Genomic DNA, 57,671 nt, shown 5'->3' with positions numbered 1-57,671 from the left:
CGCTGGCCGTGCGGCCCCGCTGCCCCGAGCTGAGCGCGGTGCTGCACAGCTGGGACGGGCGCCCCACCGCGCTGTGGCGCAAGCGCCTGGCCCGCCACACCCGCGAGTGCAACCGCTGCGACCGCGCCTGGTCCGACATGATCGCCGCCGAGCGGCTGCTGGCCGGCATCGCGCTCGTGCCGGTACCGGCGGCGCTCATGGCTTTTGCGGCCAGCGGCACGGGCACCATTACCGGCACAGCCGTGACGGTGAAGGCCGGTGGGCTCAAGGCCATGATCGCGGGGTGGGTCGCCGCCGCCAAGCCGGCCCTGGTCGGCATCGCCGCCACCGTCGCAATCGCCGGGACCGCCGGCGTCGTCTACATCGCCACTCAGGGCGAGGAGCAGCCGGCGGTCACCACCGCCGCCCCCTCGCAGCTCGTTACCTCCGACGCCGCCCCGCCGCCGGCGCCGAGCTCGGTCCCGAGCAGCAACCCGGCGAGCCCGACCCCGAGCAAGACCACCGTGCCGGCGCCGCCACCCCCGGCCACGAAGAGCGCCAAGAAGGGCGTGAGCACCAACGACAAGTTCGGCGCCAGCAACGCCCCGGCGATCAAGGATGTGAAGGCCGACTGGTACTACGACTGGTCCCCCAGCCCCGTGGCCAGCGTCTCCGGCGTCGAGTTCGTGCCGATGGTCTGGGGCGGCGGCAACCTGTCGTCCGACCTGGCCAAGGCGAAGGCCAACGGCAAGACCCTGCTGGCCTTCAACGAGCCGGACCTCAAGGAGCAGTCGAACATGTCCCCGGCGCAGGTCCTCGACCTGTGGCCGCAGCTGCAGGCGACCGGCATGCGCCTGGGCAGCCCCGCCCCCGCCTACGGCGCGGACACCCCGGGCGGCTGGTTCGACCAGTTCATGACCGGCATCAAGCAGCGCGGCTACCGGGTCGACTTCATCACCCTGCACTGGTACGGCGGCGACTTCTCCGCCAACGCCACCAACCAGCTCAAGACGTACATCCAGAACGTCTACAACCGCTATCACCTGCCCATCTGGCTGACCGAGTACGCGCTGATGCGCTTCGACAACGGCACGGTCTACCCGTCGACGGACCAGCAGGTCGCGTTCGTGAACAGCTCCACGGCGATGCTGCAGGGCCTGTCCTACGTCGAGCGCTACAGCTGGTTCCTGCTCTACACCAGCAAGTCCGGCGACACCGGCCTCTACAGCAACGGCACCACCCCAACCCAGGTGGGCGCCGCCTATCGAGCCGCAGGAGGATGACCATGGACGCGAGATCGAGTGGAGCCGCCACACTGCTCGGCGCACTCAGCGAGGCGTGTGAGGATTTCCAGCGGTACGGCCAACAGGTCGCCGCCACCCACGGCCCGCTGCACTGGGAGCTCATCGGGCGGATCGGCCCGGGCGAGGCACCCTTCGCGCTGGTCGGCGTCGTGCTGCGCTACGGGCGGACGACGGTCGACCTGGGGGTGGACCTCTGGGTGCGCGACAGCGGGTTCGAGGTCAGCGGCTACGCCACCGTGGACGGGCGGCGGCTGCTGATCGACCTGCCGGACGTGCTGACCGAGGACGTCGACGAGGCCATCGACGCGCTCCGGGAGTACACGCGGCGGCTCTGCTCGCACCGCAACGTGCTCGACGAGGTCGCCTAAAACCGGCCGGTTCCCGACATGTCGGGCGCTGGCGCGCCACGACATGTCGGATTTATACCCTGACAGGCGACTTTTGCGGTTACAGCGGCCCTAAGGCCTTCAACTGCGCCGGATGGTGACATCCCGGGCAGCCCGGGCGGCGCACGCCCGCCGCCGGACCATGCGCCAGGGCCTCGACGAGGTGCTCCAACACGACCCGATGGCGCCGGATGGTGACATCCCGGGGCCGGACCATGCGCCAGGGCCTCGACGAGGTGCTCCAACACGACCCGATCCGGAATCCGGCGGCGACGGCGGCGCACACGCCGAACGGACAGCAACGTGGCGAACTCCGCCCACAAGGGCTCCAGCAGCGATGGCGGAAGGACGGGCACGGGTCATCCCGTCGGTCGCTGAGCGTCGAGAACCCTGATGATCGCCCGACTCTTCGAATGGCGCAGTTCGGACTTAAGCCCTGCCGGGGTATAAGTCGGATAAGTCGTGGCGCGCCAGCGCCCGACTTATCCGGGCTGATCTTCATGCAGGAGACGGTCTTTACGCAGGAGACGGGCGCGTCGTCAGTTGCACGAGGCACGGAGCATCGGCGCCCGCACCCGCACGACCAGCGCAACGGCCCCCAGCACCGCGGTCGCGATCCCGCACGCCACCAGCGTCGTCGCCGCCCCGGCCGCCTGCACCAGCGGCGCGCCCATCAGGGTGCCCAGCGGCGTCGAGACGACCAGCACCGCGCCCCGGGCGGCCAGCACCGGCGGCAGCCGCTCGGCCGGCACCGCGCGCTGGAACAGGGCCACGCTCGTGGACGGGTACGGCGCCCAGGCCAGCCCCGCGAGCGCCAGCGCCAGGAGGTCGGCCCAGCGGGGCAGGCCCAGCCCGAGCGGCGTCAGCAGCAGCCCGAACGCGATCACCGAGCCGATGGTGACCGGCCACAGCGGCAGCCGGGGCAGGTGCCCGGTGGCGATCGCACCGATGACCGCGCCCACGCCGAACGAGGTGTACAGCAGCCCGACATCCTGCGCCGAGGAGGCGAACACCGGCACGGCCACCGGGATCGGGCCGAAGAGCAGGAAGAACCAGCACGACAGGACGGTCAGGCCGAGGAGCTCCCGGTTGCGCCGGATCGTGGCCAGGCCGGCCGAGCGCTGGTCCCGGCGCACCAGCGGCGCCCTCGCCCGTACCGCGGCGAAGCACACGGCCAGCACGGCGAACGTGGCCGCGTCGACGGCGAGCACGGCCGGCGCGCCGAGCCAGGCGATGAGCAGCCCGGCCAGCACCGGGCCGGCCACGGTAGCGGCCTCGGTGATCAGCGTCAGCAGCGCGTTGGCCGGCAGGTGCAGGTCGGCCGGAAGGACCTGGGCGATCAGCGTGTACCGCCCGGCCGAGCCCCACGCCGAGAGCAGGGCGGAGCCGGCCAGCAGCGCGGCATAGCGTCCGATGGTCAGCGCGTCCAGACAGGCCAGCAGCGGTACCGCGCCCAGGAACACCGCCCGCAGCGCCGCGTCGAGGCCGACCAGGTGGGCACCGCCCCGGCCGCGCAGCAGCGGCCCGAGGACGATCGCGCCGACCGCCCCCGGCAGCGTGTACGCGGCCACGGCGAGCCCGACCCACAGCCCGCGCTGGTGGTGCGGGGCGTACTGCACCGCGAGCCACCCGATCGCCACCGCGCTCATCCCGTCGCCCAGCGCGGAGAGGGCGAGGCCGGGCAGGACCCGCGCGAACACCCGGTCCCGAAGCACCGGCCAATAGGGAGGCATCGATGCATTCTGACCCATGGGCTGGGCCCGGGTCGACCACCGCGTAACTCAGGCCACAGTCGGCGCCGCCTTGGCTACACCCCTCCGGGGCGCAGCCGCGGCAGCCGGGTGTCGACGTCCGGCACCGAGTAGCCCAGCGCCCGCAGCCGGGTGCTGACCTCCTCGATCGGCTTGCGGATCTTCTGCGCGGCGGCCAGCAGGTGGTTGAGCGGCACCGGCTGCGAGGCGTCCAGCCACGGCCGCGAGCCGTCCAGGTCGGTGCTGGCCAGCAGGAGGTCGTTGGGCTTCACGGCGTCCACGGCGATGCTGCTGAGATCCACATCCACGGTGTACCCCAGGGTCTCCAGCCGCGCCGCGATCTCGTGCACCGGGCGGCGCACCCGCCGGGCCGCCTGCAGCAGGTGCGGCAGCGGCACCTGCTCGTCCAGGTCCAGCCACGGCTGCGAGCCGTCCAGGTCGCGGCTGGTGATCAGCAGGTCGTCCGGCTCCACCTGGTCCAGCGACGGGCCGGCCCCGTGCAGGCTCACCGCGTAGCCGAGGAACGTCAGCCGGGCGGCGATGTCGTGCACGCTGCGCCGGGTCCGCTGGGCGGCGCGCAGGATGCGGATCGTCGGCACCGGCTTCATCGGGTCCAGCCAGGGGTCCGAGCCGTCGAGGTCCTCGCTGGTGATGGTCAGGTCGTCGGGCTCCAGGTGGTCGATGAGGATCGCGTCGGGGTCGACGTCCACCCGGTAGCCGCAGGCGGCCAGCCGGGTCGCCACCTCGCGCAGCTCGCGGCCGGTGGACTCGGCCGCGCGCAGCAGGTGGATCAGCGGCACCGGCCGGGAGGAGTCCAGCCACGGCTGCGAGCCGTCCAGGTCACGGCTGGCCAGCTGCAGATCCTCGGGCTCCAGCTTGACCACCTCGATCGCGTCGAGGTTGCCGCCCAGCTTGAAGCCGAAGGAGCGCAGCCGGGCGGCCACCTCGGCGACCGGCCGGGAGGTGCGCTCGGCCGCCCGCAGCAGGTGGATCGGCGCCACCTCCTCGCTGAGGTCCAGCCACGGCGAGGTGCTGTCCAGGTCGCGGGCGATGAGCACCAGGTCGTCGGGCTCGGTGACCAGCGTGTCCCAGCCGCTGTCGAGCTGGTAGCCCAGCAGGGCCAGGCGGGCCGCGGTCTCGTCGGCCGGCAGCACCACCTTGTGCGCGGCCCGCAGCAGGTGCAGCAGGGTCACCGGCTCACGCGGGTCCAGCCACGGGTGGGAGCCGTCGAGGTCGCGGCTGGCGATGGTGAGGTCCTTCGGGCCGAACTGCTCCAGCGGCAGCACGTCGACGTCGACGTCCACCTCGAAGCCGAGCTGGCGCAGCCGGGCCACCACCTGGTGCACGCTGCGGCCGCTGCGGTGCGCCGCCCGCAGCAGGTGCACCAGGTGCACCGGCTGGTCGGGCTGCAGCCACGGCCGGGTGCCGTCCACGTCCCGGCTGGTGAAGATCAGGTCGTCGGGGTCGACGCCCACCGTCTCGGCGCCCACCGACGGCTCGTAGCCCAGCGCGTCGAGCCGGGCCGCGACCTCCGGGGCCGACCGGCCGGTCTTGCGGGCCGCCCGCACCAGGTGCACCAGCGGCACGATGTCGACCGGGTCCAGCCACGGGCCGGTGCCGTCCACGTCGACGCTGAGCAGCAGCGCGTCGGACGGGCGGGAGCGCATCGCGCGCTTCCAGTCCGGGCCGGGCTTGAGCACCTTGCGGTAGCGCCCGCCGGCGGCCAGCGCCGTCAGCCGCCACTCGACCAGCTCGTCCGGGCCGCCGACCGGCCCGTCGTTGGCCACGAAGCAGCCGGTGACGGCGGCGTCGACGGTCTCGCCGTCCATCTCCCACTTGCCGTGGCCGCGCTCGATCGCCTGCTCGAAGACCAGGTCGGCGACCAGCGGGCGCACCGGGGCGAGCCGGCACAGCCAGTCGTAGCCCAGCAGGGTCGTCCCCGGCGCCGTCAGGGCCGGGACGGCCTCCCAGAGCAGGCGGTCGACGTCGTCCTCGCGGTACGCCAGGATCTTCGTCCGGTCGACGGACAGGCGCGGAGCGAGGTCGCGGTTGAGGTTGACCACCGCGCCGAAGATCTCCTTGCCGGCGTAGAGGCCGTCGGCCAGCAGCGCGCCGTTGCCCTTGCACCACCACACCCGCGAGCCCTCGGCGGCCACGAAGCCGGCGCCGAGGCTCTCCTCGTCCTCGTCCTCCTCGTCGTCGACCACCCCGGCGGCCGCGGACAGCTCGCCCGGCGCCCAGAGCTGGCTCTGCACGCCGTCGCTGGCCTCGGTGGCGAACTCGGCCACCCACAGCAGCTTGCGCAGCTCCTCGACGGAGGCGACGGTCAGCCCCTCGCGCAGGTGCAGCCGGACCGTCGTGCCGGTCTCGGTGCCCCGCCCGAGGTCCTGGATGCGGAACAGGCTGCCGGGGCCGGCGATCGACACCCGCAGCCGCTCGCCGGGCTGGCCGTCGCGGCCCATCCGGCACGTCTCCACGGTGAGCTCGTCGGCGAGCATGAAGTAGCTCAGCACGCCGATGCCGAAGCGGCTGTTGGGGAACAGCTGCACCGGCGGGTCGAGGCGGGCCCACTCGGCCTGCTCCTCGAGGAACTCGGGCAGGTCGGCCAGGCGCACGCCGGCCTGCGAGAACACCTCGCTGAGCTCGCGCACGCCCATGCCGATGCCGTTGTCGCTGCAGTCCAGGTAGCCGCGGCCCTGCTCGTCGACTCCCTGGACGAACTTGATCTTCCCGTCCCAGGCCAGCTCGCGGTCGTGGGCCCGGGTCAGGTACTCCGTGCGGGCCTCCCGGTAGCGGCAGGCGTCCAGCGCGTTCTGGTACAGCTCGCGGATGGCCAGGGCCGGGTCGCCGTACAGCTGCTCGCCCATGAGCAGCTCGCGCACCCGGTCCTCGGCGAGCCGGAAGCGCACGCCGGCCGACTGGTAGGCCGGCAACCCGTCGCGCACCAGCGGCCCGACCTCGTCGGTGGCCGCCCGGTTGGGCAGCCCGCGCAGCGGCTGCAGCTCGTCGTCCCGGGCCGCGGCCCGCTGCGCCTCGGCCAGCAGCTGGTTGAGCGTGTCGATGTGCGCCCGCAGCGCCACCTCGATCGACGGGTGGGCGCAGGCCGCGCCCAGCACCAGCGTGGCGCCGCGCGCCTCCCAGCGCCCGTCGCGGACCGTGTCGAGCACCTGTCCGGCGGTGACCGGGTCGCCGATGCCGAGGTGCTCGCCGATGACCTCCGGCAGCACCGTCACCTCGATCGCCAGCCCGCGGGCAATGGTCAGCAGGAAGCCGACCAGCCGCTCGCGCACCTCGCCGCGGCGCGACTCCAGCGCCTCCGGCCGGTCGTGGCGGTTGAGGAAGGCCGGGTCGGCCCGGATCGCGCGCAGCAGCTCGGCCGTGCGCCCGCCGGCGGCGTAGCCGGTGAGCGCGGCGATCGTCTCCGGCTGGTAGGCCTGCGGGCGCCGGCCGATCCACCGGTGCAGCAGCCACCAGCCCAGCTCGGCCGCGATCTCCCGGCGCCCGGCGCGGATCGCGGCGAGGGCCCGGCGGTGCGGCTGCGCGTAGGTCTGGGTGAAGCGCTCGAACGCGGCCCGGTCGCTGGTGGCGTCCTGCGAGGGCTCCAGGTCGCCGGGCTCCACGCCGCGCTCGTGCGCGGCCAGGCCCGCCCAGAGGGCGTCATGCAGCAGCGGTACGGCGACCAGCAGCAGCGCCTCCTCGCCCGACAGCACCTCGCCGTCGGGCAGCAGGTCGACCAGGCGGGCCACCTGCCGGGACATGCGGGCGGCGAAGTCCCCGTCCTGCCAGGGATCGTCGCCGAGTTCCCTGGCCGCGCGCGCCCTCGCCGCCGCCAGCTCCCCGGCCAAGGCGACGGCCTTGTCGCGGTGCGTTTGCCCGTCCCGGACGCGACCCCACACCGTATGCTGCGCCGCGATCGTTTCCCAGTCCTCTGGCACCATGCGGAAAACTTACCGGGCGATCGCCACTGGAATGACAGGCATCGGACTTACGGCCGGTCGCGCGTTGTTGCTGACGCAAGCTACGGTGCTCCGGGCAGTACCGGCCACCGGAGGGGGTTTTTCGGCATGTCCGTCGCTGGAGACGGGGAAGACGCGGACGAATCGGGCGGTCAGCCGGTCTCGTCCAGCTCCCGCCACCGCGTGGCGCCGACGGCCTCGACGGCGGCCCCGGTCCTGCCACAGCCGTTCACCCCGGACAAGCCCACCTTCCCGGCCATTCCCCATCCGCGCCGCCCGGACGGGCCCACCGCGGTGGCCTGGGCGGCCGTTCCGGAGGCCCCGGCCCCGACCCCGGTCTTCACGCCGAAGCCCTCGGACGCGGCCCTTCCCGAGCCCTTCACCCCGGCCCGGCCGACCATCCCGGACGTGCCGCACCAGCGGCGCCCGGACGGCCCGACGGCGGTGGCGACGGCCGCGATCCCCGCCGTGCCCGTGCCCGACCCGGACGAGCCGGACCCGGACACCGTCGGCACGCTGGGCGGCGCGGCCCGGGCCGACGCCGCCGAGCTGCTCGACCCGGCGGAGCCGCACAATCTCGAGTTCATCGTGACCCTGCCGGGCGTCACCAACGATCCGGAGCTCGCCGAGCCTGCGCCCGACCCCGAGCCTGCGCCCGTCCCCGAGGCTGCGCCTGCCCCCGAGGCTGCGCCTGCCCCCGAGGTTGTCGTCGAGCCTGTCGCCGAGCCCGAACCCGAGCCGGTCGAGACCGTCGAGGGCGAGCTCCTCCCTGTCGGGATGCTGCCGGCCGACGACTCGCCGACGGTCGCCGACTACGAGGCGCCCGCGCTGGCGATCGTGGCCGAGGTGGACCCCGACGACGAAGCCGACTACCGCGGCACCCGCCGGCGCGCCGCCCGGTGGCGCCGCCTCCCGGTCGGCGCCGTGGCCGTGGCCGTGCTGATCCTGCTCATCACCGCCGGCGTGGTGTTTCAGGCGCTGCGCCGCGACAGCTCGGGTGGCGGCCGCGACAACGGCCTGACGCCTCGCGTGCCCGGCGTCTCGCTGCCGGCCGCCCCCACCCCGCAGGCCGGCAACGCGGGCGCGTCGCCCGACGACTCCCAGTCGGCGCAGAACAGCCCGGTCGCCTCCGCCTCGCGCAGCCGGCCCGCCTCGGCCTCCGCGTCGCACGCCCCCTCCGCCTCGGCCGCCCCCGGCTCGGCCAGCCCCTCCCCGCCGCCCCCGGTCACCGCACCCACCTCGGGGCGGCTGATCGGCAAGCAGTCGGGCAAGTGCGTGGAGTACCGCGCGCAGCGCAACTCCACCTCGGTGATGCTCGACGCCTGCGACCCGCGGGGCACCAACCAGCACTGGCGGGCCCAGGGCGACCTCAACACGGGCGCGACGCTGCTCACCGACACCGGCAAGTGCCTCGACGTGCAGAACGCGCGCACCGACAACGGCACCACGGTGTGGGTGTACGACTGCAACGGCAGCGCGGCGCAGAAATGGGTCCGGCGCGCGAACAACACGTGGGAGAACCCGAACTCCCACCGCTGCCTGGACGCGGCCAACGGCGGCACCGGCAACGGCACCCCGCTGATCATCTGGGACTGCAAGGCCACCGACAACCAGATCTGGAGCATGGGCTGACGCCCTTGAATTTGCACGTGCCAATGCCGCCGGACAATTTTCCGGGGCCCACGGTGCTCATTCACGATTCATTCAATAAAGAGTCACGGAATACGTTCGGCCGCGGTCGGCCCGCGCGCTCATGATGGATGCCTGGTCGCCCTCCTCGGGAGGTGGGTGTGCGATGAGCAGCAATCCTGCCGGTCGCGCCGCACCGGCGCGCGCGCTGATCGTCGCCGGGCTGATCCTGATCGTGCTCGCCGTGGCCGCCGTCCTGGGCCTGGCCAGCATCGGCGCCGCCGGCCTGGTCACCGGCACACAGGCGCCGCGCGGCTGGGACCAGCTCAGCGACGCGTTCTCCGTGGTCAACGGCATCTTCTCGGTCTTCGCCCTGATGGTCGTCGGCCTGACCCTGTGGGTGCAGTTCAAGGAGCTGCGCATGCAGCGCGCGGAATTGCGCATGCAACGCGAAGCCACCGAAAAGTCCCAGCGCGAACTACACCGCTCCTCCGAGGCCGTCTACCGAGAATTGCACATGCATCTCACGGAACTGGCCATCAACGACGAGGACCTTGCCGAGGTGTGGTCGCGGTACGACTCGGATCTCTCACCGAAGCTGCGCAAGCAGTACTTCTACGCGAACCTGGTGCTCAACTACCACGGCCTGTTCTACCGCACCGGCGATCGGGATGAGCGCTACGTCAAGGCGATGCTGCTGGATCAATTCGAGAACCCGGTGATCCGCGCCTTCTGGGGCGAGGTCCGGCAGTTCCGCCGGGCGATGCGGGACTCCGGCACCCCGGAGCGCGACTTCGACCTGCTGTGCGAGGAGGCGTACCAAGCCACTCGCCCGGCGGAACGCGATAGCGATGCCTAGAAATCGGGAATGTCGCGCTTTGCGTGCAGCAGCGTGTCTCGGCTGATCACCACGATGCGCTCGTAGCTCGCCACCCCGGCGTCCGGCGGCAACTGGCCCCGCAGATCGCCCGTCATATCCGTGCCGATCACCGCGAAACGCCCATCGGCCAGTTCGAAGATATCGGGACAGCTCGCCTCGTTCCTCGACCCCCGTTCGCGGGGCGTTGATCCCAGCCGGCGCCTGACCTGCGACTGCTCCATTGTCGTCCATTCGTGTGGGGAAGCGTGCGAGCCGCCGGGCAAACTATCACAAACCACCCGAAATCACGCGTAGGTTAATTCGCCCGCCCGGATCGGCGAGGTCAGGCGGTTCTCGAAGGGGGCGAGCGGGCAGGCCCAGGCGTCGTCGTAGGCGCAGGAGGGGTTGTAGGCGTAGTTGAAGTCGAGCCGGACGCGGCCGTCGGGCAGGAGGTCCACGCCGCGGCCGTGGGTGCCCTTCACCGTGTCGGTCAGGTAGCGGCCCGCCCCGTAGGTCTCCTTTCCGCTGGTGCCGTCGCGGAACGGCAGGAAGAGGCCGCCGCCGTACGCGGCCATCCAGAACAGCGTCAGCCGGCCCCACGGCGTGGCGAGGTGGCCGGCCCGCTCGTAGCGCAGCACGCCGTCCGGGCCGCCGGTGGCGATCTCCAACTCGCCCTCGGCGGGCTCGACGGCGACCTCGGCGACGTACTCGTCGGAGGGCGGGAAGTAGCGCAGCGGGCCCGGGGCGGCGGACTGCGGGTGGGTGGCGAACAGGTCGTCGCGCCGGGCCCGGAACTCCGCCAGGTCCGCGTCGGACAGGTACATGGCGGCGACCCGGGCCCGGTAGTCGGCGAGGGAGAGATGGTCCACGCCCCGAAGTTACCGCCGCAGCGGCGCGCCGGCCTCGTGCAGGTGCCGCAGCGCCTGGGCGTAGGACGAGACGAAGGTCGCCGAGTGGTACGGCACCCCGATCTCGGCGCAGTAGCGCTCCACGATCGGCTGGGCCCGGCGCAGGTGCGGGGTCGGCATGTTCGGGAACAGGTGGTGCTCGATCTGGTAGTTCAGGCCGCCCAGCGCGACGTCCAACCACACCCCGCCGCGCACGTTGCGCGAGGTCAGGACCTGCTTGCGGAGGAAGTCGAGCTCGTCGTCGGCGGTGAGCACCGGCATGCCCTTGTGGTTGGGGGCGAACGTCAGGCCGAGATACAGACCGAAGAGCCCCTGGTGTACCGCGATGAAGGCGATCGCCATCCCGGGCGAGAACAGCAGGAAGGCGGCCGCGAGGTAGGCGGCGAAGTGGCCGTACAACAGGATTCCCTCGATCCGGCGACGCTTCACCGACGGGATGGCGCGGGCGCTCTGCACGTGGAGGTTGAAGCCCTCCAGCAACAGGAGCGGGAAGAACAGCAGCGCCTGGTGGCCGCCGATGACCCGGGCCAGTCCCCGGGCCCGTTCGGCCTGGCGGGTCGACCAGACCAGGATGTCGGGCGCCACGTCGGGGTCGTGGTCCTCGTGGTTGGGGTTGGCGTGGTGGCGCGTGTGCTTGTTCATCCACCAGCCGTAGCTCATGCCGATGCCGGCGTTGCCCGCCAGCATGCCCAGCGCCTCCGACCACCGGCGGCCGCGGAACACCTGCTTGTGGGCCAGGTCGTGGGCGACCAGCGCGACCTGTGCGTAGGCGACCGCGAGGACGACGCCGAACCACAGGCTGTGCGTCGCCGCGAGGCCGGCCCAGCCGCCGAGGTAGAGGGCTGCGACCAGGGTGAGGCGGACGGCGTAGTACCCGGGGCGCCGCTCGAGCAGCCCGGCGGCGCGGATGCGTTGGGACAGGGCGGCGAAGTCCGTGGACCGCTGCGCGTCAACCAGAACTGTCATGCACAAAAGCGTCGCGTTTCCGGCCGTCGTGATCGAGCCGGTCAGCCCCCCGGCTTCGTGGTGGGGTTGGCCCTACCGTCGAGGGTGAACTTGGTGGGCGACTGGACGAACCGCGCCTCCTCGAGCGCGAAGATCTCGCGGGGAGCCACCCGCACGGTCGCGTTGACGCTGGGCTCCAGGAAGCCGATGTCGAGCCCCGCGTCGTACTTCAGGTTCGTCGCCTCCAGGAACGCCCGGATGGCGGCACCGTCCGTCACGATCTCGGCCGCCCCGTCGAGGATGACCGGCGACCGCCCGTCCTCGGTGGTCATCGTGCACGCGGGGTTGGCCCGCAGGTTGCGGATCTTGCGCGACCGGACCGAGCTGGACCACCACATCGCGCCGTCGAGCCACACGCCCCAGACCGGCATCGCGTGCGGACGCCCGTCGGGGCGGACCGTGACCAGCCAGTAGTTGTGCGAATCGCGCAGCCGCCCGAGCACCATGTCCCACTCGAGCAGGCCGTCCTCGCCCTCGTCGATGCCGTAGCCGGGCATCAGGGGCCGTCCACGCTGCACGCCCATGCACCGGAGCCTAGGCTTGGTCGGGTGCCACTGCTCATCGGCTCCTACGCAGACCAGTACTCGACCTACGACGACGACTTCAAGCCGCTGTCCCCACCGGTCCGCACGCCCGCGCCCAGCTTCCTCACCGCCGGGCCGACCGGCATCCGCTACGCCGTGGCCGAGCTGGACGCCGGCGCGGTCTCGGCGTTCGCACCGGACGGCACGCTGCTGGGCACCCTCTCGACGGGTGGCGGGGCGCCGTGCCACCTGGCCCTGGCCGGCGACCGGCTCCTGGCGGCCAACTACGCCACCGGCAGCATCAGCGTCTTCGCGCTGGCCCCCGACGGCCGCCTGGACCGGCGCACCGACCTGGCCCAGCACGCCGGCGCCAGCGTGGTGCCGGACCGGCAGGAGGGCCCGCACGCCCACCAGGTGACCGTCCGCGGTACCACGGTGCACGCCGTGGACCTGGGCATGGACGCGATCGTGCACTATCGCCTGACCCCGGACGGCCTCCTCGAGCACCTGCGCACCACGACGGTCCAGCCCCTGGGCACGGGCCCCAGGCATCTGGTTTTCCACCCCGATGGGCGTGTCTTCGTGTCCAACGAGCTGGCGTCCACGGTTTCGACGTACACCTCGGGATTCGAACTGCTTGACGTGAAGCCGTCCTGCCTGGTCCAGCCGGTCGGCGACAACTTCCCCAGCGAGCTGGCCCTGTCCCGCGACGGCCGTCACCTGTACGTCGCCAACCGGGGCAACGACACCATCACCACCTTCGCCGTCGAGTCCGGCGGACTCCTGCCGATCGACGAGGTCTCGACGGGCGGCACCTGGCCCCGCCACTTCGTGGTGCTGGACGACGCCCTGTGCGTGGCCAACCAGCACTCGGACACCGTGACGCGGCTGTCCCTCGACCCCTCGTCCGGCGTGCCGCACCCGGCCCAGGTGGTCCTGGAGCACCCGTCCCCCAGCGCCTTGGTCCGCGTCGATCGATAGGCGCCGGGCGATATCTCGGATGATGAGGCACTGAACGCTTGCTGAACCAGCGTTCAGTGCCTCAGCATGGGTCCATGGGTGAGCTGGTACCGCTGCCCAAGACGGGCGATGTGTTTTCCGACGTGCGTGGCGACGACCGCACGATGCGGGTGACGTGCCATCCGCACCGCGGCACCGTGGTCGTCTCCCTGTGGGTCGACAAGATCTGCCGGGCCTCGTTCCAGCTCGCGGAGGCCGACCTCCCCCGCCTGCAGCAGGCCCTCTCGGAGATGCGCTTCGACCCGTCCGCCCCGGCCACCGAGCACCCGGACAGCGGCGCGGCTCCGCACGCGCCGGACCATACCGGCGCAAGCGAGCTGCCGGAGTCCGCCTGATCCGCGGACCGTCAGGCGGCGGCCTCCGTGGCGACGGCCTTCGGGTCGGGCTCCGAGCGGGAGTTGCGGTTGCGCTGGCGAGGGACGCGCCGGCGAGACGTGATGGTCGCCGCCGTGATGCCGGCCTGCCGCGCCGCGTCCAGGGTGTCGCGCAGCTCCGCGGCCTCCTCGGCCACCTCCGCGGCCTCCTGGGCCAGGGCGGCCGCGGCCACCACGGCCACGTCCGCGGCCGTCACGGCGGCGCGCTCGGCGGCCGCGGCCGCCTCGTACAGGCGGCGGGCCCGGCTCTCGGCGGTGCGGCGCAGCTCGACCTCGCGGGCCGCGAGCTCCTGCAGCGGGTCGGCGCCGGCCACGCCCTTGAAGACCTGCTCCAGGGCATCGACGGTGATGTCGCCGCGCTTGAAGGCGTCCAGCGCGGCGCGGGACACCTCGCGCTTGGCGTCCTCGCCCTCCTCCGAGGCGACGGCCTCGGGCACCGCTTGGCCGGCGGCGACCAGGGCCTCCTGGTAGGCCTTCTGGGCCACGTCGAAGGCCGCCCAGGCGACCTCGCGGGCCTGCTGGGCGGAGACGGTGCGGGCCTGGGTCTCGGTGACCGTGATCCGGGCGCGCTTGGCGGCGGCGGCCGTGGCGGCGGCCTGGCGGGTGAGCTCACCGGCCTCGATGCGCAGCCGGGCGCGCTCGGCCGGGCTCAGGCTGGCCTCGGCCTCCTCGGCGGCGGCGCGGCGGTCGGCGCGGTTCAGGCGGTACAGGCTCCACCGGGCGAGGAACGCGGCGAGGAGCACGAACAGAATGATGAAGGCCATCAAACCGAACCACAGGACGATGGCTCCGGTGACCGGGTCGAGACCAAAAATGCCGCGGCCCCCGTTGAGGGTCCAGGGCAGGTCACCTGTGGATTGTGCCAACGTGGCGGGGGTGTGATGGGCCACGGCGCGACCTCCGGCTGTGCGTGTCGCTACAGCGTAAACGGATCTCACCAGGCGGGTCATCCCATCGAATGGTGACAATGAGGCGAACTCGCGTACACGAATAGTCACGACGACGCAAATATGCGCCGGTCAGTGGCGTGTCGCGCGGTGTGTCGCGGTCGCGCTGCGTGTTGATCATCAAAAGAATGTCGCCGACTTGTCACCTGATCGGTAACGTGCGCGGCGTGTGTCTACGTGTCGTGTGCCCGCCGCCCACTCGGTAGCGGGCAGACGGAGCTCCCTGGCAACCCGGTGACGTGAACCCGGGTCGGTGGCCGCTGCCCGGAATCAGCGATCACCGACCATCCGGAAACCGGGAGACACATCCATGGCACACTCGCGTGCCCTGCCCGTCGGGCGGGGACTGTTCTACATAGCCATCGCCGCCGTCTCGTGGGGCGTCGGCGGCTTCGCGGCCGCGCTGCTCTACCGGCACAGCGACCTCGGCCCGATCGCCGTCACCTTCTGGCGGTACGTCGGCGGCCTCGCCCTGCTGGTCCTGGTCAGGCGGCCGAAGAAGCTCAACCCGAAGCATCTCGTCGCCAACGGGCTCGGGATGGCGGTCTACCAGACCGCGTACTACGTCGCGATCGACCTGGCCGGCATCGGCGTCGCCACCGTCGTCACGCTCGGCTCCGGGCCGGTGCTCATCGCGATCGGCGCCCGCGTGTTCCTCGGCGAGCGCCGCAGCCCGATCACGATCGGCATCGCCCTGGCCGGGCTGGTACTGCTCGTGGCCCAGGACCCGCACGCCGGCCGGCACCCGCTGGCCGGCATCGGGGTGGCGCTGCTGTCCGCGGCCGGGTACGCCGCGGTCACCCTGCTCAACCGGGCGTCCACCGACGACCCGTACGACTCGGCGCTCGGCGGGTTCGCCGTCGGGGCGCTCGCGCTGCTGCCGCCGGCCGCGATCGAGGGGCTCACCACGCGGCCGACGGCGGCGACGCTCGGGCTCCTGGCGTTCCTCGGCGCGGTGCCGACCGCCCTGGCCTACGCGCTGTTCTTCCGTGGGCTGACCGTGGTGAGGGCGACCACCGCGTCGGTGGTCGCCCTCGGCGAGCCGCTGGCCGCTGTGGCCCTCGGCGCGCTGATCCTTCACGAGCCGCTCACCCCGGCCTCGGCGGCGGGCGGCCTGCTCCTCCTGGCGTCGGTCGTGGTCCTGACGCTTCAGGAGCGCCGCAGCCGCACGAACGCGACTCCGGTGAATACGACTGCCCCGCCCAGCAGCGCCCAGATCCACCAGCGCGGCGAGGCATCCGGTGCAGCGGCCGGAGCCGCGGCGACGGAGGGACTGGGAGGCGTCTGCGCCGGACGCGCCTCGATCACCGCCGAGGCGCTGTCCGGGCCGGAGGACACCACGACCGTCCACCGGCCCGGCGACAGCACCGGACCCGAGGTGTAGAAGCCCCGCCCCTCCGAGGAGGGGTTGAGCTGCACCGGGCCGACGGTCCGGCCGCCCTCCGCCGTGGCGGTGAGGACGAGCCGGACGTCGGACTCGGCGGGCCGACCGTCCGCGCCGGACGCGCGGACGGTCACCCCCGTCGCCCCGTCCCCCGCGACCTCCAGGTGGAGAGCCGCGGGGGAAGGAGCGAGCAGAACGAGCGAGAACAGGAGGTTGAGCAGCGTCACAACCGGCTCGGATCCTCTGGGAGGCGACCGGCGCCCTTGAGGGACTTGCCCGAGTTGGCCTTGACGCCGGCCTGGTTGACAGGCGTCCCGCCGAGCCGGATCGTCATCGCGTCCGTGTCACGGATCAGCGTGTCCCGGACCTCGGCCTCGGGCACCAGGGACGCCGTCAGCAGCTCGCGGAACGCCGCGAGCTCCTTGAGCGTCTTGGTGTCGTTCCCCTTGGCCTCGGCCTTGCGGACCTTGTCCATCGAGCCCGAGAGCTTGTCGTACGCCTTGCTCGGGAGCCGCCCCGTGGCCTTGAACCGGTCGAGCAGGTTCTGCATGTCGCGCAACGAGGTCGAGACGAAGAACGTGACCGTGGTGGTGGTCGCGTTCCCGGCGTTGTCGGTGCCGACCACGGTCAGCTTGTGCATCCCGAGGTCCAGCTCGTACATCGCCTGCAGCGTGCCGGTCTGGTAGGCCCGGCCGTCGAGCGAGCCGGCGACGGACTTCATCCCCGACGTCGAGTCGATGGCCTGCCAGGTGACCCGGACGTCCTGGCTGTCGCCGTAGAGCTGCCCGTCGGCCAGGCCGGCCACGATGACGGTCGGCGCGGACGCGTCGATCTTCAGGATGGCCGACTTCAGCGTCTCCACGTTGCCGGCCGCGTCGGTCGACTTGTAGAGCAGCTCGTGCTCGCCCTCGCCGGTGACGTTCACCGGCGCCGTGTACGGCGTCCACGCCCCGCCGTCCAGGGACCACTCGACCTTGGTCACCCCGGAGCCGGTGTCGGTCGCGGCGAGCGCGACCGGCGTGGCCCCGTTGTGCCAGCCGGCGTCGGTCGCCGGCGCGAACGAGGCGGTGGTGACCGGCGCGGTGGCGTCGATCTTCACCTCCTGCGTCTGCACCGCCGAGACGTTGCCGGCCTGGTCGGTGGCGCGGTAGCGGACCTGGTGGGTGCCGTCGCCGCCGACCTGGATCGGGTCGGCGTAGGCGGCCCAGGCGGTGGCCGAGTCGAGCTGGTACTCGATCCGGCCGTCCGAGGCGCGCAGCGTGACGGTGACCGGGCCGGCGTACCAGCCGTTCACCGCCGTGCCGTCCACAGTGGACGAAACCGTGGGCGGCGTCGTGTCAGCGCCGGTGACGTGGAAGTAGTCGAACGAGGCCGGCTTCGACGCGGTCTGGCCCGCGCCGAGGGTGTAGAGACCGACCTTGGCACCGTTCAGCGCGGAGGTGAGCGTGCCCAGCGTGGTCCAGGCGGTGCCGTCGGCCGAGTAGGACGCCGTGTAGGCGGAGCCCACCTTGGCCAGCCGCAGGTACCACACGCCCGAGGTCAGGTTCCCGGCATCGGGCTGCGGGTTCTGCACCACCCCGCCGATCTCGCTGCGGAACTCGATCCGCCGGGCGACCGTCTGGCCGGGCTGGTTGTCGGCGATGGTGTTGAGCTTCACGTAGTTGTCATCGTCGACGTAGACGATCAGCCCGCCCTGCTGGTACTGCTCGTTGAACTGCGACCCGTCGACCTTCGTCTCGAGCGTGAAGTCCCCGGCCGGGGCCTTCTGCAGGATGAAGTTCGGCGGCCCGCTGTTGCCGGTCCCGTAGATGTCGCCGTTGGGCACGTCGATCTGCAGGCTGCCGTTGACGATGCGGTACCCGGTCGAGTCCTCCCGCACGATGGCGTTCCACCGGCAGTGGTCCAGCGTGGGCCCGGTGAACTCGTCGTTGGGGTCCACGCCGGCCGGCGGGTCGTCCGGGCTGATCACGAACCAGTCGAACGTCGCGTCGACCACCGGCGCCGTGGTGGCGCCGTTGAGCGCGTAGAGCCCGACCCGCGGCTGGGCGATGCCGGCCAGCGCCGCGGACCGCCCGACCGGGACGAACGTGGTGCCGTCGGCGGAGTACGCCGCGGTCAGGTTCGTGCCGTCGGAGGTCAGCCGGACGTAGTACGTGTCGCCCGGCTGCGCGGTGATGCTGTCGGCCGCCTCGTTACGCGGCGCGCCGGCAGTCTCCCGGATGAACTCGACCTTCCGGCCGCCGGAGTACAGCAGATCCAGCTTGGCGTAGTTGTCGTCGTCGCCGTAGAGGATCAGGCCGGCCTGCTGGTAGTTCGCCGTCGTCGGCAGGGTCACCTTGGCGGTGGCCTGCCAGGCGCCGGACGGAGCGGGCTGCAGCACGAGGTTGGTCGCGCCGTTGGTGCTGCCGTAGAGGTCATAGGCGGAGGTGGGCAGGTGCAGCGAGCCACCGCTCACGGACAGCGCCTGAGTCTCCCGCACGACCGTCCATCTCGTACGGTCCAGTGTGGAGCCCAGGAAGTCGTCCGAGTGCGCCCCGAAGCACGCCGTGTTCGGCGCGTCGACCCGCACCTGGACACTCGCGGTGCCCTTGGCCCCGCGGGCGTCGGTCACCGTCAGCGTCGCCGTGAACACGCCCGGCGCGGTGTAGGTGTGCGAGGCGTTCGCCGTCGCCGCCGAGCCGCCGTCGCCGAAGTCCCAGGCGTACGTGAGCGGGTTGTCATTCTCCGCGTCGGTCGCGGTGCCCGTGAAGGACACGTTGAACGGCGCGGTGCCGCTCGTCGGGTTGGCCGCCGCCGTGACGATCGGCGGCGCATTGTCGGTCACGCCGCGACCCAGGAAGTCGACCCAGTTGATGTTGTACCCCGCACCGGCACCGGTCGCGATGAAGTACAACGGCCCCGAGGTCGTGCTGGGCGTGATCGGGACGGACAGGTCGACGTACGTCTGCCATCCGCCCGTGCCGGGCACCGCCACCGAGCCGACCACCGGCCCGTCGAGGGCACCGGTGCGGATCTGGATGGTGCCGCCGCTGGCGTTGTTGCTCGCGGCCCGCAGCCGCAGGCTGTCGATCCCGGTCAGGTTGACCGGCGCGAAGGAGAACCAGTCGCCTTCCTCGACGAAGCCGATGTTCTGGAAGCCGCCCAGCGGGTCGCCGGTGGTCTCCCGCTTCACGCCCGGGTCACCACCGGAGTTGACGCCGGGAACCCGGCCGGTGGCCGCGAAGTACTCGGCCTGCTTGCGCTTGGGCTGCAGCTGGACGAGCGAGCGCCCGGTGAGCGGCGCGGCGCCGCCGGCCCCGCCCTTGTCCACATAGGACGCCTCGATGACGCCGAACACGTTGGCGTCGGCGCCGTGCCCGCTGGCCAGCGCGGTCTGCACGCTGCCGGAGCAGCCGGTGTACTGCTGCAGCGGGTGGGCGTGCTCATCGTGGCCGAGGAGGTACTGCACCTGCACCTTCGAGCAGTCGATCTGGCCGTCCTCGGGGTCGCTCACCTCGACGGTGAACTTCACCTGGTCGCCCCAGTCGAAGAAGCCGCCGTCCGGCGGGATCGTCAGCTTCACCGTCGGCGCCGTGTTGCCCACGGTCACCAGCACGTTCGCGGTGCCGGTGCGCCCGCCGTCGTCGGTGACGGTCAGCTGGGCGGTGAAGTTGCCGTTGGTGGTGTAGGTGTGCGACGGGTTGGCCTCGGTCGAGGTGCCGCCGTCGCCGAACGCCCAGGCGTAGGTGATCGCCTGGCCGTCGGGGTCCCGCGAGCCGGCGCTGGAGAACTGCACCGTCAGCGGGGCCTGACCGCTGGTCGGCTGGGCGGCCGCCTGCGCGATCGGGGCGCGGTTGCCGGCCACGTAGTCGATGCGGTAGACGCCGGAGTCGTCGTTGTTACCGCCGAATCCGGTGCCCCACTCGAGGAGGTACAGGGCGCCGTCCGGGCCGAACGCCATGTCCATCGGGCGGATGAACGACATGCCGGGCAGCAGCTGGTTGATGTCCACAAGGGACTTTCCATCCGCCGAGACCTGCATGGTGTACATCTTGCTCTGGTTCCACTCACCGAAGATCGCCTTGCCGTCGTAGTACGCCGGCCACTTGTTCTCCGAGGGGTTGTTCGCGTCGTAGCGGTACACCGGGCCGCCCATCGGCGCCCCGCCGCCCCCGATCTCGGGGAAGCGCGGGTTGCCGTCGTAGTCGTAGTCGACGGTCGCCGCGATGGCCGGGGGCAGGTTGGTCAGGCCGGTGTTGTTGGGCGAGTCGTTGACCGGCGCCGCGCAGTTGTACGCGGGGCCGGACGGGCCGGACGGGAAGGTGAAGTCCCGGTACGCCGCGTTGGCGCCGGTGCAGTACGGCCAGCCGTAGTTGCCCGGCTGCCCGACGATGTTCCACTCCACGGTGTTGCCGGGCCCGCGGTTCGGGTCGGCCTGGGCCGCGTCCGGACCGTAGTCGCCGAGGTACAGCGTGTCGGTCAGCGGGTCGACGCCGATGCGGAACGGGTTGCGGAAGCCCATGGCGTAGATCTCGGGCCGGGTCTTCGCCGTGCCGGCGGGGAACAGGTTGCCGGCCGGGACGGTGTACGTCCCGTCGGCCTGCGGCGTGATCCGCAGGACCTTGCCCCGCAGGTCGTTGGTGTTGGCCGCGGTGCGCTGCGCGTCGTAGTCCTCGCGGCCGGGCCGCTCGTCGATCGGCGCGTAGCCGCTGGACTCGAACGGGTTGGTGTTGTCGCCCGTGGCCAGGAACAGGTTGCCGTGGCTGTCGAACGTCATCGTGCCGCCCTCGTGGCAGCACGTGTTGCGCTGGGTGGTGACGGTGAGCAGCTGCTTCTCGCTGCTCGGGTCGATGGAGTCGCCGTTGGCGGTGAACCGGCCCAGGATGTTGCGGGGCGAGCCGGAGGCCGGGCTGTAGTACAGGTACACCCAATGGTTCTGCGCGAAGTGCGGGTCCAGCGTGATGCCGAGCAGCCCGTCCTCGTTGCCGGTGAACACCGGGACGGTGATCGCGGTGACCGTCGTGTGCGTGTCCGGCTTGACGATCTGCACGCGCCCGTCGCGCTCGATGTAGAACACCCGGCCGTCGGGGGCGACATCGAGTTCCATCGGGTTGTTGGTGTTGCTGTCGAGCGTGACCTTCTCGAAGCTGGCGGTCTGCGACGCGCTGCAGTCGGCCTTGACCACACCGGCCGCGCTCTCGATGCCGCCGAGGAGGTGGCCCAGGAACTGCGGGTCGGAGAAGGACTCCTGGGTGTGGCCGAGGCCGCTGTACCAGGAGCGGCCGCCGTCGTAGTCGTGGCACCAGGCGATGGGGTGGTCGGCGCCCATCGCGCCCGACCCCGGCTGGTAGGTGGTCTCGTCCAGGCTGGCCAGGACGTGCACCTTGCCCCGGGGGTTGGTGCGGAAGTTGTACAGCTCGTCGAAGCGCGACCACTTGGCCGGGAGGTCCTTGGTCGAGGGGTGCGCGGGGTCCTCGACCTTGACGGTGACCTGCTGCTGGGCCGGGTGGCTGGTGAACCAGGCGCCCATCAGCTCGCCGTACCAGGGCCAGTCGTACTCGGTGTCGGACGCGGCGTGCACGCCGGCGTAGCCACCGCCGTGCTCGATGTATCGCTGGAAGGCGGCCTGCTGGTCGGCGTCCAGGACATCGCCGGTGGTGGAGAGCCAGACGACGGCCTCGTACTTGGCCAGGTTCGCGTCGGTGAAGGCGGCCGCGTCCTCGGTGGTGTCGACGGTGAAGCCGTTGGCCGCGCCGAGCGCCTGGATGGCGGCGATGCCGGCCGGGATGGAGTCGTGGCGGAAGCCCGCGGTCTTCGAGAAGACGAGCACGTCGAACGGCGTCGCTGCGGCGGCTCGGGGCATTTGCTGTTGTACGGCTGGGACGGGCTCCGCGGAGGCCGGCGTCGGCAGGGTTACGACCAACCCGGCGACGAGCGGCAGCACCGCGGCAATGATGGACGTGCGGAGGGCACGCCTTTGAACGTTGAACACGAAAGCTCCTCGTACGAAGGGCTTCGCGCAACGGTCGCCGATACCGCTGAGCAGGGGGGTGTGAGGCGGTAGGGGGCGCCCCGCCGAGGGCACCGCTAGTTCGTTCTGGTACCTAACAAACTAACGGTGCAGCGGTCCCTGGGCAATCAACCGGAATGTCCGAAAAAGTGAGGGAAATCAGGAAATCGCGGGTTCCAGGACATCGACCGACGGCTTTTCGGCCGGACGCAGCAGCGTCCAGGCCTCGCCCGCGGCGAGCAGGAGCCAGATCGCGCCGTTCGTGCCGCCGATCAGCCAGTCCTCGGTCGCGATGGTGGGCACGGCCGCGACGGCCCCGATCGTGAACCACGCCGGGGGCAGGGATCCGTCCGGCCGGCGGCGCACCGCGTGCCACAACAGCAGACCGAGCCCGAGCAGGAAGGCGCCCGCGCCGAAGACCCCGCCCCGGCGGAACGCCCCGACGGCCGCGTTGTCGGTGTTGAGATCCCGCCGCGGCCCCTCGATCGGGTTGCCGTCGTCCACCCGCCACACCACGGCCCGCGAGGTGCGCGCGTCGCCGAAGGCCTTCTCGGCCAGCCCGGCGTGCTTCCAGTCCACCCAGACCTGCCGCCAGGTGTCGGTCCGCCCGCTGGTCACGTCGTTCTGATCATCGGAGAACCGGTCGCGCAGCAGGAACTGGTACCCGCCGCCGAGCGTCACGACGATGGCCAGCACCACGAACGGGGTGGCCACCGACAGCCAGGCCGAGCGGGACGGCAGTCGGTCCAGGTCGTCGCCCCGCCGCAAGAGCACCAGCGCGAGGTGGACGAGCGCGCCGGCCGCGGCGAAGACGAACCCGGTGCGCGAGTCGGAGATCGACAGCACCAGCGCGGCCAGCGCGCCCACGCCGAGGCGCTGCCACCACGCCATCGCCTTGTCGAAGCCGATCCGGATGCCGGCCACGGCCATGAGCCCGGCCAGCGAGTTCGGGTGGTAGAACAGCCCCGGGCCGCCCCAGAAGCGGTTGGTCATCACCTTCGCCGACGCGTTGTCGGGGATGGCGTGCACCGAGTCGAAGAGGCTGCCCGCGCCGACCAGCAGCAGCGCCGCGATGCCGAGCAGGATCGCCGCCGCCATGCCGACGGAGAGGTCCTTGCCGCGGCGCTTGTGGTTCAGCGCGATGACGGCCAGCACGGCGAGCGTGAACACACCGGCGTAGGCGACCCGCTGGCCGGCCACCTTCCAGTGGGCGACGAACACCGCGCCGGCGACGCCGAAGACCCAGTACGCGAGGCCGAGCCACGCCGCGCCGAGCCGGGGCAGCGACCGGGCCGAGCGCAGCCAGGGCCACGCCCACACCGCGAACACGACCACCTCGACGGCCAGGACCGCCCAGATGATCCCCGGGCGCTTGGTCGCGGTCCAGGTCAGCATACCGGCGAGGACGAAGAGCCCGCCGAGGACCAGGCCCTGCAGCGTGATGCCCGGCAGGCTCAGCGCCAGCCCGACCACGGCCATGGCGATCAGGCCGGCCGCGAAGGCCTCCGCCGACTGCCCGAGCGAGTCCGTCCGGGTGTACTCCAGGACGCCCGCCAGGAGCGCGATCACGATCGCCGCGACGGCACCCGCCGCCCGGCCCTTGGTCAGGGTCATCCAACGTCCGTCCGCGTCCGGCGTTCACGGCTGAGGAAGAAGTCGCGGACCACCCGGCGAGGGCCGGCGGGCACCAGCCAGACCTGCAGGAAGGTCACGTAGTCGGTGAAGCTCGGCTTGCCGTGCCGCCGCGCCTCGCGCAGCAGGTCGAAGAAGACCCGCGGGCTGCGGCTGGCCGCGGCCATCGAACCGACCACGCTCATCGCCAGCGCCGCGTAGGCCCGCGGGGTGACCCGGGGCCGCGTCTGCTGCAGCCACTCGAGCGACTGCTTCCACGGCGCGTCGAAGCTGATCCGGGGGCGGTTCTCGTCGGCGTACCAGATGACGAGCGGCTCCTCGGCGTAGATCAGGTCCACGCCTTCCTCCTGCAGGCTGCGCAACGTCCAGTCGAGCTCCTGCAGGCGGCGCAGGCCATCGGCGAACGGCACCTTCCGCAGCAGGGCGGTGGGCGCCATGATCGTCGAGGTCTGGATGAACCCGTCGCCGTGGAACAGCCCGTGGCGCACGGCGAGGTACTCGCTGATCGGCTCGCCCGGCGCCGGGACGCGGCGCGGCATGATCAGCTCGGCCCGCGGCGTGCGCATGTAGAGGCGGCTACCCACGATCGGCAGGGATACGCCGGAGGACCGGGCCCGCTCCAGCTGGGTGGCGAGCTTCTCCGGCAGCCACTCGTCGTCGTCGTCGAGGAACGCCACCCAGTCGGCCTGCGCGTGATCTACGCCACGGTTGCGCGCGTTCGGCGCACCGCCGGAGGCCGGCAGCTCGACCGGGCGGACCCGCTCGTCGCCCAGCGCCCGCAGCGCCTCGACGGTGGCCGGGTCCGGCCCGTCGATCACGACCACGACCTCGATGTCCGGCACGGTCTGCGCCAGCGCGCTGCGCACGGCGCGCACCACCAGCTCCGGACGATTACGGGTGGGAATTACAACGCTGACCTCGGGTCTTTGCACGATGACCAATCCGTCTCGGTTGCGGTGCTGCGCCACCACACAGAGTCCTTATGGGTTCGCTGGCGTAGCGTACACGACCTGCACTTTCGTCGGATATTTCGCGGCCAGCGCGCGGGCCGCCGCCACATTCGTGGGCGCGGCGGGGTCGCCGAAGGCCACGGGAAGCGGCTGACCTGGCTTGACGTTCGGGCGGCGGGGGTTCGACCCATCGACGACCAGCAAACTGGCCTCCGGGTCGTGCACGAAGAACCGCACCGGCACCGGGCTCTCCCGGACCAGCCTGTCGAGATCATCCATCGTGCTCGCCCTGCCGGCCGCGCCCGGGTACAGCAGGCCGGACCAGGCCGGGAAGTACCGGTAGTTGTGCTGCAGCGCGGCCGCGCCGAGCGTGGCCGACCAGTTGCGCCACGGGCTGCCCATCAGGTCGACGCTGACCGCCCCGCCGCCCGGGAACATCCGGGTCATCAACAGCGCGTCGCGGGCCGCCTCCGGGGAGCCACGATCCTTGCCCAGCGCCAGCTTGACGCCGGGCGCGACCGGGGCGGTGTGCCACTCGCCGCCGGCGACGGCCAGCGCGGCGACGATCGGCAGCGCGACCGCCACCCGCAGGGCCACGCCGAGGCCCGGGGCGAAGCGGACCAGCCCGCCGAGCGCGCACAGGCAGACCACGATCAGCAGGTGCAGGAGCTTGTCGAAGTAGTACACCGGGTGGCCGAGGGTGACCGTCTGGTACAGCCCCAGGCCGCCCGCCATCCCGGCCGCCACGGCCAGCGCGAAGAGCGCCGCCCGGTGGCTCGGGGCGCGCAGCCCGCGGCGCACGAGCACCGCGACCACGGCCAGGACCAGCAGGCCCACGGTGGCCGGCCGGTCGACGACCCGGGCCGTGCCGTTGAGCAGCAGCTGCGAGCCGCTGGAGGCGGTCGCGGCGGTCAGCGGACCGACCGCCGCGACCAGCGCGACCAGCGCCGCGGTCAGCCAGCCCCACCAGAAGCGCCACAGCCGGGCGCGGCGGATCCACCACAGCGCGGCCAGCCCGCCGAAGGGCAGGAAGAGCGGGTAGGAGAAGGACAGGCCCACCAGCAGCAGCGCGACGGTCGCCGTCTGCTCGCCGACGCGGGTCAGCGGGCGCACCACGATCGCGGTGAGCACGGCCGCGCAGGCCAGGCCGGCCAGCTCGTTCGGGTAGCCGCGGGACAGCACCGTGACCGGGTCGCCGAGCACCAGCCAGGCACCGGCGAGCAGCAGCACCGGCAGCAGCCGGGCGGGCGAGGTGCCCGGGCCGGCCAGGCGGCGCACGGCCCACAGCACGGCCAGCGCGAGCAGCAGGAAGGTGCCGATCAGCAGCCACATCATGACGTCGACGGCGGCGTCGGCCGAGATGTCGCCGGTGGTCGAGGAGACGAACCGGCCCAGCACCGCGTAGGCGAAGTGCAGGCCCTGCGGGTAGTTCGCGATCCCGTTGAGCTCCTCGTCCGGCACGTACGGCCGCAGCGCCGAGGGGCGCATGAACAGGTACCCGCCGGTCCGGCCGATCGCGTCGTACAGCAGGTAGTGCCGCGCGATGTCCTCGCCGGCCAGCGGGAGCCCGAGCCGCCCGCCGAGGTCCCTTGCGGCGTACGGCACCAGCGCGACGAGCGAGACCCCGGCCACGGCGACCGCGAGCAGGATGTCGGCCGGACGCCGGATCTTGCGCAGGTGCCGGACGTCGAACCGCATCCGCCCGGTCGCCCCCGCGATGATCACGAGCACGCTCAGGGCGACGCCGGTGACCAGCGTCGGGTGGAGGTGCCCCGGCCACAGCGTCGTGCCGAGCCCGAAGACGCAGGCGGCCCCGAACAGCTGGGCGCAGGCCACGACGAACCGATCGACGAGGCCCGTGGCGCCGCGCTGGATCGCCATGGTCCCGGCGAGCACGAGCAGCGGCAGTAGCGCGTCGAGCCGCAGCGGGTGGGCGGCCAGCGGCACCAGCCAGGCCAGCGCGAGGGCGACCAGGACGCGCGCGACCTCGGCGCCGCGACGCCGGCCGGCCGGGCTTTCGACCGAGTCAGCGGTACTGGGATGCGTCACCGTCACCACAGGCACACTCCGTATCGGCGTTCAGTTGGTCCGCCGGGAGGTAGACGATATCGCGTTCAGATGACACCTTCGGGCGTGGACCGGAAATGCCCGTTTCGACGGCATTTTCACGCATCGGCCGGGCCGCCCCGGTGGGCGGCCCGACCGCGATGTCGATTCGGCCTTATGTCGATTCGGCCCTATTCGGCGATGGCGCTGAGCTCGGTGCGCAGGGTGCGCAGGGCCGCGGCCAGCAGCCGGGACACGTGCATCTGGGAGATGCCCAGCTCAGCGGCGATCTGCGACTGGGTCAGGTTGCCGTGGAAGCGCATCGCGATGATCTTCTGCTCCCGCTCCGGCAGCTTGGCCAGCAGCGGCCGCAGCGCCTCGCGGTTCTCGACGTTGCGCATGTCCGGGTCCTCGGCGCCGAGCAGGTCACCCAGGCCGGCCGCGCCCGCGTCGGCGCCGTCGCCGGCCGGCGCGTCCAGCGACAGGGCCCGGTAGGCCTGGCCGCAGTCCAGCCCTTCGATGACGTCCTCCTCGCTCACACCCAGCCGGGTGGCGAGGTCGGCGACCGTCGGGGACCGGCCGAGGTCCTGGGCGAGGGTGCCGGAGACCTTGCTGATCTCCAGCCGCAGCTCCTGCAGGCGGCGGGGCACCCGCACGTCCCAGCCCTTGTCCCGGAAGTGGCGCTTGAGCTCGCCGACGATCATCGGGATCGCGTAGCTGGTGAACGCGGCGCCGCGCGACGGGTCGAAGCCGTCGACGGACTTGATCAGGCCGAGGTTCGCCACCTGCACCAGGTCGTCGAACTGCTCGCCGCGGTTGCGGAAGCGGCGGGCGAGGTACTCGGCGAGCGGGATGTACAGCTCGATCAGCCGGGCCCGGACCCGCTCCCGGTCGGCACCGGCCGGGAGGTCGGCCATGAGCGAGAGCAGCGCCCGGGCCTGGGCGTCGGTGGCGCGGGTGCTCGTGCCGCTGGAGGCATCACCGGCGGCCTGGCCGCCCTGGGTCTGGGCGGCGGACTCGGCGAGAGCGCGATCGATGGCACGGTCGACGGAGACGGTCATGGGTTTGACCCTTCTGGTGCGGGTGACCGGCGGCGGCCTGGGCGCAGACTGCTGCTGCGCCGGGAGAAAAAAGGAAGGCATGCGCCGCCACGCCGGTCGGGAGTCGCTCTCAGCACCCGTTTCTTGAGTGCCGGTGCAAGACCTGCGGGCTCACCGGGGCCGGCCCGCCGCTGCTGGACGGGACCCCACGCCCAAACAGAGCCGTTCGGACGATGCGAGCTGAGCCGACTGTACTAGATGTTTACGCCCTACGCGAGACAAGGGCGTTGAAGATGGTCGCTGTATCACCGACTGTTGAGTAGAGCAATACGCTGAGTGTCCGCAAGGTTTGCTTGTGCATTTCAGTTTGGTCGTCGATCGGGTCCGCATGCCGATACCGGGGCTGCGTTTTCGCAGCGCGGGAGCTACCGTCTCCACTGTGGCGTGTGCCTGTTTCAACATTGATCCGTGAGGTGCGGATCGGGGCGACGTCGCTAAGGAGTTACACGTGGCATCAGGCACGGTGAAGTGGTTCAACTCGGAGAAGGGCTACGGCTTCATCTCGCAGGACAACGGTGGACCCGACGTGTTCGCGCACTACTCGGCGATCCAGGCCACCGGCTACCGCGAGCTGACCGAGGGCCAGAAGGTCGAGTTTGAGATCACGCAGGGCCAGAAGGGGCCGCAGGCCGACAACATCCGCGCGGTCTGACACACCCCCTTAGTCGTAGGCCGAGACCCGCTTCACGGCCGAAGGAGTAGCAAGCCCCCGTCCGAGCATCTCGGCGGGGGCTTTGCAGTATCTATGGGGCGTCTAGGTGTCTACGGGTCCCCTTTGCGCGGCGGTCGGAGGCCGCTCAGGCGAGCGCCACGTTGGGCTCGGCGAACACCTCGGGGGTGCACGAGTTGGCGTAGGCGTCCTTGATCATGCGCAGCGCCCAGCCCATCCGGGTGGTGGCGCACTCGGGATGGTCGCCGAACTCGGTGGCGACGCAGGCGACGCAGCCCTGCACGCCGATGCCGCGCAGGGTGTTCGTCACGGCGGCACGCACGTCGGCGGCCAGCGGGCTCTGGGACATCTGCAGCGTGGAGGCGAAGAGCGCTTCGGCGCGGACCGCTTGGAACGTGGACTCCATCGTCAGACCTCCTGCTGGAATCTCCCTGCTGTGGTCCAGCTAACTCCTGTCCAGGTGCCGGTGCGGGGACAGTACGGTTGCTCATTGGTTCGGTCGCCCGTTAGGCAGAACGCTCCGGTGACAACCCGAATTCCTCCAATACCCCGGTGAGCTGGAGCAACCGGTGTACGGCCGGGCTCGTGCCGGTGATCTGCAAACCGCCGCCGACGTCGCGGTTGGCCGCGACGAGGACCTGCAGGCCGGTCGAGTCCATGAAGGTGACGGCGGTCAGGTCGAGGTCGACCCGCGACGGGCCGTGCGCGCGGATCGCCTCGCGCAGGACGGTGATCAGCTCGGGGGCGCTGGTCATGTCGAGCTCGCCGGAAGCGGTCACGGTGACCGTCCCGTCCCCGGAGGGGGTGGCCCGGGCGGTGAACTCGGTCGTCATAGCAGCTTGGTGACCTTCACGAGCAGGCCGTCATCGTCGACGTCGACGTGGTCGGCGAGACTTTGCACGACCCGGAGGGAATGCGCGGAGGCGATCGGGGCGTTGAAGCTATCGGCGACCGGCTCGCCGGGGTGAGTGACTTCTATCACACACTGCTCCTCGTCGACGATCGCCCGGACCTGAAAGGCCACACCGACTCGCACGTGAGCGATCACGTTCGCCCATGTCTCATTGACGATCAGGGCGATGTCTGTGCGGGCCTGTTCGGCCACACCGAGGCCGGCCAGCGCGCCGTCCAACGCGTGCCGGAGCGTGTTCATCCGGTCGAGATCGCGCGGCAGGTCGACGGTCAGTCGAAGGTCCACAACTCAAGTGATACCGCGTCGGCCGCAATCGGAAACGTGGTCCCGGTCAGGATCGGGGCCCTCAGCCGGCGTAGGCGAACTCGCGGGAGGCGAGCTCCTGGTAGGCCGAACGGATCATCTCGAGCGCCCAGGCCATGCGGGCCGCGGCGGTCTCCGGGTACTCTCCGAACTCGCCGGCCACCCGCGCGGCGCACCCGGTGACGCCGTAGCGGCGCAGCGTGCTGGTGACGGCGGTGCGCACCTGGGCCGGCGTCGGCTCCTGCGAGGCCTGCAGGACAGAGGCGAACAGGGCCTCGGCGCGAACCGTGTCGAACGTCGTGTTCATGTCAACCCCCCGGTTGGTGTGCTCCGTGACACCATTCATGGAACCGGCGGCCCGGTGCCGCGACGGGACCCGTTCGGGTGCCGCACGGTAGCGCGCCACGCCAGCGCAGGGCTTGCTCGCGGTTCCGGTTCGGGTTACGGTCGAGCCAGTCCCGCGGAAGTCGGCTATCTGCCGCCCGGGGACGCCCTTCGCCACCGCGTGTCACGCTCTCGCGTAGGAAGCCAGGCGGCCACCGCACACGCAGCCCATCGCACACGCAGCGCAGTCCAGGTTCGTCGGCCACCGACACGCGTAGCTGGAGATCCTCATTTCCCCACGGCCGAACAGTCCTAGGAGGACCCATATGGCCCCAACTGATGTGTTGGAACGCACCACCCCCAAGCAGAACCCGCCCGGCCAGGGCCGCCGCCGCACCCGATCCACGCAGCGCAACCGCGACCACAGCCGCCCGGCCAACCAGCCGCAGCCGCCCACCTCGGGCGAGGCCCGCGACGTCGCCGGCATCGTTGACGTCCACCGCGACAAGATGATCCTGCGGGTCGACAGCTACCTGCCCGGCCCCGACGACGTCTCGATCCCCGCCGCGATGGTGCGCCGCTACGGCCTGCGCCATGGCGACGCGCTCACCGGCAGCGCCAACGGCGGCACCCTCACCCGGCTCGACACGGTGCACGGCAACGACCCCGAGTGGGCCCGCAGCCGGCCCGAGTTCGCCAAGCTGACCGCGCTGTTCCCGCAGGAGCGGCTGCGCCTGGAGACCGGCCCGCGGCAGCTCACCGCCCGGCTGATCGACCTGGTCATGCCGATCGGCAAGGGCCAGCGGGCGCTCATCGTCTCGCCCCCGAAGGCCGGCAAGACGATGGTCCTGCAGGCGATCGCCAACGCCATCGCGAAGAACAACCCGGAGTGCCACCTCATGGTGCTGCTCATCGACGAGCGGCCCGAAGAGGTCACCGAGATACAGCGCTCCGTGCAGGGCGAGGTCATCGCCTCCACCTTCGACCGCCCGGCCGGCGAGCACACCGGCGTGGCGGAGCTGGCCATCGAGCGGGCCAAGCGCCTCGTCGAGCTCGGCCACGACGTGGTCCTGCTGCTCGACTCGATCACCCGGCTCGGGCGGGCGTACAACAACGCGGCCCCGGCCTCCGGGCGCATCCTGACCGGCGGCATCGACGCCAACGCGCTCTACCCGCCCAAGCGCCTGCTCGGCGCCGCGCGCAACATCGAGAACGGCGGCTCGCTGACCATCATCGCGTCCGCCCTGGTGGAGACCGGCTCGACCGGCGACACCGTGATCTTCGAGGAGTTCAAGGGCACCGGCAACGCCGAGCTCAAGCTGGACCGCCGGCTCGCCGACCGGCGCGTGTTCCCGGCGATCGACATCGACGGGTCCAGCACCCGCCGCGACGACGTGATCCTGCACCCGGACGAACTGCTCGCCGTGCAGCGGCTGCGCAAGGCCCTCGGCGCCAGCGGCCAACCGGCCACCGAGCAGCTGCTCGAGCGGCTCGCCAAGACGCAGTCGAACGCGGAGTTCCTGACGCTGCTGCTGCGCGGTCAGGCCTAGCGCGGGCCGCCCCGAAGGGGCCTAGAGGGCCACCCGGGAGCGCATCAGCGCCTCCTCGGTCGGCAGCACCCCGAGCGCCGAGGCGAACGCCATCTCCCGGCCCCACGACGCCACGTCGGCCGGGGCCAGGTCGGTCACGCCCTCCACGGCCACGAGGTGGGCGCGATAGGCCAGCCACTCGGCGGCCACCCGCATGCCCTGGGGCGTGCTGCGGTCGCTCCAGCGCAGCTCGACCGCGAGGTACATGGCCAGGAACACCGCGCCCGCTCCGATCAGCGCGCCGGTGATCTGGTCGGCCAGGCCCGCGTGCAGCTGGGCCGCGACCCACATCCAGGACGCGAACATGCAGCCGGCCGGCACCAGAGCCGTGCCCAGCAGCGTGCGGCGGATGCGCCGGGACAGCCGGGGCTCGGACAGGCCGCGGGTGCGGGCCTCCTCGATCACCTCGCGGTAGAAGGCGCTCCGCCACCGGCGCGCCTCCGACCAGCTGCGAAACGCCAGGCTCGTCAGCGACGCCTCGCCGGCAACGGCGAGGCGCTGGACGCGGTCGAGCACCTGCTGCTCGTACGGCGTCAGGCTGCGCCCGTCGCCCTTGCGCAGGCGCACCGTGGTCTCGGCCGGGTCGTCCCCGGGCTGGCGCAGCTCGAGGAAGCCCCGGGCGGCCAGGTCGAGCAGCGTGCTGTCGATGGCGTCCTCGTCGGGGCGCCACCGGTTCACCATGAGGCTGACCACCGCGGGCGGCTCCTCCCCCGGCGGGGTGGTCAGCGCCGGACCGATCTCCGGCAGCCGCGTGCGCGACCGCCAGAGCGTGACGGCCGTCACGACGACCCACACCGCCAGCGTGACCGGCACGCTGAGCTGCAGGAACGGGGGCCAATCCACGACGAACCTCCGGGCGGGCGGGGCAGGGGCACATAGCGGGTTGCCCAACCACCCTAGACGGTCCGCCTCAGAACCCCGCGACCACGACCTTCCCGGTCATGTGTCCGTCTTCCACCATTTCGTGGGCCTTGCGCAGCTGCTCGGCGCCGATCGGGCCCAGCTCGGCGGTCATCGTGTCGAAGAGGGTCTCCCACGCCGTGATGGCGGTCAGCGGCAGCGCGGCCGCGGCGGCCGGGGTCAGCGTGCGCGGCCGGCGCCCGGCGAGACGCTCGTCGACGAGGTGCAGCTGCTGGTCGGAGCCGGGCCGGTCGATCGCGCCGGCGTAGTAGACCTCGTCGCCGGGGGCGAACAGGCTCACCTCGGCCCCGACCGCGCTCACCACGCCGGCCGCATCGAAGCCCAGCACCCGCGGGCGGCCGCCCGGGTCGTCGCCCGCGCGCGTCTTGACGTCGACCGGGTTGACCGATACCGCCTCCACCCGCACCAGCAGGTCGCGCGGGCCGGGCTCCGGCACCGGCAGCTCGAGGTCCTCCAGCACGCCCGGCCCGCCGGCCGTCCGATATCCGACTGCTCGCATCGTCCGCTCCATGCGGGCGGTCCTACCCCTTCGGCGGCAATGCGTACGTCACAACCCCTTGCGTATGGGACGACCAGGACGGCGGGGTGAAGAAGGCGCAGCCGTTCGGCGGCTGCACGCACAGGAGCGCGTCCACCGTCTCCAGGCCCGGCGCCTTCAGGTCCGGCTGCAGCGACTGCAGCGGCACCAGGTCCCGGCCCTTCAGCAGCACCCACCAGGGGTACTCCCACGTGTTGTAGCCCTGCACGATGCCCACCCGCTTCGCCCCGGAGGCGCGCACCGCGTCGGCCGCCCACACGTAGTCGGCCTTCCACTCCGGGCGGCGGATGAACCGCTCGTCCAGCCGGCTCGTGGTGAAGACCGAGCCGGGCCCGACCAGGCGGCGCGGCCAGCCGAACCCGACCGAGAAGGCGCCGGCCGCGGCCCCGCCGGCCAGGACCAGCACGGTCAGCCCGGCCACCCAGCGCCGCCGGGCGGCGAGCAGCCCGTCGACCCACAGGGCGGCCAGCGGGGTGCCCATCAGGATGAGGAACACGATGAGCCGGTTTCCCCACGGCTGCCACTTGACTGTGACCACGTAGGCGAGGACGGCGAGCCAGAACATCGCGGCGTAGAGGCGGGCCGGCGATCGGCGCCACAGCAGGACGGCGGCGCCGATCAGCACGAGGGCACCCTGCACCGGCAGCGAGACGCGGTCCTCGTCCGGGGGCCAGGACTCGAACGGGTACGTCTCGTTCCAGTACGTGATGTCCCGCCCGTCCGGGTCGACGCCGATCGCGTGGGCCAGGCCGCGGATGGCGTCCGCGCCGACCGGGCCGGCCGGGGTCTGCAGCGCGGTCTCGGCGATGCGCAGCGCGTTGATCAGCACGGAGGCCGGGTCGTGGCGCTGCATCGAGATCGACCCGCGCAGGTGGGCCGGGCCGAGCGGGTTGTCGTAGGTGGACTCGACGCGCCAGAGGTACGGCCCGGCGACCAGGGCCATCACGCCGGCCACGATCGCGGCGCCGGCGATGGCCCGCCCGGCCGAGCGCACCGCGGGGCCCTGGCGCAGCTGGGCGACGAACCACAGCACGAGGAGCGGGCCCGCGGCCAGCAGTCCGGTGGCCTTGGTCAGCAGGGTGAGGCCGGCCGCCGTGCCGAGCAGGAGCACCGCGGGCCACGGGGTGCGCCGACGCAGCTCGTCGAGGACGAGGGTGGCCACGCTGCCGACCCACAGCGCGACCACGAGGTCGGTCTGAGTGCTCGTCGCCTCGAGGACGACGATCGGGGTGGTACCGAAGATCAGCGCCGCCACCAGCTGGGCCCGCCGGCCGCCGCCGAGCTGGGCGGCGATCCGGGAGGCGATGAGCGCCCCGCCGAGGCCGGCCGCCAGCTGGACCAGGTTGTAGAGCCCGTCGCCGCCGGTCAGCAGGCGCAGGTGCAGGAGGATGTACTCCGCACCCGGCGCCATCGCCAGCTGCCGGTCGATGACCGTCGGGTAGAACGCGACGCTGCCCTGCGCCGCCCAGTGCTCGACCTTGGGCAGGTGGTAGGTCTGCGAGTCGAAGTTGTTGGGCGGCGCCACCAGGGCGACGACGAGGTCGGCCAGGAACAGCGCGCCGAGCACGACGGCGATCGCCCGCTCACCGCGGGCGCCCGTGCTCCAGAACTCGCGGAACTTCGGGACAACGGCCAGGAGGCGCTTGTGTCCGAAGTACGCGACCGCGGCGGCGGCCAGGACCCACAGCGCGATGATCACGGGGCGGTGCAGCAGGCCCACGGCCGACAGCAGCTCGACGAGCAGCACCGCCGCGCCACCGAACACCAGCCCGGCGCGGATCAGCAGCAGCCGGGTCGGCGCGACGATCACCGCGGCAGGCTACCGGACGTACCTGAGGACGGCTCACGGGTGACCGCTCAGAGTCGCTCGACGACTCGCCCTCCGATGCGGTTGCGGGTGTCGAAGATGTACTGCGCATGCTCCTCCACCAGCCCGTAGTCGAAGTCGTCGTGGTCGGTGAGCAGCACCACCGCGTCGGCCGCCATCACCTCCACGGCGGTCAGGTCGACCAGGGTGACCCCGCCGAGCGTGCCGACGTCGCGCGGCAGCGCGTGCGGCTCGACCGCCCGCACGTCGGCGCCGAGGTCGACGAGCAGCTCCGCGACCGCCCGGGCCGGCGACTCGCGCAGGTCCCCGACGTTGCTCTTGTAGGCCAGGCCCAGCAGCAGGATGCGGCTGCCGTTCACCGGCTTGAAGCGGGTGTTGAGCCCGGCGGCGAGGCGCTGCACGACGTAGCGGGGCATGCCCTCGTTCACGTCGTTGGCCAGCTCGATGAACCGGAAGCGCTGCCCGACCTCCCGCTTGACCTGCCACGACAGGTAGGAGGGGTCGATCGGCAGGCAGTGCCCGCCCACGCCCGGGCCGGGGTCGAAGGCCATGAAGCCGAAGGGCTTGGTGGCCGCCGCCCCGATCGCCTCGCGCACGTCCACGCCGAGCTGGTTGGCCACGATCGCCAGCTCGTTGACCAGGGCGATGTTGATGTGCCGGAAGGTGTTCTCGAAGAGCTTGGTCAGCTCGGCGGTGCGCGGGGCGGACACCGGCACCAGGCGCTGGACGAAGCGCTCGTAGAAGTGCCGGGTGGCGGCCAGCGAGCTCTCGTCGATGCCGGAGATGAGCTTCGGCGTGTTGTCCAGGTGCCAGGTCGGGTTGCCCGGGTCGATGCGCTCCGGGCTGTAGCCGAGGTGGAAGTCGTCGGGGGTGCGCAGGCCGCTGGCGTGCTCCAGCAGCGGGCGCAGCACCTGCTCGGTGGTGCCCGGGTAGGTGGTCGACTCGAGGATCACCGTGCAGCCGGGCCGCAGGTGCGGCGCGATCTGCAGGGCGGCGTGCTCGATGTGGCTGATGTCGGGCACCCCGTCGGTCAGCGGGGTGGGCACCGTGATGGCGCAGGTGTCGAAGCCGGCGGCGTCCGCGTAGTCGTCGCTGGGCCGGTACCGGCCGGTCTCCAGGGCCCGGGCGAGGCGCTCGTCGGAGATGTCCTCGACGAACGAGAGCCCGGCGCCGAGCGACTTCACGCGGTCGGTGTCGGTGTCGAGGCCGACGACGTCGTCGCCCGCCTCCACGGCGCGGATGGCCAGCGGCAGGCCGACGTAGCCCTGCCCGATGATGACGACTTTGCCCATGATCATCCTATCCGGGAACCACTCGGCCCGCCGGGCGTAGGCACCGACGGGCCGGGCTTGGACTCGATCGCGATGGATCTCGTCTTGTGGATCTGGCGCTGTGGATCTACTAAATATCGTGATATGTCGGACTCATCACGAACGCAGGCGCCCGGATGGATCCGTTCGGGACAGCGGCGTCAGCGCGGGGCGCGGCGGCCGCTGCGGCGGGTGACCAGGGCGCTGCCGACCAGGGCGGTCAGGCCGAGGATGCCCGGGATCAGGTCCGCGCCGTAGGTGAGGTGATCCTGCCGGTGCTCGACCGGGGTGGCCACCGTGTCGGTCTCGTTGGCCGACAGCTTGTACGGCGACCAGCCGTTGCGGAACGGGCCGAAGAAGCCGGCCGGACGGTTGTGGCCGTCCCAGTGGCCGCGGTCACTGGCCGGAGCCCCGAGCGGGGTGCCGGCGAAGAAGTCGTCGCCCCAGGGGTTGTTCCAGGGCTGGACGCGCACGGCGACCTTCAAGGTCTTGTGCGACTCCTTGCCGGTGACCTTGATGATCGCGTAGCCGGGCATGCCCAGCCGCACGCGGGCCGAGAATCGGCCCTGGGCGTCCGCGCGGCGGTCGCCGTTGACGTTCACGCCCCACGGGTTGTCGAAACCGCCCGAGTTGCGGGTCACGCGGTATTGCACATTGATGGCGATCGACTCGCCGGCGATGAAGCCGCGACCGGAGAGTCGCACCGCCTGGCCGGTGGTCACCGAGGCCGCGCTGACCCGGATCACCGGGGCGGGCGCCGGATATGCCGCCTCGGGGGCGGCCTGGGCGTTGGTCGGCGCGCCGAGCACGGCCGCCGCGACAGCTGCGCCGGCCAGGCCGGCCAATGATGACAGCGCCGTTCTTGTTCGGGCTCGCATTGCTCTCCCTCTCCTCTCCCCGATCATCACCGTAGTCCCCCAAATCCCCTCGTTATGGGAAAACCGGACTATTTCTCGCATGCGCGGCCGGGTTGCAACCGAGTCGTCCAGGGGCTGATTCCGGGCGTCAATATCAATCGCGGCTCGGCCGCTTCCTGGGCCGGCAGGGGGCCCGTCACGAGGTCCACGACGAGCGTGCTGTGCGCCCCCGGGGCGAGGTCGACGGTGAAGACCGCGACCTCGCGCCCCTTGTCCAGGCCTGTGCCGAAGTCGACCTCGGCGCCGTCCTGCCGCGCGGACACGGGCGAGCCGCCGGGCGGGGCGTAGACCATCACGTTGGTGCGCACCGTGTAGTCGCCGGCCAGGCCCAGGCCGAGCACGCTGCGCGGCAGGCCCTGAGCCGGCGCGGTGGAGCCGAGCGTGATCGTCACCCGCAGCGGGCGGGCGCCGCCGTCCAGGCAGCGGCCGGTCTCCAGGCTCACCGAGCGGGTCAGGTAGTAGCCGAGCTTGGCGCCGGTGCCGTCGTTGAGGAACACGCCGACGGACGGGCGGGCGCCGTCGTCCGCGGGCAGGGTGCCGGCGAACGGGGTCCCGGCGATCTCCGCCTGCTCCTCCGGATGGGCGCTCCAGGCCAGCAGCCGCCGCTCGTCGGTCGCCCGGGACATCGCCGAGACCAGGCTCTTGCTCATCGGCACGCCGCCCATCAGCCGATCGAGGACGGCCTTGGCCGCACCGGCGAAGTAGGCGTCCTGGTCGGGCTCGGCGGCAATCTTGAGGTACACCTCGGACAGCAGCTGGCGCACGGCGGTCGCCGCGGTCAGCTGCCCGCCGGTCGGCAGCGTCACGGGGCCGGTCGCGCCCAGCAGGTAGGCCAGCGCCACCGGGTCGGTCGCGAACACCCCGTCCACGGAGCGCCCCGAGCGCTGGCGGTACATCTCGCGGATGAGCGCGGCGGCGGTCGGGAAGTCGGGCGTGAGGTTCACGTCGGCCGGGTACGTGCCGAGCCGGTTGGTGAACAGGTCCTCCTGGTCCGGGTCGAGCGGCAGCACCGGGGTGTCGAACTCGCGCAGAGTCTTGGCCGCCGTGCCCTGCTCGACCAGGCTGATCTTGCCGTGATCGGCCTGCAGCACGGCGAACGCGCCCGGCATCCCGCCGGTGGCCCGCACCTCGGCGAGGTTCTGGAAGAGGACGAGGTACGTCCGCGGCCCCCCGGCGCCGAGCAGCGCCGGCAGCAGCCGGGCGGCCCGGGCGGCCGGGTCGAGCAGCGGCACCACCCGGTCCAGGCCGTCGTCGACCTGCCGCACCGCGGATCGCACCCGGCCCGTGAGCCCGCCGGTGTCCAGCGCGGCGAGCCGGCGCTGGGCCGCCCGGGCCACCCCGGCCGCCTCTTCGATGCGCGGCGCCGCCGCCGCCACGGTGTCCAGGTCGGCCTCGCTGGCCCCCGCGCCGCCGGAGACGCGCCCCATCGCGGCGCTCATCCCGTCGGCCGCGTCGAGCAGCGGCGGCAGGACCTTGGCGGCGAGGGCGTCCACGGCGTCGGCCACCGCCCCGACCGCGCGCAGGTCGTCCCCCGCCCCGGGCACGGCGGTGCCGAGCCGCCAGCTCGGCCCGTGCGCGTCGTCCCGGGCCGCCCGGGTCTGCCGGCGCAGCTCGGCCACGGTGACCCGGGCGGCCGCGAGGTCCCCGCCCCGCAGCTGCTGCTCCAGGTCGCCGACCAGCTCGGCGGCGCGCTGCAGGTGCGCGGCCGCGTCGGCGCCCACGACCGCCAGTCGCAGCCCGGCCCCGGCCAGCACCACGACCAGCACGACGGCGGCCGCCACGATCTTGCGACGGCGCGTGCGCAGCAGCTTCCTGAGATGTTCAATCGGCACCACCGACCACCTCCTCGACTCGATCGGGGGCGGTGAGGACAAGCAGGGCGCGGTAGAAGTCCGCGCGCCGCCGGGTGAGGGTCTCGGCGGAGTAGTTGCGGGCCCGGGCCAGGTTGCGCGCGGACGCGGCGGCCATGGCGGCGGGGTCGGCCGCCAGGGCGGTGATCGCGCGGGCCAGCGCGGCCGGGTCGCCGGGCGGGACCAGCCGGTCGCGGCCGAGCAGCTCCGGGACGCCGCCGACCTTGCTGGCCACCGCGGGCAGGGCGCGGGCCATCCCCTCGATGAGCGCGCGGGGCAGGCCCTCGGTGCGCGAGGGGAGCACGAAGAGGTCGGCGTCGTCGAGGAACAGCCGCACGGGGGCGCCCCCGGGCACGGCCCCGGCGAAGGCGACCCGGCCGCCGAGGCGCTTCTCGCGCACCAGCCGCTCCAGGACGGGCCGGCAGCGGCCGTCGCCGACGTGCACCAGGCTCGGCTCCAGGCCGGCGCGCACCAGCAGCGGCAGGGCCTCGACGAGCACGTCCACGCCCTTGTACGGCTGCTCCAGCGACCCGACGCTGACCAGCCGCAGTGCCACCCGGGGCGCGCCGGCGTCCCGGCGGGGGCGCTCGACGAAGGCGTCCTCCTCCAGCTGGATGCTCGAGTAGGCGGCCGTCACCGCGCCGGGGGCGGCCGGGTAGCGGGCCTGCAGCGCCCGCTCGGTCACGTAGGCCACCGCGGAGGCGGACCGGCACTGGGCGCGCAGCCGGCGGGTGAACCACCGGCGCAGCAGCGGGCGCAGCGGGTGGCGGATCGCTTCGGGCGCGAACACGTCGTACGGGTCGCCGACCACCTCCAGCCCGAAGGGCGTCCCCGCCTTGCGCAGCGCGCGGTGCAGCAGCGCGCCGATCGACGAGGGCACCCGCAGCAGGACCGCGTCGCCGGGCCCCACGGCGGCGCGCAGCGCGGCCCGCAGCCGGGGCAGCCGGCGCAGGTAGCCGACCGGCCCCACGTAGTGCGGCAGCGCGTGCACCTCGACGCCGTCGCCGTCGACCCGGGCCGCCTCGGGCGGGCGGCCGGCCACGTCGGCGACCCGGGCCACCACGCGCACCTCGGCGAAGACGGCGCGGTACCGCTGCCAGAAGTCATTGGCGGCGCCCGTGGTGGACCACACCCGCCCGTCGGGGGTGCGCAGGTAGCGCTGCTCGCTGCTCACGACGAGGCGCACGCGGCCACCCTCCCCACCCCGGCGTCGCTCTCCCCCGGCTCGTCGCCCGGCGCGATCTTCGAGGACACCAGCCGGATCACGCCGTAGAAGAGCACGCCGTAGACGCAGGTCTTGACCAGCGACTCGCTCTCGCCGCGGAAGCCGTACATCCACGCGACCGTGAACAGCAGGCTGGCGTAGGCGTAGCCGGGGGCCCGGTCGATCCGGTTGGCCAGCCAGCGGTGTACCGCGGTCAGCCCGGCGAAGACCACCGGGATGCCGGCGAGGCCGAAGTTGACGTACGCCTCCCCCGTGAGCGAGAAGCCGTAGCCCGACGCGCTGCCGGGCGCGTAGCGGTCGACCAGCCACTGGGCCAGCGGCGGCTGCGGGTGCCCGGGCACCAGGTTGACCAGCGCGTGCAGGTAGCTGGCCCCGTGCTGGTAGGGCTCGGCCGACGGCACGTGGGTCATCACCCAGGTGTCGACGAAGAGCACCGAGCCCTGGTTGAGGATCTGGCCCGCGGCCGACCCGCCGGCGTCACCGCCCCGCAGGCCGAAGAGCGCGGTCGCGCCGAGCAGCAGCGCCGCCCCCCACACCACCGAGCGGGGCAGCCGGCGGCGCAGGACCATCTCGCGGTGCAGCACGAGGGCGAAGAGCACGAAGACGAAGTCGCGCTCGCCGGTGGCCAGGCAGTAGGCGACGTACACGGCCAGGTTGAGCCGGTAGGCGAAGCGGCCGGTGGAGGTCTCGTGCGCGACGAAGTACAGCGCGCTCGCGAACATCTGCAGCAGCAGGTAGTCGTAGTGGCCGGGTCCGGCGACGGCGATGCGGTCGAGCTTGGTGCCGGCCACGAACGCCGGGCCGCCCCAGGCCAGCACGCCGAGGCCGTAGAGGGCGAGCACGGCCGAGACGGCGGGGACCAGCGGCAGCCGGCGGTGGGTGGGCACGGTCCTCGGGTCGGCGAGGTCGCGGCGCTGGCGCACGAGCAGGCCGGCGGCGAGCACGCCGGCGAAGGCGAGCAGCAGGCCCAGGGCGGCCCGGCCGATGAGTGCCGTGTTGGTGCCGAAGTAGATGGTGCCGCCGAGCAGGTAGCTCAGCACGGGGCCGAAGCCGAAGACGAAGAAGTACGCGGCGAGGTAGGCCAGCATGTCCCGCCGGCCCCCCGCGAACAGCAGCACGGGCACCGCGAGGGCGGCCAGGCACACACACGCCCAGGGCTGCGCCGCGAGGTCAAAGGGCACGCCGCAGCACCTCCCACTTCAGGGCGCAGTGCACGACGGCGGCCACCGCGGTGGCCCACGCCGCGCCGAGCGCCCCGTAGCGGGGCACCAGGACGAGGGCGGCCAGGCCGGCGGCGCCGAGCACGGCCGCGTTCACCGCGAGCTGGCCGGTGAAGCGGCGGGCGGCCGAGAGCCCGGCGTCGAGCACGAAGCAGGCGCCGCCGACGACGGTGGCCAGGGTGAGCACCGCCAGTACCGCGCCGCCGTGTGCGGAGGAGTCGGCGTACTCCTCGCCGTACAGCCGGCGCAGCAGCCCGGTGCCGAAGAGCCCGGCCCCCCACACGCCGAGCCCGCCGGCCACCGCCACGCCGAGCAGCGCCTGGTACAGCAGGCCGCGGAAGCCCTCCGGGGTGCCGTTGGCGCGCAGCTCGGTCAGGCGGGGCAGCAGCGTCTGCGCCACGGCGGAGAAGAACACGTTGCCGGTCAGCACGAGGTACCCGGCCGCGGCGAACACGCCGAGCGCGGTGGCGCCGAGGTGCGCCTGCAGCCCGTACCGCGGCACGTTCACGGTCAGCGAGGAGACCCCGGAGGCCAGGCCCAGGGGCAGCGCGGTCCACAGCAGGCCGGGCACCCCGCCGGCGGCCCGGTGGGTGTGGCGCGGCGCCCGCGGGTCGGGGCGGTTGTGGAACCGGCCGGCGAAGGGCGCGCAGCACATGAGCCAGGTGATGAGCGAGGCCGCCGCGGAGCCGGCCGCCGCCCAGGCGATGCTGCTGGTGCCGTAGAGCAGGGCCGCGGTCAGGGCCACCGTCAGCCCGCCGTTGACCAGCTGGGCGGCCGCGATGCTGCGCTGGTCGTGGTGGCGTTGGAGGAGGCCGAGGTAGATGTCGCCGACGCCGTCGAACGCCTTGGCCGCGCCTACCAGCAGTACCACCGCCGCCGGAAGGTGGAAGAGCAGCACCACGGCGGTGATGACCAGCAGGGCCGCGCCCATGCTGGCGAACCGGACGCGCAGGTAGCGGCGGAACGGGTGCTCGCCGTTGGGGTCGGTAACCAGGACCGTGCGCAGCGACAGCCCGGCCAGCAGCACCACCGGCGCGCCGACCGCGAGCCCGAGCGCGTAGTCGCCGACCATCGCCGGCGTGCCCAGCCGGGCGATGACGACCAGGACGAGCCACTGGCACAGCGCGTAGCCGCCGTTGCCGGCGATGCCCCAGCCGACGTTCGAGACGAATGACGGGCGGACCGGGGTCTGCCGGTGCCGGGTGTGGGCCCGCGGCCGGCCGGTCCGGATTCTGCCGGCCCAGGTCCTGGGGGTCCGGGTTCTGGTAGACCTGATCTTGGTGGTGATCATTGCGCGCCGGCTCGGCACTCTCGGCGCCGGCGTTCGGCGCGCTCCAGCACGTCGGCGACCGCGCGGGCGGCCGGGCCCTGTGCGAACAGCCGCTCGGCCCGCTCCCGGGCGGCCTCGCCCCGGCGGGCCAGCGTGCCGGCCCGGAAGTCGGCGTAGGCCTCGCGCAGCGCGCCGGCCAGCGCGGTCGGGTCGTCGCGGGGCACCACCCAGCCCGAGGCCGGGTCGACGGTCTCCGGCAGGGCGCCCGCGTCGGAGACGATGCTCGGCACGCCCATCGCGGCCGCCTCCAGCGCGGCGCCGTGGTTCTCCGACAGCGACGGCGAGACGCTGCAGTCCGCGGCGGCGTAGCAGTCGCGCACGTCGAGCACCGAGTCGGGCCACTCGATCGAGCGGTCCGCGGTCACGTCGAAGCGCTCCAGCAGCCGCCGCTTGTGCGCGGCGCCGGCCGCGTCGAAGCCGCCGCCGAGCAGCACCAGCCGGGCGTCCGGGCGGTCGCGCGCGAAGTCCCGCCAGGCCTCCAGCAGCACCTCGTGGCCCTTCACCCCGCGGCCCCGGTGGACCAGCCGCTTCGGGGCGTAGACGTAGGCGACCATGCAGACCACGAACGTGTCGTCGTCGACGCACAGCGCGTCGCGGGAGGCGGCCCGGTAGGCGGGCGTGGGCGGGGCGAACCGCTCGACGTCCACGCCGTACGGGACGACCGGGGTGCGCTCCCCGGCGAGGCCCAGCCCGCGGTAGCGGCGGGCGATGTGCTCGCTGCCGCCGATGGTGACGTCGTCGAGCCGGCACAGCAGCCGCTCGACCGGGCGGATCAGCGGCGACTCCAGGAACAGCGGCCCGGGCACCATGTGCACCCGGGCCACGTCCCAGCCGAGCGCGGCCAGCCGGACCGCCAGGGCCGAGGCATACAGGTGGTAGTGCAGCACGTCCGGGGCCAGCCGCCGCAGCTGGCGGCGCAGCCCGAGCAGGCCCAGCAGGGTCGCCGGGGCCGGGCGGAAGCGGAAGTCGAACGCGGACTGCACCACGTCCACGCCCCGGTCGTGCAGCGCCTTGCGCAGCTGCCCGTCGCTGCCCGGCGGCAGCACGGCGACCACCTCGTGGCCGCGCTCGCGCAGCTCGTCGACGTGCGGCAGGGTCCAGCGGCCGCCCTCGTCGGTCTTGATCACCAGCGCCACCCTCATCGGGCCGGCACCCCCTTCACGGTCGACTTCGGCTCGACGTCGCGGGTGACGCAGGCCCCGGCCCCGACGGTGGCGTCGGCGCCGATCCGCAGGCCCTGCAGGACGCAGGCGGTGGTGCCGATGAGCACGCCGGGCCCGACGTGGCAGTCGCCGGAGATCGCGGCGAGCGGGTTGACCTGCACGAAGTCCGACAACACGGTGTCGTGCCCGACGGTGCTGTTCTGGTTGAGGTGCACGTGCCGGCCGGTGGTCACGTTGGTGGTGACCCGCGCGCCGGGGAACGCCACGAACCCCTCGCCGAGCACGGCGTCCGGGCCGATGGTGGCGTCCGGATGGACCAGCGTCGCCGCCGGCAGGCCGTGCAGGCGCAGGTCCTCGTCGATGCGGGCGCGGATGCGGGGGTCGCCGATGCCGATCACGTAGCCGATCGACGGGCGCTCGTCGCTCAGCCGCGAGCTCCGGCCGAGGAACGGCACCCCGAGCGCGGCGACCCGGTCGAGGTTGCGCTGGCTCGGCCCGTCGTCGACGAAGCCGCGCACCGGCTGGCCGGCCGCCCGCGCGATCATGAGCAGTTCCCGCCCGTGCCCGCCGCAGCCGACGATCACCAGCCCGTTCTTCATCGCCGCACACCCTGGAACTCGTGGGAGGTGGCCGCCCCCGCGGCCGTGATGCCGTCCCGGCGCAGCACCGTGCGCACGGTCTCGGCCAGAATGCGCAGGTCCAGCCCCAGCGACCGGTTGCGCACGTACTCCAGGTCGTAGGCGAACTTCTCCTCCCACGACAGCGCGTTGCGCCCGCGGACCTGGGCCAGGCCGGTGATCCCGGGGCGCACGTCGTGCCGGCGCCGCTGCTCGTCGCTGTAGCGCGGCAGGTAGGACACCGGCAGCGGCCGCGGGCCGACCAGGCTCATCTCGCCGCGCAGCACGTTCCACAGGGCGGGCAGCTCGTCGAGGCTGGTCGAGCGCAGGAAGCGGCCGGCCGCGGTGAGCCGCTCGGCGTCGTTGCCCGGCCCGTCGCGCATGGAGCGGAACTTGACCAGGGTGAACGGCTCGCCGTGGCGGCCGGCCCGTTCCTGGCGGAAGAGCACCGGTCCGCCGAGCGTGGCCCGCACGAAGACGGCGGTGGCCGCGATGACCGGGGCGAGCAGCAGGGCGGCCAACCCGGCGCCGAGCAGGTCCAGCGCGCGCCTCATCGCCGCTGGTCCAGGAACTCGGCCACGGCGTCGAAGACTCGTCGCCGGGCATCCTCGCGCATGCCGGAGCCGCTGGGCAGGTTGAGGCCGGAGGCGAAGAGCCGGTCGGCGACGCCGGTCAGCCAGGCGCGGCGGTCGCGGTACACCGGCTGCAGGTGCATCGGCTTCCAGATGGGCCGGGTCTCGATGTCCCGCGCGGCCAGCCACGCGCCGAGGTCGGCGGCCTCCCAACCGGCCCGCCCCGGCTCGACCACGAGCGTGGTGAGCCAGCAGTTGGCGCCCGGGTCGCCCTCGCCCAGGACGCGGGTGCCCTCGGCGGCGGCGAAGAGCCTGAGGTACCGCTCGCGCAGCTGCCGCCGGCGGGCGATCATCTCGTCGAGGCGGGACAGCTGCCCGCGGCCGAGCGCGGCCAGCAGGTTGCTGAGCCGGTAGTTGTACCCCACGTCGCGGTGCTCGTAGTGGGCGACCGGCTCGCGGGCCTGCGTGGCCAGGTGCCGTGCCCGCGCGGCCAGCGCCCTGTCGTCGGTGACGAGCATGCCGCCGCCCGACGTGGTCATGATCTTGTTGCCGTTGAAGGACAGCGCGGCGGCCCGGCCGAACGAGCCGGCCGGCCGCCCGTCCCGGGTCGCGCCGAGCGCCTCGGCGGCGTCCTCGACGAGCGGCACGCCGGGGCCGGCCGCGGCCGCGACGGCTTCGTGGTCGGCGACCGCGCCGAACAGGTCGACCGGCAGCACCGCGCCGACCGTGCGCCCCTCCCGGCGCAGGTCGGCTGCGGCCCGGGCGACCTGGTCGGGGTCGACGTTGCCGTCGCCGGCCAGGCTGTCGACGAAGACCGGCTCGGCGCCGGTGTAGGCCACCGCGTTGGCGGTGGCCGCGAAGGTCAGCGTCGGCACCAGCACCGCCTGGCCGGGCCCGACGCCGAGCGCCAGCAGCGCCAGGTGCAGCGCCGCGGTGCCGGAGCTGACCCCGACGGCGTGCGCGGTGCCGCACCGCCGGGCGATCTCCCGCTCGAACTCCTCGAGATCCGGGCCGACGGGCGCGACCCAGCCGGACCGCAGCGCGTTGACCAGATAGCGCTCCTCGACGCCGGAGACGTCCGGCGCCGAGAGATGGATCCGCGCGTTCACCACTCACCCCCGCGGGAGACGGCCCTGATGCTCTTCGTCTGCCGGGCCAACCTGTGCCGCTCCGCGATGGCGGAGCGGCTCGCCCGTTCGCTCGGCCTGGCCGCCGAGAGCGCCGGCACGCACGCGGTGCCCGGCCTCTGCATGCCGGCACACGCCGAGACCGTGCTGCGCGAGCGCGGCGCCGACCCCGGAGGCTTCGCCAGCCGCCGGGTCGAGGCACCGCTGCTGATCGGGGCCGACCTGGTGCTCACCGCCGGACGGGCCGAGCGGGCGCACTGCGTGACGCTGGCCCCGGCCACCGCGGGCCGCACGTTCACGCTGCGCCAGTACGGGCGGTACCTCGCCGCGCTCCCGCCGGGGCCGGTCACCCTGGAGGCCATCGGGCGGGTGCGCGGCCGGCTGCAGCCGGGCCGGCCGGACGACGACGACCTCGAGGACCCCTTCGGCGGGCCGATCGAGGGCTTCCGCGACTGCGCCGGCACGATCGAGGACATCCTCAGGCTCCTCGCGTCCCGGCCTTGACCGGCTCGGGCGGGGTGACGGCCTGCTCCGGCGCCGGTAAGGCCCGGGCGGAGCGGTGCGCGCCCTCGGAGGGGCCGTAGTACGCGTACGTGTAGGCGTCCCCGACGGCCCCCTTGGCGCCGTTGAGCACGCAGCCGAACAGGCGGGCCGAGACCGCCTCGATCGCGTGGACCGCGGCCTGGGCCTGGGCCACCGAGGTGCGCCCGGCCCGGGTCACCAGCACGGCGCCGTCGGCCCGGCTGGCCACCACGGCGGCGTCGGTGACCACCAGCAGCGGGGAGCTGTCCACGACCACGTAGTCGTAGGCCTCGCTGACCTCGGCCAGCAGCCGGGTCATCTGCTGCGAGCCGAGCAGCTCGCTCGGGTTGGGCGGGATCGAGCCGCTGGGCAGCACCCACAGCTCCCGGTCGCCCCAGCGCTGCACGGCGGTGTCCAGGTCGAGCTGGCCGACGAGCACGTTGGTCAGGCCGACCGCGCCCTCCAGGTCGAGGTACTCGGCGAGCTTCGGCCGGCGCACGTCGGCGTCGACGAGCAGCACCCGGTGGCCCGCCTCGGCCAGCACGATGGCCAGGTTGCACGCGATCGTGGACTTGCCCTCGTCGGGCAGCGCGCTGGTCACCACGACGCAGCGGGCCCGGCGGTCCGGGTCGACGAACTGCAGGTTCGTGCGCAGGTGCCGCATCGCCTCGCCGCGCGGGGACCACGCCGCGTCCTCGACCAGCAGCGGGGATTCGAGGGCGTGGGCATCGTGCGGTACGGCGGCCAGAATCGCCTTCCGCGTGGCCTGACGAAGCTGCGCGGCCGAGCGGATGCTGGTGTCCAGGATCTCCCGCAGCACGGCCAGCCCGGCCCCGGCGATCAGCCCCAGCAGCAGCGCGATCGCGAAGTTGCGCGCGGGCTGCGGGCTGATCGGGTCGGTGCTGACCCGCGGCCCGGTGACCACGTCGACCCGCACGGTCGGCGCGCTGCCCCCGGGCGGCGTCTCGATCGTGGCCACCAGCGCGGAGAACTTGGTGGCGACGGCCTGGGCGACGCGCAGCGCGCGGGCGCTGTCGGTGTCCACCACGGTGACCTCGAGCAGCACCGTGTCCGGCACCGTATGCGCGGAGATGCGCCGCTGCACCTCGCCGGCGTCGAGCCCGACGGAGGGATCGGCGGCGACGGCGTCGGCCAGCCGGTCGCTGCCCACGAGCGTCACGTACGAGCGCGCCCGCTGCTGCGAGAACAGCCCGCCCTGGTACGCGTCGGTGACGCCGGTGCTCGGCGTGCTCACGAAGAACGTGACGCCGGCGGCGTACGTCGGGGCGGTCCTGGCCGTCACCACCACGGCGGCGACCAGCGCCAGGCACGCCGCGGCGGCCACCAGCCACCAGCGTTTGCGGACCGCGCTGACGTAGTCGCGCAGCTCCATACGCCATGACCTCCCGTAGCCGCTTGTTCGACTCAGCGTGACATCTCGCCCCGGGGTTTGGGGTGCGATACGGCTTTTACGCCGAAATAAGCGGGTAATTCGTGAAGAATCGTCGCGTGGACGATCACCGACCCGCGGGGCCCGGCGACTGGCCGACCGACCTCTTCGCCTGGACCGGCGGCCTTGCCCTCGCCGCCGCGCTCGCCCCCGACCGCCCTCCGCTCGCCGCCGCCGCGGGCACCGTGCTGCTGGCCGCGGCCCTGCACTCCGCCGTGGCGTGGCCGGTGCAGCTGTACCGGCGGCGCTACGAGTACGCGTCGGCGGCCGAGGTGCGCGCGCTGGTCGCCACCGTGGCGATCGCCTGCGGCCTGCTGGCCGCGCTCGCCCCGGCGCCGCGTTCCGTCCCGGCGCTCGGCGGCGTGGTCGCGCTGCCGGCCATGTTGGCGCTGCGCTGGGCCCGGCGGGCCCGCCGCCGCTCGGCCCGCGCCGCGTCCCGGGTCCCGGTCCTCATCTACGGCGCCGGCGCGGCCGGCCACCGCCTGCTCGCCGCGATGCAGCGCGACCCGCACTGCGGCTACCGCGCGGCCGGATTCCTCGACGACGACCCGCGCAAGCACCGGCTGCGCATCAGCGGCGTCCCGATCCTGGGCGGCCGCACCGCGCTGCGCAGGGCGCTCGCCTCATCGGGCGCCGCGGGCGTCATCTTCGCCATCCGCAACACGGACGGCTCCCTGCTGCGAGCGCTCCGTTCGGAGATATCCGATATTTCATCGTATTTCGTGAAGGTACTGCCGTCACTCAACGACTCGCTGGACCGCCCGTTGAACGTCTCCGAGGTGCGGGACGTGGAGCTATCCGACCTGCTCGGCCGCCGCCAGATCGACACGGACCTGGCCGCGATCGGCGATTACCTGACCGGCCGGCGCGTCCTGGTGACCGGCGCCGGCGGCTCGATCGGCGCGGAGCTGTGCCGCCAGCTGCACCAGTTCGCCCCCGCCGAGCTCATGATGCTCGACCGCGACGAGTCGGCCCTGCACGCCGTGCAGCTGTCGATCCGCGGCCGCGCCCTGCTCGACGACCCGTCGCTGATCCTGGCCGACCTGCGCGACGCCGCGACCATCCACGCCGTCTTCGCCGCGCGCCGCCCGCAGGTCGTCTTCCACGCCGCCGCGCTCAAGCACCTGACGCTGCTCGAGCGCCACCCGGCCGAGGCCCTGCAGACCAACGTGCTGGGCACCCTCAACGTGCTGGAGGCGGCCGCCGCCACCGGCGTGGCGAGGCTCGTCAACATCTCGACCGACAAGGCGGCCAACCCGGCCAGCGTGCTCGGCTACTCGAAGCGGATCACCGAGCGCCTGACCGCCCGCCACGGCTACCTCAACGTCCGCTTCGGCAACGTCCTGGGCAGCCGCGGCTCGGTGGTCACCGCCTTCCGCGCCCAGATCGCCGCCGGCGGCCCGGTCACCGTGACCGACCCGGAGGTCACGAGGTACTTCATGACCATCCCGGAGGCCGTCCAGCTGGTCATCCAGGCGGCGGCCCTCGGCGCCGGCGGCGAGGCGCTGGTGCTCGACATGGGCACCCCGGTCCGCATCGACGACCTGGCCCGCCAGCTCATCGGCGACGCCCCGATCGAGATCGTCTACACGGGCCTGCGCCCCGGCGAGAAGCGGCACGAGGAGCTCTTCGCCCCCGGCGAGTCCGACGAGCGCCCGCTGCACCCGCTCATCTCCCACGTGGCGGTACCGCCCCTGGAGCCGGAGCTGGCCCGCGCCCTCTCGCGCTCGGCGGACCCGGCCGCGCTGATCGGCGCGATGGCCGACCTGTGCGTCGTTCCCGCCGTGACTATCGGCTCGCCGACGCTATCTGCCGCTCGTACCAGCTGACCGTCGCGGCCAGCCCCTCGTCCAGCGGCACCGGCCCGTGGCCGGGGAACAGCTCCTGCAGCCGCCGCGAGTCGGCCTGCGAGTCCCGCACGTCCCCCGGTCGCGCCGGGTCGAAGACCACCTCGACCGGCCGATCGACCAGCCCCCGGATCTTGTCCACGAGCTCCAGCAGCGAGGTCCGGGTCCCGAACGCGAGATTCACCGGAGTGGGACTGGCGACCCGGCGCACCGCGGCGTCGGCCAACAGGCGCACGACCGACCCGACGTACGTGAAGTCCCGGGTCTGCTGCCCGTCCCCGTGCACGTGGACGGGCAGCCCCCGAAGCGCCGCGTCGGCGAACGTGGGGATCACCGCCGCGTAGGCGTGCCCGACCGACTGCAACGGCCCGTAGACGTTGAAGAACCGCAGTGCCAGCACCGGCAGCCCGTACGTGGCCCCGTAGGCCAGCACCGAGGACTCCGCGGCCAGCTTGCTCGCCGCGTAGGGACTCTGCGGCCGGGTGGGCAGCTCCTCGTGCTTGGGCAGCACCCGGGTGGGCCCGTACACGGACGAGGAGGACGCCGAGATGATCGGCGTGTTCCCGGCCCGGCAGGCCTCGAGCACGTGCATGGTCCCGTTGGCGTTGACGAGGTGGCTGCGCAGCGGGTCAGCCACCGACCGGGGCACGCTGGGCCGGGCCGCGAGGTGGATGACCACGTCGGCCTCCCCCACGGCCGCGTCGATCGCGGGCCGGTCGAGGATGCTGCCGACGACGAGCCGGGCCTCGATCCCGTCGAGGTTGCGCTCGCTTCCGGTACTGAGATCGTCGAACGCGACGACCTCGCTGACCGACGGGTGCGCCGCCAGCTCCCGACAGAGATTGCCGCCGATGAAACCCGCCCCGCCCGTAACCAAGACTCTCATCGTCCCAGTTCAACGCCCGAGACCCAGACAGGTTTCGCTAATCGGACTTTTAGCCCCTAATGGCCCGACAATTTCGGCCACAAGGCCAGCGGGCCCCCCACCCCGGGAGGAGGCCCGCTTCGCCAGCGACCGTCTACAGCGGACGGTTAAATGGTGGCCAGCCGGGGCAGCACCTTCTCGCCCAGCTCGGTGACGAAGGCGACCGGGTCCCGGTCGGGCATGGTCTGGACCTCGGTGATGCCCAGCCCCGCGAGGGCCTCGACGTAGCCGAGCCAGCCGTCGACGTCGTCGAGCACGGGGCGTACCGCCACCGCGGTCTTGATGATCGAGTCGTAGTCGCGGCCCTCGGCGTCGCAGTGCTCGCGCAGGATGTCGAGCTTGCGCGCGACGTCCTCCGGAGAAGTGGCGAAGAGGTTGCAGGCGTCGGCGTACTTGGCCACCAGGCGGAGCGTCTTCTTCTCCCCGCCGCCGCCGATCATGATCATCGGGTGCGGCGCGCTGATCGGGGCCGGCACGTTCAGCGTCTCGGTCAGCTTGTAGTGCTCGCCGTCGAACTCGCCGACCTTGCCGCTCCACATCCGCAGGCAGATCTGCAGCGTCTCCTCGAGCCGCTCGAAGCGCTCGGCCATCGGGACGACCGGCACGCCGAGGCCGCGCTGCTCGCGCTCGTACCACGACGCGCCGATGCCCAGCCGGGCGCGGCCGCCGGAGAGCACGTCGAGCGTGGTGACGATCTTCGCCAGGAGGCCCGGGTGGCGGTACATCACGCCCGTCACCAGCAGTCCCAGCGACATTTTCGAGGTCAGGGCGGCGACGTAGCCCAGCGTGGTGTAGCCCTCGAGCATCGGCTCGTCGGCCGGCGCACTCGCCTCCATCTGGAAGTAGTGGTCCATGACCGTGAACGAGGAAATCCCGGACTGTTCGGCGATCAGGACGGTCTCGCGCAGGGTCGGTGCGATCGCCACCGGCTCGGGCGTCGGCTTGGCGAAGTTCCAATAGTGCAAGCCCAGCTTCATGGGCCCATTCTTACGCCTAACCGGAGGCGCCGCCGGTGAACTTCAGGGGACGCCCGGGCGGCCACACGCGTAGCTCCCCCCAGGGTAGGGCCCGCCGCCCGCGGTGCCTGTCATCCGGATGGCGATGGGTTGGCGCCCCCGTTGCCCGACAACGCTTCTGCACCCCGGCGGCTACCTTGAGTTGACCAGCCCGGCAACGGGCTGACGGGAAGGCAGTGATCCGCCGGGCGTCCATCTTGGTCGCCGAATCGGCCCGGCGGGGAGCCAGTGGCGAAACCGGCCCCGGACAACTGTGTGTGTTCCAAGGGGAGATTCCGGTGCGCTCGTTCTGACGCTCGCGTTTTTTCTCCACCATCTCCGCCCCCGCGTGTCCCGCGGTGGCCTCGCCCTGCCCTGCGTCCGAGGAGTCCACGTGCACAAGAAGGTCGTCATCGGCTTGTCCGCCGGCGTCGCCGCGGTGGCGCTGGCCCTCGGCGTCGGCTTCGGCGTGGCGCACCGCGGCGCCCCGGCACCCAAGGCGCCGGCCGCGGAGAGCCGGCCTGCGAGGAACGGCGAGATGCCGGCGCCGCCCGCGCCGCCGCAGCTGCGGCCGTCCGAGCGCGTCGTCGTCAGCAAGTAGCACCAAGTCCGCCACGCCAGATTCGGGAGAGCTCGTGTTCCAGTCCAAGAAGCAGAAGATCGCCGCCATCGGCGCGACCGCCGCGGCCGTCCTCATTGGCGTCGGCGCCACCGCCTACGGCGCGGTGCCGGACTCCGGCACCGGCGTGATCACCGGGTGCCGCAACACCAGCACCGGTGCGCTTCGCGTCATCGACTACCAGGGCGGCCAGCGCTGCAAGAGCGGCGAGCAGAAGATCACGTGGAACAACCAGGGCCCGAAGGGCGCGACCGGGGCCACCGGCGCGACCGGCGCGCAGGGTCCGGTGGGTCCGCAGGGTCAGACCGGGCCGCAGGGTGCGAAGGGCGACAAGGGCGCGGCCGGCGCCACCGGCGCGACGGGTGCCACCGGCGCCCAGGGCCCGAAGGGCGCGACCGGCGCGACGGGTGCGACGGGTGCGACTGGTGCCACGGGCGCGACTGGTGCGACTGGCGCTGCGGGTGCCACCGGCGCTCAGGGGCCGAAGGGCGACACTGGCGCGGCGGGTGCCGCCGGCGCCGCCGGTGCGAAGGGCGACAAGGGTGACACCGGCGCCCAGGGCGCGAAGGGCGACACCGGCGCTACCGGTGCCCAGGGCGCGCAGGGCGAAAAGGGCGACACCGGCGCCCAGGGTGCGACGGGCGCCCAGGGCGAAAAGGGTGACACCGGCGCGACCGGAGCGCAGGGCGAGAAGGGCGACACCGGCGCCACTGGTGCCCAGGGCGCGCAGGGCGAAAAGGGCGACACCGGCGCGACCGGCGCGCAGGGCGAGAACGGCGCCACCGGAGCGCAGGGCGAGAAGGGCGACAAGGGGGATCAGGGCGAGCAGGGCCTCCAGGGCATCCCCGGCGTCAACGGCAAGGACGGCGCCCCCGGCCCGCAGGGCGAGAAGGGCGACACGGGCGCCCAGGGCGAGCGGGGCGAGAAGGGCGACACCGGCGCACAGGGCCTGCCCGGCATGCCCGGCGCCAGCGCGTACGACATCGCCAAGGCCGCCGACCCCACCATCGGCACCGTGGACGAGTGGCTGCAGTCGCTGGTCGGCCACGGTACCGACGGCAAGGACGCGTACCAGATGGTCATCGACGCCGGCCTGTTCACCGGCACCCCGGAGCAGTGGCTCGCCTCGCTCAAGGGCGAGAAGGGCGAGAAGGGCGACACCGGCGCGGCTGGTGCGGCGGGCGCGGCAGGCGCCACCGGCGAGGCCGGCGCCGCGGGCAAGGACGGCACGGCCGGTAAGGACGGCGCCGCGGGCAAGGACGGCGCGAACGGCAGCAACGGCAGCTCCATGCTGACCGGCGCCGGCGCACCGGCCGCCGCGCTGGGCTCCGTGGGCGACGTCTACCTGAACGCGACGGACTTCACGCTGTACAAGAAGACCGACGCCACCACCTGGTCGGTCATCGGCAACATCAAGGGCGCGGCCGGCGCACAGGGCCCGAAGGGCGACACCGGCGCGACCGGTGCCCAGGGCCCGGAGGGCGACGGCCTGACCAAGGCGACCAGCACGCCGGTCGTGCTGACCAACTCCAGCTCGCAGACCATCACGATGACCTGCGCCGTGGGCACCACCGCGGTCGGCGGCGGCGTCTCGGCCGGCGCAACGCTCTCGCAGTCCTACGCGTCGAGCACGGACCAGACCACCCGCACCTGGATCGTCAAGTTCAGCCGCACCGCGAACTCCGGCACCGTCACCGTCACGCCGTACGTCTACTGCGCCGGCTGATCCGCAGTACCACCAAGGGCCCCGGCTCCTGACACGGAGCCGGGGCGCCTTTTCCCGGAAAGATGCTGAGAGAGAGGCGAGGCACGCGGTGCGCACATCGGTGAAGCTGATGGGGTCGGTCGTGGCCGGCACCATCGCCGTGAGCGGGCTCGGGACGGTGGCGCACGCCGCGGCCCCGGCCGTCACGGCGGTCACCCCGAAGAACAACTCGACCGGCGTAGCGGTCGGCGTCCACCCGACGATCACGTTCAACGACCCCACCGACCCGGCGTCGCTGCGGTACTCGTTCGTCAAGACCAGCGGCGGCGCGGCCGTGGCGGCGTACTACACCTACGACGCGCCCACCCACACGTTCACGTTCGTGCCGCGTTCGACGCTGGCCGACTCCACGCGGTACACCATCACGGTCAAGGTGAAGAACAGCGCGGGAGTCCTGAGCGACCAGTACGTCTGGGCCTTCACCACCGGCGTGGGCGACCGTACGGCGCCGAGCGCGCCCGGCGCCCCGAGCGTCGCGGACGTCACCACCACCGGGGCCACGGTCAGCTGGGGCGCGGCCACGGACAACGTCGGCGTCACCGGCTACCAGCTCTTCGACGGCGCCGGCACCACGCCGATCGCCACGCTGACCGGCAACCCGCCGGACACCACGACCACGCTGTCGGGCCTCACGCCGTCGACCGCGCACTCGATCACCGTGAAGGCCCTCGACGCCGCCGGCAACGCCTCGCCGGCCAGCGCCGCCGCCGAGTTCACGACCCTGACCCCACCGCCCCCGCCGGACGTGACCGCGCCGACCGCGCCGGGCGCCCCGGTCGCGGGCGAGGTCACCGCGACCAGCGTGGCGCTCTCCTGGGCGGCGTCCACCGACGACCGGGGTGTGGTGTCGTACCGCGTGAGCGGCGGCCCGGCCCCGATCAGCGTCACGGCCACCAGCGCCACCGTCACCGGGCTGACCGCGCGCTCGCAGTACTCGTTCACCGTCGAGGCGCTCGACGCCGCCGGCAACGTCTCGCCCGTCTCCCCGGCGACCGTCGTCACCACCCCGGCCGCGCCGCTGGTCAACACCCGCAGCGGGGCCGGCATCCCGGGCTCGGCCGGCAAGACGCTGGTCCTCTACGACACCACCGGGCCGTACGGCTTCCTCGGCGAGCAGTACGCCATCGCCACCGCCAACCTCGCCTCGCACTTCGGCGAGTGGACGGCCCAGCCCGTCGTGGACTACGCCGCCGGCGAGCTGGCCGACTACCAGGCCGTCATCTACATGGGCTCCACGTACGACGAGCCGGTGCCGGCCGCCTTCCTCGACGACGTCACCGCCACCACCAAGCCGGTGATCTGGGCCTACGACAACATCTGGCAGCTCACCGCCCGCGACCCGAACTTCGCCGCGAACCGGGGCTTCACCTGGACGCAGTTCGACGTGTCGGCCGTGAACAAGGTGAACTACAAGGGCAAGAGCTTCACCCGCGACCCGCAGAACCTCGCCGGCATCATGGGCACGACGATCAGCGACGCCGGCAAGGCGACCGCGATCGGCGACGCCGTGCGCACCGACGGCTCGGCGCTGTCCTGGGGCGTGCGCTCGGGCAACTTCACCTACCTCGGCGAGATCCCCTACGCCTACATGAGCGCCGACGACCGGTACGTGGCCTTCGCCGGCCTGCTCGAGGAGACCCTGGCGCCGCAGACCGCCGAGCGCCACCGCGCGCTGGTGCGCATCGAGGACGTCGGGCCCGACGCCGACCCGGCCGAGCTCAACGCCATCACGACGTACCTGTCCAGCAAGAACGTCCCGTTCTCGGTGGCCGTCTACCCGGTCTACGTCGACGCCAAGGGCGCCTACAACAACGGGGTGCCGCAGACGTACACGCTGGCCGACCGGCCGCAGGTGGTGACCGCGCTCAAGAACATGCAGGCCCACGGCGGGACGCTGCTGATGCACGGGTACACCCACCAGTACGCGGCCAAGGACAACCCGTACAACGGCGTGAGCGCCGACGACTTCGAGTTCTACCAGGCCCACGTCGACCCGGCGACCGACAACGTCATCTACGACGGGCCGGTGACCGAGGACTCGCAGGCCTGGGCCCAGCAGCGCATCGACGCGAGCTTCGCCGCCTTCGCCAAGGCGGGCCTGGGCAGGCCGACGACCTTCGAGTTCCCGCACTACGCCGGCTCCGACCCGGACAACCGGGCGGTCGCGGCGACGTTCGCCACCCGCTACGACCGGGGCCTGTACCCGGTGGGCGCGCTGCGCGGCGGCACGCTGGACAACTCGCGGATCATCGGGCAGTTCTTCCCGTACCCGGTGCGCGACATCTACGGGGTGCTGACCTACCCGGAGAACCTCGGCAACATCGAGCTCGAGCCGTACAACAACCACCCGGCGCACCTGCCGGCCGACATCGTCGCCTCGGCCCAGCTGAACAGGGTGGTCAAGGACGGCGTGGCCAGCTTCTTCTTCCACCCGTACGTCGACGTGAGCTACCTGAGGACGACGGTAGAGGGCGTGCAGGGCGCGGGCTACACCTTCGTCGCCGCCTCATCCATGTAAGACCCGCGATATCCGCCGATGTCCGGCTCCGCACGCAGCGGAGCCGGACATCTTCGTGTGAAAAGTTGGCGCAGGCTGAAACGCACGAAAGGCCGACGCCCGTCTAGCCAGCGCGACGATTGGAGTCCCGACCGGTGAACACGAACGACGAGGCGGCGTTCCGGGAGTTCGTCACCGCGCAGATGGACCAGCTGCGCGGCCTGGCGTATCTCACCTGCGGCGACTGGCAGTTGGCCGAGGACGCGGTGTGCACGGTGCTGGCCAAGCTCTACGCCCGCTGGCGCCGGGTCGACCGGCCCGACTCCTACGCCCGCACGATGGTGGTGCGGGCCGCGGTGGACGAGGTGCGCCGGCCCTGGTGGCGGCGGGAGCGCACGGCCGGGAACACCCTGCCGGAGCCCCCGGTGCGGGACGGCACGCCGGCCGTGGTCGACCGGCTGACCGTGCTCGGCGCGCTGCAGGAGCTGCCGATCCAGCAGCGGGCCGTGCTGGTGCTGCGGTACCTCGAAGGGCGCACCGTGCAGGAGACCGCCGAGGCGCTGCGCTGCCCCGAGGGCACGGTCAAGACCAACACCGCGCGCGGGCTGGCGCGGCTGCGCGAGCGGCTCGACGTCGCCGAACCGTTGGACACCGTCGCGGGACGGGGACACATCGAGAGGGCGTCATGACGCAGAACATGCAGGAGCTGTTGCAACAGGCGCGAGCCGACGCCCTCACCGAGGCGCCGCCGATGCGCCGGGGCGTCGAAGACGTGGTGGCGGCCGGGCGCCGGGCGCGCGGGCAGCGGCGGCTGCTCAGCGTGGGCGCGGCGACCGCCACGCTGGTGGCCGTGGCGGCGGTCGCGCTGCCGCACGCGGTCGCCGGGCCGCC

General features: G+C 72.8%; 46 protein-coding genes and 2 pseudogenes (1 of these 48 running past the window's edge). 16 read left to right on the top strand and 32 right to left on the bottom strand.

The annotated features are described in order from the left end of the window. Positions 1 to 1,262, top strand: the 3' portion of a protein-coding gene (locus tag ABD352_RS27940; RefSeq protein WP_344615474.1) for a sigma-70 family RNA polymerase sigma factor. The gene continues 556 nt to the left of window position 1, outside the view; 1,262 of the gene's 1,818 nt are visible here — the last part of the coding sequence; its start codon lies beyond the left edge, outside the window; the stop codon is at positions 1,260 to 1,262. A 2-nt stretch (positions 1,263 to 1,264) separates the two neighbouring features. Further along, on the top strand, positions 1,265 to 1,651 hold the full coding sequence (locus tag ABD352_RS27935) for a hypothetical protein (protein ID WP_344615473.1): 387 nt from the start codon (positions 1,265 to 1,267) through the stop codon (positions 1,649 to 1,651). A gap of 557 nt (positions 1,652 to 2,208) precedes the next feature. Here the strand turns inward: ABD352_RS27935 and ABD352_RS27925 are convergent. Both ABD352_RS27925 and ABD352_RS27920 read right to left on the bottom strand, forming a co-directional pair. Further along, a complete protein-coding gene (locus ABD352_RS27925; RefSeq protein WP_344615472.1) occupies positions 2,209 to 3,402 on the bottom strand; it encodes an MFS transporter in 1,194 nt (397 codons plus the stop codon). 74 nt (positions 3,403 to 3,476) lie between these two features. Further along, entirely contained in the window at positions 3,477 to 7,358 is a 3,882-nt protein-coding gene (locus ABD352_RS27920) for a wHTH domain-containing protein (RefSeq protein WP_344615471.1), read from the bottom strand. 126 nt (positions 7,359 to 7,484) lie between these two features. On the opposite strand from ABD352_RS27920, the gene ABD352_RS27915 reads away from it, so the two are divergent. Continuing rightward, complete coding sequence (locus ABD352_RS27915; protein ID WP_344615470.1) at positions 7,485 to 9,008, top strand: RICIN domain-containing protein; 1,524 nt, start codon at positions 7,485 to 7,487, stop codon at positions 9,006 to 9,008. A 163-nt stretch (positions 9,009 to 9,171) separates the two neighbouring features. Continuing rightward, positions 9,172 to 9,864 carry a DUF6082 family protein gene (locus tag ABD352_RS27910; RefSeq protein ID WP_344615469.1) on the top strand — a complete coding sequence of 231 codons (693 nt, stop codon included), beginning with the start codon at positions 9,172 to 9,174 and terminating at the stop codon, positions 9,862 to 9,864. Here ABD352_RS27910 and ABD352_RS27905 read toward each other — a convergent pair. The 4 genes from ABD352_RS27905 to ABD352_RS27890 all read right to left on the bottom strand — a co-directional run bounded on the left by ABD352_RS27905 (position 9,861) and on the right by ABD352_RS27890 (position 12,301). Next, on the bottom strand, positions 9,861 to 10,106 hold the full coding sequence (locus ABD352_RS27905; protein WP_344615468.1) for a hypothetical protein: 246 nt from the start codon (positions 10,104 to 10,106) through the stop codon (positions 9,861 to 9,863). The two genes, ABD352_RS27910 and ABD352_RS27905, sit on opposite strands and share 4 nt — an antisense overlap. A gap of 63 nt (positions 10,107 to 10,169) precedes the next feature. Beyond that, complete coding sequence (locus tag ABD352_RS27900) at positions 10,170 to 10,733, bottom strand: DUF1684 domain-containing protein (protein WP_344615467.1); 564 nt, start codon at positions 10,731 to 10,733, stop codon at positions 10,170 to 10,172. A 9-nt stretch (positions 10,734 to 10,742) separates the two neighbouring features. Continuing rightward, positions 10,743 to 11,738, bottom strand: coding sequence for a fatty acid desaturase family protein (locus tag ABD352_RS27895; RefSeq protein ID WP_344615466.1), 996 nt, complete (start codon positions 11,736 to 11,738; stop codon positions 10,743 to 10,745). Between the two features lie 41 nt (positions 11,739 to 11,779). Then, positions 11,780 to 12,301, bottom strand: coding sequence for a pyridoxamine 5'-phosphate oxidase family protein (locus ABD352_RS27890; protein ID WP_344615465.1), 522 nt, complete (start codon positions 12,299 to 12,301; stop codon positions 11,780 to 11,782). Between the two features lie 24 nt (positions 12,302 to 12,325). On the opposite strand from ABD352_RS27890, the gene ABD352_RS27885 reads away from it, so the two are divergent. Together ABD352_RS27885 and ABD352_RS27880 are read left to right on the top strand one after the other, a co-directional pair. Further along, positions 12,326 to 13,282: a lactonase family protein gene (locus ABD352_RS27885; RefSeq protein ID WP_344615464.1), complete on the top strand. Its 957-nt coding sequence runs from the start codon at positions 12,326 to 12,328 to the stop codon at positions 13,280 to 13,282. 74 nt (positions 13,283 to 13,356) lie between these two features. Then, positions 13,357 to 13,656 carry a hypothetical protein gene (locus ABD352_RS27880; protein ID WP_344615463.1) on the top strand — a complete coding sequence of 100 codons (300 nt, stop codon included), beginning with the start codon at positions 13,357 to 13,359 and terminating at the stop codon, positions 13,654 to 13,656. An 11-nt stretch (positions 13,657 to 13,667) separates the two neighbouring features. On the opposite strand, the gene ABD352_RS27875 is transcribed toward ABD352_RS27880, so the two are convergent. Then, positions 13,668 to 14,459 (bottom strand): hypothetical protein, encoded by a 792-nt coding sequence (locus ABD352_RS27875; protein WP_344615462.1) that lies wholly within the window; start codon positions 14,457 to 14,459, stop codon positions 13,668 to 13,670. A gap of 493 nt (positions 14,460 to 14,952) precedes the next feature. Between ABD352_RS27875 and ABD352_RS27870 the strand changes: the two genes are divergently transcribed. Beyond that, positions 14,953 to 16,026, top strand: coding sequence for a DMT family transporter (locus ABD352_RS27870; RefSeq protein ID WP_344615461.1), 1,074 nt, complete (start codon positions 14,953 to 14,955; stop codon positions 16,024 to 16,026). A 223-nt stretch (positions 16,027 to 16,249) separates the two neighbouring features. On the opposite strand, the gene ABD352_RS27865 is transcribed toward ABD352_RS27870, so the two are convergent. From ABD352_RS27865 to ABD352_RS27845, 5 genes are all read right to left on the bottom strand, one after another. Then, positions 16,250 to 21,868: a ThuA domain-containing protein gene (locus ABD352_RS27865; RefSeq protein ID WP_344615476.1), complete on the bottom strand. Its 5,619-nt coding sequence runs from the start codon at positions 21,866 to 21,868 to the stop codon at positions 16,250 to 16,252. A 306-nt stretch (positions 21,869 to 22,174) separates the two neighbouring features. Further along, positions 22,175 to 23,629, bottom strand: coding sequence for an O-antigen ligase family protein (locus tag ABD352_RS27860; protein WP_344615460.1), 1,455 nt, complete (start codon positions 23,627 to 23,629; stop codon positions 22,175 to 22,177). Beyond that, positions 23,626 to 24,579, bottom strand: coding sequence for a glycosyltransferase family 2 protein (locus ABD352_RS27855; RefSeq protein WP_344615459.1), 954 nt, complete (start codon positions 24,577 to 24,579; stop codon positions 23,626 to 23,628). The genes ABD352_RS27860 and ABD352_RS27855 overlap by 4 nt, the downstream gene beginning before the upstream one ends. Before the next feature lie 48 nt (positions 24,580 to 24,627). Next, positions 24,628 to 26,652 (bottom strand): hypothetical protein, encoded by a 2,025-nt coding sequence (locus tag ABD352_RS27850; RefSeq protein WP_344615458.1) that lies wholly within the window; start codon positions 26,650 to 26,652, stop codon positions 24,628 to 24,630. Positions 26,653 to 26,834: 182 nt separating this feature from the next. After that, complete coding sequence (locus tag ABD352_RS27845) at positions 26,835 to 27,704, bottom strand: SigB/SigF/SigG family RNA polymerase sigma factor (protein ID WP_344615457.1); 870 nt, start codon at positions 27,702 to 27,704, stop codon at positions 26,835 to 26,837. 487 nt (positions 27,705 to 28,191) lie between these two features. Here ABD352_RS27845 and ABD352_RS27840 point away from each other — a divergent pair, with 487 nt between their 5' ends. Then, positions 28,192 to 28,395 carry a cold-shock protein gene (locus tag ABD352_RS27840; RefSeq protein ID WP_190251213.1) on the top strand — a complete coding sequence of 68 codons (204 nt, stop codon included), beginning with the start codon at positions 28,192 to 28,194 and terminating at the stop codon, positions 28,393 to 28,395. A gap of 145 nt (positions 28,396 to 28,540) precedes the next feature. Here the strand turns inward: ABD352_RS27840 and ABD352_RS27835 are convergent, their stop codons facing one another. The 4 genes from ABD352_RS27835 to ABD352_RS27820 form a co-directional block, all read right to left on the bottom strand. Further along, a complete protein-coding gene (locus ABD352_RS27835; RefSeq protein WP_344615456.1) occupies positions 28,541 to 28,819 on the bottom strand; it encodes a hypothetical protein in 279 nt (92 codons plus the stop codon). Between the two features lie 100 nt (positions 28,820 to 28,919). Continuing rightward, the gene (locus ABD352_RS27830; protein WP_344615455.1) at positions 28,920 to 29,246 is read right to left on the bottom strand and encodes an STAS domain-containing protein; all 327 of its coding nucleotides are present in this window, start codon (positions 29,244 to 29,246) and stop codon (positions 28,920 to 28,922) included. Next, a complete protein-coding gene (locus ABD352_RS27825) occupies positions 29,243 to 29,611 on the bottom strand; it encodes an ATP-binding protein (protein WP_344615454.1) in 369 nt (122 codons plus the stop codon). Before ABD352_RS27825 ends, ABD352_RS27830 begins: the two co-directional genes overlap by 4 nt. Before the next feature lie 61 nt (positions 29,612 to 29,672). Beyond that, a complete protein-coding gene (locus ABD352_RS27820; protein WP_344615453.1) occupies positions 29,673 to 29,936 on the bottom strand; it encodes a hypothetical protein in 264 nt (87 codons plus the stop codon). A gap of 394 nt (positions 29,937 to 30,330) precedes the next feature. Between ABD352_RS27820 and rho the strand changes: the two are divergent. Continuing rightward, positions 30,331 to 31,503 (top strand): annotated as a pseudogene (gene rho, locus ABD352_RS27815) (transcription termination factor Rho); the annotation flags it as partial. A 21-nt stretch (positions 31,504 to 31,524) separates the two neighbouring features. On the opposite strand, the gene ABD352_RS27810 reads toward rho, so the two are convergent. The 13 genes from ABD352_RS27810 to ABD352_RS27750 form a co-directional block, all read right to left on the bottom strand. Then, positions 31,525 to 32,385 carry a DUF2207 family protein gene (locus ABD352_RS27810; protein WP_344615452.1) on the bottom strand — a complete coding sequence of 287 codons (861 nt, stop codon included), beginning with the start codon at positions 32,383 to 32,385 and terminating at the stop codon, positions 31,525 to 31,527. Between the two features lie 67 nt (positions 32,386 to 32,452). Beyond that, a complete protein-coding gene (locus tag ABD352_RS27805; RefSeq protein ID WP_344615451.1) occupies positions 32,453 to 32,962 on the bottom strand; it encodes an alcohol dehydrogenase catalytic domain-containing protein in 510 nt (169 codons plus the stop codon). Positions 32,963 to 32,984: 22 nt separating this feature from the next. Beyond that, the gene (locus ABD352_RS27800) at positions 32,985 to 34,811 is read right to left on the bottom strand and encodes a hypothetical protein (protein WP_344615450.1); all 1,827 of its coding nucleotides are present in this window, start codon (positions 34,809 to 34,811) and stop codon (positions 32,985 to 32,987) included. 47 nt (positions 34,812 to 34,858) lie between these two features. Further along, the gene (locus tag ABD352_RS27795) at positions 34,859 to 36,121 is read right to left on the bottom strand and encodes a nucleotide sugar dehydrogenase (protein WP_344615449.1); all 1,263 of its coding nucleotides are present in this window, start codon (positions 36,119 to 36,121) and stop codon (positions 34,859 to 34,861) included. 179 nt (positions 36,122 to 36,300) lie between these two features. Continuing rightward, positions 36,301 to 37,017 (bottom strand): hypothetical protein, encoded by a 717-nt coding sequence (locus tag ABD352_RS27790; protein WP_344615448.1) that lies wholly within the window; start codon positions 37,015 to 37,017, stop codon positions 36,301 to 36,303. 68 nt (positions 37,018 to 37,085) lie between these two features. After that, positions 37,086 to 38,888, bottom strand: a complete 1,803-nt coding sequence (locus ABD352_RS27785; protein ID WP_344615447.1) for a DUF4012 domain-containing protein — start codon at positions 38,886 to 38,888, stop codon at positions 37,086 to 37,088. Then, complete coding sequence (locus ABD352_RS27780; RefSeq protein WP_344615446.1) at positions 38,878 to 40,092, bottom strand: glycosyltransferase; 1,215 nt, start codon at positions 40,090 to 40,092, stop codon at positions 38,878 to 38,880. Before ABD352_RS27780 ends, ABD352_RS27785 begins: the two co-directional genes overlap by 11 nt. Then, positions 40,077 to 41,312 (bottom strand): O-antigen polysaccharide polymerase Wzy, encoded by a 1,236-nt coding sequence (wzy, locus tag ABD352_RS27775; protein WP_344615445.1) that lies wholly within the window; start codon positions 41,310 to 41,312, stop codon positions 40,077 to 40,079. The genes ABD352_RS27780 and wzy overlap by 16 nt, the downstream gene beginning before the upstream one ends. Next, on the bottom strand, positions 41,302 to 42,642 hold the full coding sequence (locus tag ABD352_RS27770) for a lipopolysaccharide biosynthesis protein (protein ID WP_344615444.1): 1,341 nt from the start codon (positions 42,640 to 42,642) through the stop codon (positions 41,302 to 41,304). The genes wzy and ABD352_RS27770 overlap by 11 nt, the downstream gene beginning before the upstream one ends. Continuing rightward, entirely contained in the window at positions 42,639 to 43,823 is a 1,185-nt protein-coding gene (locus ABD352_RS27765; protein ID WP_344615443.1) for a glycosyltransferase, read from the bottom strand. Before ABD352_RS27765 ends, ABD352_RS27770 begins: the two co-directional genes overlap by 4 nt. Then, complete coding sequence (locus ABD352_RS27760) at positions 43,820 to 44,443, bottom strand: acetyltransferase (protein WP_344615442.1); 624 nt, start codon at positions 44,441 to 44,443, stop codon at positions 43,820 to 43,822. Before ABD352_RS27760 ends, ABD352_RS27765 begins: the two co-directional genes overlap by 4 nt. Further along, positions 44,440 to 45,015: a sugar transferase gene (locus tag ABD352_RS27755; protein ID WP_344615441.1), complete on the bottom strand. Its 576-nt coding sequence runs from the start codon at positions 45,013 to 45,015 to the stop codon at positions 44,440 to 44,442. Before ABD352_RS27755 ends, ABD352_RS27760 begins: the two co-directional genes overlap by 4 nt. Continuing rightward, positions 45,012 to 46,142, bottom strand: coding sequence for a DegT/DnrJ/EryC1/StrS family aminotransferase (locus tag ABD352_RS27750; protein ID WP_344615440.1), 1,131 nt, complete (start codon positions 46,140 to 46,142; stop codon positions 45,012 to 45,014). Before ABD352_RS27750 ends, ABD352_RS27755 begins: the two co-directional genes overlap by 4 nt. Before the next feature lie 27 nt (positions 46,143 to 46,169). On the opposite strand from ABD352_RS27750, the gene ABD352_RS27745 reads away from it, so the two are divergent. Beyond that, the gene (locus ABD352_RS27745) at positions 46,170 to 46,664 is read left to right on the top strand and encodes an arsenate reductase/protein-tyrosine-phosphatase family protein (protein ID WP_344615439.1); all 495 of its coding nucleotides are present in this window, start codon (positions 46,170 to 46,172) and stop codon (positions 46,662 to 46,664) included. On the opposite strand, the gene ABD352_RS27740 is transcribed toward ABD352_RS27745, so the two are convergent. After that, positions 46,639 to 48,075, bottom strand: a complete 1,437-nt coding sequence (locus ABD352_RS27740) for a tyrosine-protein kinase domain-containing protein (protein WP_344615438.1) — start codon at positions 48,073 to 48,075, stop codon at positions 46,639 to 46,641. The two genes, ABD352_RS27745 and ABD352_RS27740, sit on opposite strands and share 26 nt — an antisense overlap. Positions 48,076 to 48,191: 116 nt before the next feature. Here ABD352_RS27740 and ABD352_RS27735 point away from each other — a divergent pair, with 116 nt between their 5' ends. Continuing rightward, positions 48,192 to 49,961, top strand: a complete 1,770-nt coding sequence (locus tag ABD352_RS27735; protein WP_344615437.1) for a polysaccharide biosynthesis protein — start codon at positions 48,192 to 48,194, stop codon at positions 49,959 to 49,961. Here the strand turns inward: ABD352_RS27735 and ABD352_RS27730 are convergent. Continuing rightward, positions 49,921 to 50,865: an NAD-dependent epimerase/dehydratase family protein gene (locus ABD352_RS27730; RefSeq protein ID WP_344615436.1), complete on the bottom strand. Its 945-nt coding sequence runs from the start codon at positions 50,863 to 50,865 to the stop codon at positions 49,921 to 49,923. The two genes, ABD352_RS27735 and ABD352_RS27730, sit on opposite strands and share 41 nt — an antisense overlap. Positions 50,866 to 51,011: 146 nt before the next feature. Then, entirely contained in the window at positions 51,012 to 51,881 is an 870-nt protein-coding gene (locus ABD352_RS27725) for an LLM class F420-dependent oxidoreductase (protein ID WP_344615435.1), read from the bottom strand. A gap of 412 nt (positions 51,882 to 52,293) precedes the next feature. On the opposite strand from ABD352_RS27725, the gene ABD352_RS27720 reads away from it, so the two are divergent. The 5 genes and pseudogenes from ABD352_RS27720 to ABD352_RS27700 all read left to right on the top strand — a co-directional run. Then, complete coding sequence (locus ABD352_RS27720) at positions 52,294 to 52,500, top strand: hypothetical protein (protein ID WP_344615434.1); 207 nt, start codon at positions 52,294 to 52,296, stop codon at positions 52,498 to 52,500. A 34-nt stretch (positions 52,501 to 52,534) separates the two neighbouring features. Next, complete coding sequence (locus ABD352_RS27715) at positions 52,535 to 54,244, top strand: collagen-like domain-containing protein (RefSeq protein WP_344615433.1); 1,710 nt, start codon at positions 52,535 to 52,537, stop codon at positions 54,242 to 54,244. 88 nt (positions 54,245 to 54,332) lie between these two features. Continuing rightward, positions 54,333 to 56,801 (top strand): DUF2334 domain-containing protein, encoded by a 2,469-nt coding sequence (locus ABD352_RS27710; RefSeq protein ID WP_344615432.1) that lies wholly within the window; start codon positions 54,333 to 54,335, stop codon positions 56,799 to 56,801. A gap of 134 nt (positions 56,802 to 56,935) precedes the next feature. After that, on the top strand, positions 56,936 to 57,469 hold the full coding sequence (locus ABD352_RS27705; protein ID WP_344615431.1) for a SigE family RNA polymerase sigma factor: 534 nt from the start codon (positions 56,936 to 56,938) through the stop codon (positions 57,467 to 57,469). Beyond that, positions 57,466 to 57,671, top strand: a pseudogene (locus ABD352_RS27700) (hypothetical protein); the annotation flags it as partial. The gene ABD352_RS27705 and the pseudogene ABD352_RS27700, both read left to right, overlap by 4 nt.

It is taken from the genome of Dactylosporangium salmoneum, from assembly GCF_039532525.1.
GTDB classification, from domain to species: Bacteria; Actinomycetota; Actinomycetes; order Mycobacteriales; family Micromonosporaceae; genus Dactylosporangium; species Dactylosporangium salmoneum.
Note: the sequence above shows the minus strand (reverse complement) of the source record. Positions and strands in the feature narration are given on the sequence as shown.

Coding starts and splice junctions, on each gene's coding strand:
- ABD352_RS27935 (WP_344615473.1), top strand. CDS start 1,265: ATGGACGCGAGATCGAGTGGAGCCGCCACACTGCTCGGCGCACTCAGC.
- ABD352_RS27925 (WP_344615472.1), bottom strand. CDS start 3,402: ATGCCTCCCTATTGGCCGGTGCTTCGGGACCGGGTGTTCGCGCGGGTC.
- ABD352_RS27920 (WP_344615471.1), bottom strand. CDS start 7,358: ATGGTGCCAGAGGACTGGGAAACGATCGCGGCGCAGCATACGGTGTGG.
- ABD352_RS27915 (WP_344615470.1), top strand. CDS start 7,485: ATGTCCGTCGCTGGAGACGGGGAAGACGCGGACGAATCGGGCGGTCAG.
- ABD352_RS27910 (WP_344615469.1), top strand. CDS start 9,172: ATGAGCAGCAATCCTGCCGGTCGCGCCGCACCGGCGCGCGCGCTGATC.
- ABD352_RS27905 (WP_344615468.1), bottom strand. CDS start 10,106: ATGGAGCAGTCGCAGGTCAGGCGCCGGCTGGGATCAACGCCCCGCGAA.
- ABD352_RS27895 (WP_344615466.1), bottom strand. CDS start 11,738: ATGACAGTTCTGGTTGACGCGCAGCGGTCCACGGACTTCGCCGCCCTG.
- ABD352_RS27890 (WP_344615465.1), bottom strand. CDS start 12,301: ATGGGCGTGCAGCGTGGACGGCCCCTGATGCCCGGCTACGGCATCGAC.
- ABD352_RS27880 (WP_344615463.1), top strand. CDS start 13,357: ATGGGTGAGCTGGTACCGCTGCCCAAGACGGGCGATGTGTTTTCCGAC.
- ABD352_RS27875 (WP_344615462.1), bottom strand. CDS start 14,459: ATGGCCTTCATCATTCTGTTCGTGCTCCTCGCCGCGTTCCTCGCCCGG.
- ABD352_RS27870 (WP_344615461.1), top strand. CDS start 14,953: ATGGCACACTCGCGTGCCCTGCCCGTCGGGCGGGGACTGTTCTACATA.
- ABD352_RS27865 (WP_344615476.1), bottom strand. CDS start 21,868: ATGCCCCGAGCCGCCGCAGCGACGCCGTTCGACGTGCTCGTCTTCTCG.
- ABD352_RS27860 (WP_344615460.1), bottom strand. CDS start 23,629: ATGACCCTGACCAAGGGCCGGGCGGCGGGTGCCGTCGCGGCGATCGTG.
- ABD352_RS27845 (WP_344615457.1), bottom strand. CDS start 27,704: ATGACCGTCTCCGTCGACCGTGCCATCGATCGCGCTCTCGCCGAGTCC.
- ABD352_RS27835 (WP_344615456.1), bottom strand. CDS start 28,819: ATGGAGTCCACGTTCCAAGCGGTCCGCGCCGAAGCGCTCTTCGCCTCC.
- ABD352_RS27830 (WP_344615455.1), bottom strand. CDS start 29,246: ATGACGACCGAGTTCACCGCCCGGGCCACCCCCTCCGGGGACGGGACG.
- ABD352_RS27820 (WP_344615453.1), bottom strand. CDS start 29,936: ATGAACACGACGTTCGACACGGTTCGCGCCGAGGCCCTGTTCGCCTCT.
- ABD352_RS27805 (WP_344615451.1), bottom strand. CDS start 32,962: ATGCGAGCAGTCGGATATCGGACGGCCGGCGGGCCGGGCGTGCTGGAG.
- ABD352_RS27795 (WP_344615449.1), bottom strand. CDS start 36,121: ATGGGCAAAGTCGTCATCATCGGGCAGGGCTACGTCGGCCTGCCGCTG.
- ABD352_RS27790 (WP_344615448.1), bottom strand. CDS start 37,017: ATGCGAGCCCGAACAAGAACGGCGCTGTCATCATTGGCCGGCCTGGCC.
- ABD352_RS27770 (WP_344615444.1), bottom strand. CDS start 42,642: ATGATCACCACCAAGATCAGGTCTACCAGAACCCGGACCCCCAGGACC.
- ABD352_RS27765 (WP_344615443.1), bottom strand. CDS start 43,823: ATGAGGGTGGCGCTGGTGATCAAGACCGACGAGGGCGGCCGCTGGACC.
- ABD352_RS27760 (WP_344615442.1), bottom strand. CDS start 44,443: ATGAAGAACGGGCTGGTGATCGTCGGCTGCGGCGGGCACGGGCGGGAA.
- ABD352_RS27755 (WP_344615441.1), bottom strand. CDS start 45,015: ATGAGGCGCGCGCTGGACCTGCTCGGCGCCGGGTTGGCCGCCCTGCTG.
- ABD352_RS27745 (WP_344615439.1), top strand. CDS start 46,170: ATGCTCTTCGTCTGCCGGGCCAACCTGTGCCGCTCCGCGATGGCGGAG.
- ABD352_RS27740 (WP_344615438.1), bottom strand. CDS start 48,075: ATGGAGCTGCGCGACTACGTCAGCGCGGTCCGCAAACGCTGGTGGCTG.
- ABD352_RS27730 (WP_344615436.1), bottom strand. CDS start 50,865: ATGAGAGTCTTGGTTACGGGCGGGGCGGGTTTCATCGGCGGCAATCTC.
- ABD352_RS27725 (WP_344615435.1), bottom strand. CDS start 51,881: ATGAAGCTGGGCTTGCACTATTGGAACTTCGCCAAGCCGACGCCCGAG.